We start from the raw sequence: 57,110 nt of genomic DNA on the forward strand, positions 1-57,110 counted from the left end.
TCACCGCTCTCGATCGCCGACTTCAGATCATTCGCCGACTCCAGCAGCGAAATCCCCGAATACGCCTTCGTCGAATCCTTCGTCTCCGCGACCAGCGGGTTGCTCACCACGCGACCTTTCCGACGCTCTTCGTGAACCGGGTCACCGTGGAACCCAGACCCCTGCGCATGTCCCCCCAAAGTGAGCTCACTCGGCGGGAGGATAGCAATGTGGCCACAGCCGGCGTGTGGGTCGGTGCCGAATTGCCCGAACGGCCGCGGTCCGAGGCTGATCGGGCAACCGCGGCGGGCGCCGGAGGGCCGTGGCCGGGTCTCGGGTTCCGGCGCGGGTCAGCCGAGGTAGCGGTCCTTGCGGGCGGCGACGAACTCCTCGACGGTCAGGGGCCGTTGCCCGGTGAGGCGTTCGACGTGGTCGGTGGCGCGGTCGTACCGGTTTTCGCGGTGCAGCCCGGCCATGGTCGCGATGTGCTGCTCGGTGTGCCGGGGCAGGCCCGCGTTCGCGAGCACCTCCGTGCGCCACCGTTCCAGCGGAATATCCACATAGGACACTCGTCGGCCGAGCGCCGTCGAGAACTCCTCGGCGACCCCGGTCATGTCGAGCACCCGGGGCCCGGTCAGCTCGTACACCTGCCCGGCGTGCTCCCCGGGATCGCGCAGGACGGTCGCGACCACCCGGGCGACGTCCTCGGCCGCGACCGGCGAGGTGCGTCCGTCTCCGAACGGCAAGGCCAGCGTGCCGTTCTCGCGGATCGACCGCGCCGCGAGGGCGGTGAACAGCGGGTTGTCGAGAAAGGTCGTCGGGCGCACGTGCACCACGGGCAGGCCGGACCAGTCCAGGACCTGCTCCGAGAGCCAGTGCAGCCGCTGCTGGCGGGATTCGGCGGTGCTGGTGGCGGTCATCTGCGACACGGTCATCTGCGACATGTCCACCAGCAGCTCGAGTTCCCCGTGCGCCTTCGCGACCGTGGCCATGACGGTCGCCGCCAGCAGCTGGTCCGGGGACACGCTCAACCCGAAGTACGCCCGGCGGACGCCGTCCAGCGCGGCCGCCACCGTTTCGGGCCGGGTCAGGTCGCCGGTGACGACCTCGGCGCCCCGGGCCCGCACTTCGGCGGCGCGCTCGTCGTCGCGGCGGACCAGGACGCGGACCGGTATGTCCTGCGAGCGCAGCAGTTCGGTGACGCGGCGGCCGATGCCGCCGGCGCCGGTGACGAGAACGAGGTCGGCCATCGGAGGTTCCTTCCGGAAGGGTCAGCGGGTGCCGGCGAGCTGGGGCTGCGAGCGGCGGGCCAGCCAGCCCATGAAGCGCACCATGTGGCGGCGGGAGAGGAGCCTGCCGAGGACCGTGAGGGAGCGGCCGTTGGTGATGACCGACGGAGGTGCGGACCGGCGGTCGAGGGTGTCGAGGGCGATCGTGACGACCTGCTCGGGGGTGGCTCGTGTGGTGCCGAAGTCGGCGGACTGGGAGCCGGCGACGTCGAAGAACTCCGTCTGCATCGCGCCGGGGTTGACGGCCAGCACGCGCAGGCCGGTGCCGCGGGTTTCTTCCCAGAGTGCTTCGGTGAAGCTGAGGACGAAAGCTTTGGTGGCGGCGTAGACGCTCATGTAGGGGATGGGCTGGTGGCCGAGCAGGCTGGCGACGTTGACCAGGATGCCGGTGTCGGCGGCCGACAGCGGTTCGACGTAGGCGCGGCTGAGGTCGACCAAGGCGCTGATGTTGAGCGCGAGCATGTTCTGCAGGCGGTCGGGGTCCTCGTCGGTGAAGGCGTCGTGGGTGCCGAAGCCGGCGTTGTTGACCAGTCCGGTGGCGTGGATGCCGCGGGACTCCAGTTCGGCGCGCAGGGTGCGGCCGGCGTCGGGGGCACCGAGGTCGCGGGCGATGGTCGTGACGGTGACGCCGTGGGCGCGGGTGAGTTCGGCGGCCAGGTTCTCCAGCCGGTCGGCGCGGCGGGCGACAAGGACGAGGTCGGCGCCGCGGCGGGCGAGCCGGCGGGCGAATTCGGCGCCGAGGCCGGAGCTGGCGCCGGTGACGATGACGGTCTGGTGGCGGTAGTCGATTTTGCTCATACCTTCACTCTATGCACTGACTTGCACTGAGTGCAAATAAGTGCACGATGTGATGTGTCGTACCATGGGTGCATGGCTTCGAAACCTCTTCGGGAACAGACCCGCTCGGTGGTCCGTTCGCTGCTGGCGCGGACCGCGATCGAGCTGTTCGCCGCGAAGGGCTACGACAACACGACCCTCGACGAGGTCGCCGCCGCCGCGGGCGTCTCCCGGCGGACGCTGTTCAACTACTTCCGCAACAAGGAAGACCTCGCCCTCGGCGGCCTGGCCGAACAGGGCGAGCTGATCGCCGCACGCCTCGCCGAGCGCCCCTCCGGCGAGGACGCCTGGACGGCGCTGCGCGCGGCGTTCGGAGTCCTCGAAGAGATCGAGATGACGGCCGAAGACCGGCTGGCGTTCATCACGCTGCTGTTCGGCAACGACTCCCTGCGTGCCGGCCACGCCGAGAAGCAAGCTCGCTGGCAGGAGCTGCTCGCTCCGCTGATCGAGCCGCGGCTGCCCGCCTCGGACCACCGCACCCTGCAGTCCCGCGCGATCGCCGCCGCGGCGATCGTCTGCCTGCAGGTCGCCAACGAAGAATGGGTCCGCCTGCGCGGCCAGGCCGACATGCTCGAGCTTTACGACACCGCGGTCCAAGCCATCCGCCACCCCTGAAACCGGCGCGGCGCGCGCCGGAATCGTCGGTGCGGTGTCGGTTCGGCGAAGGACGCCCGGGTGGGGCGAGTGCGCCGAAGCCGAGTTCCTGATCGGCGAAATGCGTCCTCGCTAGTTCTGCGACAAGAACCTCGCGAGGCTTTCGTTCACGGCGTCCGGATCGGTCAGGCTGAGGAAGTGGGCGCCTCCCGGGACGACCACGAGTTCCGCGTTCGGCAGCCGCTCGGCGATGAGCCGAGCCTTGGCGAGTGGGTACGCGGCGTCCGCGTCGCCGTGCAGAACGAGGGCCGGGACGTGGATCTCGGGGAGCCGGGCGGTCAGGTCGTCTCGGTCGACCAGGGTGTCGAGGATGGTGGTCAGGTGGTCTCCGCTGACCTTCCGCCACTTCGCCTTCCACTCCTCCGCGTCGAATTCGCCCAGGCACAGGGAAGCGACGGCGTCGAGAAGCTGGTCGACCGGACCGTGTTCCCGCCAGGCGGCCGCGATCCGGCGGTACGAATCCGCGACCTCGGGATCCTCTCGCTCGCCGGAGGAGCCGAGCACCGCCAGGGCCCGCACCCGTTCCGGAGCAAGGAGCGCAATGCGGAGCGCGATGAATCCACCCTGGCTGGTTCCGGAGAAGACGGCCTGCTCGATGCCCAGGTGATCGAGCACCGCGATGACGTCTTCGGCGACGTCCCAGTAGGTGAATCCCGCTTCGGCCGGTGTGCCGCCATGCCCGCGCTCGTCGATCGTGATGCACCTGTGGGTGGGCGAAAACCGCAGCACTTGCGGCGCGAACATCGATTCGTCCATCAGGAAGCTGTGCAGCAGGACCAGTGCCGGCCCGGTGCCGCCGTGGTCGACGAAATGAACGTCCTGGCCTCGGGCTGTCGTGATCTTGGCCATGTTCTGCCTCTCGTTCTCCGTGTGACTGAATGTCCGGGGCACCGCGGGGCATCGCCCCGGTTCGCCGACGTGCGCAGGCCGGACCGCAGAACCTTGCCCGCGGCGTTCCAGGGCAGCGCGTCGGTCCATTGTGCGATGTATTGCGCACCTTGTGCTCGTGCTCGATCGGTCGGGTGGTATTTGATCCGTTCCGCAAGTCGGGGTTCGTGCTCCGGACTCCGCTGAACGTTCGTGCGGCAAAGCTGCCCTGAATACTCTCGTCCGCGTCGCCGCCCAAGACCGCCGACCCCTCAGGTGTAGAAGGTGGTGGGGTGCGGTCGGGGGCGGTGACGGCGACCGCGGGCAGGGGTCGGCGGGGAACGGGGGGCGCTGGTGGAGCGGACGACGTGTTGCGTCGTGGGTGGTGGCCCGGCGGGCATGGTGCTGGGGTTGCTGCTCGCGAGGGCCGGGGTCGAGGTCACGGTGCTGGAGAAGCACGAGGACTTCCTGCACGATTTCCGCGGCGACACCGTGCATCCGGCGACCCTGCGACTGCTCGACGAGCTGGGGCTGGGGGAGCGGTTCGCGCGGTTGCCCCAGACGCGGATCACCGACGTGGTCCTGCCGGACGGAGCCGGTGGGGTCCGGCGGATCGGTGATTTCGGTGCGTTGCGCAGGTGGGGAGTGCGGCATCCGTATGTGGCGATCGTTCCGCAGTGGGACCTGCTGGATCTGCTCGCCGACGCCGCGAGGGCGGAGCCGGCGTTCCGGCTCGAAATGGGGACCGCGGTGACCTCGCTCGTCCACGAGGGCGGCCGGGTCGCCGGAGTCCGTTACCGCACGAGCGGGCCTGGCGGCGAGGAGGTCGAAGGCGAGATCCGGGCGGACCTCACGGTGGCGTGCAACGGCCGGAATTCGGTCCTGCCGGCGGCGGCCGGGTTGGCGGTGACCGAGTTCGACGTTCCGTTCGACACCTGGTGGTTCCGGCTCTCGCGTCGTGAAGGCGAGCAAGTCGGCGAGCTGACCCGGCGGCCTGGCCGGGGACGTTTCGCGATCGTGATCCCTCGGGAAGGCTACTTCCAGATCGGGTACGTCGCGCGCAAGGGCACCGACGGCCGGCTGCGTGCCCGCGGGATCGACGCGTTCCGGCGCGATGTGGCCGAACTCCTCCCGGAGTACGCCGACCGGGTCGGCGAGCTGGTTTCGATGGACGACGTCAAACTTCTCGATGTCCGGCTCGACCGGCTGCGCCGGTGGCATGTCGAGGGTTTGCTGTGCATCGGGGACGCCGCGCACGCCATGTCGCCGGTCGGGGGCGTGGGCATCAATCTCGCCGTCCAGGACGCCGTCGCGACCGCGACCCTGCTGGCCGGGCGGCTGCAGCGGGGTGCGGTAAGAGGGACCGACCTCGCCCGGATCCGGCGGCGCCGGTTGCCGTCACTGCTGCTGGTGCAGGCGTTGCAGCGGATCATGCACGCCGACCTCGCGGGCCCGATCGTGTCCGGGAGACAGGCAGGCCCGCCGGGCCGGCTCATGACCGCGGCACAGTGGTTGCCCGGCCTGCGAACGTTGGCGGTGTATCTCGTGGGCGTGGGGCTGCGACCGGAGCACGCCCCGGCGTCCGCCCGACGCGGCGTGACGCCGGACGATCGGTTTGTCGCCTGACCGGGAGGACCGAAGCCGATGAGGGATCGCCTTGTGGCGCGGTCGGTCCCGGGACAAGAGGTCCGTCAGGGGCGGAGTGTTGCCGGGCTGATCGCGTCCGCGAGGCCGCTTGTGCCGGCCGCGCGGGCCACCCTGCGGCTGCGGACCACCTGTGACGGCAAGTCGATCAGGGTCACGCTCTGATGTAGACCGATAAGTCGAGCGTTCTCACCTGAACGGGCTAACGTGTTCCGTAACGGTTGGTTTCCGCGCGGCGACCTACGCCATTGCCGGGGGAGCGTGATCGCTGACAGCTGGAGCTCCGATGGAACCGAACCGCAAGAAGATCGACAAAGCGGAACTGGCCGAGGCGGCGGCGTCCGGAGTGGACAATCTGCTGGGCCGCGAAGCTCCGGACTCCAACGAGATCGAGGACACGCCCGTCCGCGAGCTGCTGCCGCCCGGGGTGCGCGACAGCCACCCGGTGGAGACGGCCGGGAAAACCGTGACGACGGGAGCGTTGGGGTTGGCGATCGTCGCGTTCGTCTTCGGCAACGGCAGTCTTTCGGCGGTCGTGTCGGCCGTGTCCACGGCGGCGAAGGGGTCCGCAACCGTGGGGTCCTACCTGACCTTCGCCAACGCGTTCATCCTGACCCTGCCGTTGTCGGTCAGCGTGGCAGCGGTCGCCTGGGCCGCCTTCGAGGGGAAGATCAAGTCCGCGGGCGCGATGGGCGCCTGCGTGATCGGCGCGCTCGTCGTGACCTACGTGTCCGGCCACCTGGGTATCGACGGGCCCGCGCTGTCGCAGATGGACACCGCGCTCGCCGCGGCGGGCTCGCACCCCCTGCAGAAGGCCGGTGCGATCGTGACGGTGTATTTCGAGTACTACACGGTGGTGCCGTTCCTCGGCGGCGTCATCACCGGCATCTTGACCGGCCGAGCATGCTTCAAGGTGCGCACGCAAGGTCAGGCTGTCTGATGCGGTGACCGGCACCCTCGGGGCGGGCCGGCAGGCGGCCTGGTTTGTCCGGAGGGTGGTAACCCAGTGGGCCTCGGCGTCGAGGGCACGCCGGCCGGTCTCGTTTCACGATGCGGCCTCAGCGGTCACCCGCACCAAGCGCTCAAGCCACTCCCGGACGGCCGGACCCACGTATGACGCTGTTCGCGTCACCTCCGCCAGTGCCTCTGGCTGGAGCAGGCCGGTAGTGGCGCGGATCGCCGCGACGTCGAACAGCCACTGGGAGAACCTGTCGTCGGCCTCGGTACGGAGTGTGTCGAGGAGCTCGGCCGAGAAAGCGGGGGACTGGTCGGTGAGGCTGCGGAAGCAGCAAATGACATAGCGAAGGTAGGGGTCCGGATCGGTGGTGGCGGCGGCCGTCCAAGCGGGGTCGTCCAGCCGGGCGAGTCCTTCGAGTGCGAGCCTCCGGACGGCGGGGCACTCGTCGTGCACGGCGGAGAGAAGCAGGGATCTCGTTTCCGGGACTGTGCCCGCTTGGGCGAGGGCCGTGGTCAGCGCCGCCACCCGGACGATGTGCGGTTTCGGTGACTGGTCACGGAGAACGTCGGCCACCTCCTGGTCTTCGCCCCACCATGATGCCAAGATCACCAAGTCGGTGGCGCCTCGTGCGGCGAGGAGGCTCGCGCGATCGGGAATTCCGGTGGTTCCGGTGTTGCTCAGGCGCTCGTAGGCCATGTAGTGCAGCCATTCGAATGACGAACAGACCGCCCAGCCGAGAGCGTCACGCGTGTGAGCGTCCAGGGGCCAGCCGCTGACCAGCTCTTGAACAGCCGGGTTGTGAACGATGATGTCGTCGTCCCGGGCCGCTTCGAGCAGAGCTTCCAGCGTCTCCGGGGTCCGCCACAGGGCGAGCATTTCGACGGCGTTCTGCCGGTCTGAACAGAGCGGGCGCCGTGCTGCCGCACAAAGCATCCGAACGGTTTCGGGCGAGCCCGGGTGCATTCGTGCCAACCGGCCCACGACCTCGTCGCGCACGTGCGGGTTCGCGTCGTCCAACGCCTTCGTCAACGCCGCTCCGGTCGCCGGCCAGTCCGGCCACCGTCGCGCCAGGACTTCCAATGCCTCCCGCCGGCCCCACCAGTCCGCCGACCTGGCCAGCTCCAGAACGACGTGCCGGGACGCCGGGGCGTCAGGGGCTCGCAGGTCGGCGTCATTGAGCTGTTCGAGTGCGAAGAAACGGTGGGTATCGACCGGTGGCCGGGTCGAAGCGAGTTCGGGGTGCAGTCGCTTGAGGGTGCGGCGGGCGAAGTCCAGTATGGGCGGCGTAGCGTCGGATGCCGCTTCTTCCAGGGCAGCCGACGTCACGGTGTGCCGGGGCCGGCAGATCGTCAGCAGTTCCAACGCCGCTCGCTGGTTGGTCGGACTGTAGTCGCGGGTGGCTGACGCCAGGCAGCGAAGAGTCGCCGGTTCGTCGAGCCAGCACGTGGCGACGAGCCGGATGGCGGCGGACCGCACGGACCCGATGGGATCGCCGAGCGCGCGGACGGCGACGTCGAGGGTGGCGATGGTGATCGGCTCGGTTTCGAGGAGCAGGTTCAGCGCGGTCTCGCGGATGAGATAGTGGACATCGGTCAGGGCACGCTGGATCGTCTCGCGCGATTCGGGCGAGCCGGGCCAGCGGGCGGCATGGACTTCGAGGTTGATCATGCGCGATCGGAAGTTCGGGTGTGTCCCCGCGTTTCGGAGGATCGCCTTCACCTGATTGTCGTCCAGGCCGGTGATCAGCGCGAACCGGACCGCGGACCGGACGGCTTCGTAGTTGTCGCGGATTCCGATGCGGAACAGGTCTTGGACATCGTCGGTGACCGACGGCAGACGTGCGAGGCGTTCCGCAGCCAGCTGCCGCGGAACGACGTCGAGATGGCGCATGGCCGCGGCTTGGCACGTCCTGTCGAAGGCTTCGCTGTTCACCGCTCCGCGTTGGAGCTCCCACGCCGCCACGGCCACTTCCGCATCGGCGTCACGGCGGGCGATCTCGAGCAACTCCCGGACCCGGCTGTCCTGCGGTCGCCGGGTTACCAGGTAGCGCAGGATTTGGACACGGCGAGCCGGTTCCGGATCGCGAGCGCTGTCCGCCAAGGCGACGAACGCGGGTTCTTCATCGGGGTAGGTCCCCTGCAGCGCGGCGCCGGCCGACTTGCGGACGTTCTGCTCTGGGTGGTGCAGCGCCGCGCACAGCCCGGCAAGGGTTTCCGGCTCGTCGCACCACCGGACGCACAGGGTGTCCACCGCGAGCCTCCGGACGCTCGAGTCCGCGTCGGTCATGGCCGCGGTGACGGCGCGGCGAGTGGTCGCCTCACCGGGCTCGTTGACGATCAGCGACTCCAGCGCGAGCCGCCGGATGTCGGCCGACGGATCGGTGAGCCCGCGGTCCCGTGCGTTCCTGGCCTCGTCCCGGTCCGGCCAGGCTGCCAGCAGGACCGCCAGGCCGTGCGAGCGGATCTCCGCATCTTCGTCGCGCGAGAATCCGGTGACCAGCTCGAGGGCGTCGGGGAAGGCCTCGCGCCGGGCGCCCACGGTTTCGGCGGCGGCGAACCGGACGTCCGGATCGGAATCCCCGGCCGCGGCGCGGACCGCGGCGATGGCGTCTTCGTCCAACCCGGCCCGAACCGTGGTGTGCATGGCAGCTCGGTGAGCCGGCGAGCTTTCGACGGCTCCGGCGGCCCAGGCGGGTAGCCCGTCCGCGGCCACGGTCACGGAACAGGCCAGAGATCCTGCCCACCGCCGGAGCCGGGTGTGGGGGTCGGTGATGGCACTGTCGATGACGGCGGTGAGTTGTTCCCCGTCGGGGGCGAAACTCGCCAGCATGGTCGTTGCCGCGTAGCGCACCGCATTCACCTGGTCGCGGCGGCCTCGGTGCAGAGCTTGCGCTGTCTCGGGGTCCTCCGGCCGGCGCGCGGCCAGCGACTCCAGGGCTTTCCTGCGCAACGACCAAGAAGGGCTGCGCGCGACCCGGTGCAGGACCCGCACCGTTTCCGCCTGGTCACCCCAGAACCGTGCCGCGACTTCGACCGCCTGCTGACGGACGACCTCGGCGGCGTCCTCGCACAGGCGCCGGACGGCCGGCCGGAAGCCGGACAGCTCCGGTGTCACTCCCGAAAGACTCCGCAGCGCAGCTACCCGGACGTCCGGGCTGGCGTCGGCGAGTCCGTGATTCAGGGCAGGTCCGTGGTACTCGGCGGAATTGGCCACGAGATCCTCGAGCGCGGCGCGCCGGGCATCGGCGACCGGATCGCCGGCGACGAGCGATTCCAGGACGGCGACGTACTCCGCCGCGTGCCTGATCGGATCCGTCCACGCCGTCAAAGCGGCTACGCGGACGTCGCCGTCGTGATCGTTTTGGGCGTGCCTCAACGCCTCGGCGACCGTCGGCTCGTCACGCCACCGGTGCGCCAGTACCCGCACCGCGGCGAGCCGCACCGTCGGGTCGCCGTCACGGATCGCCCCGCAGGCGGTCGCGAAGGACTCGGGAGCTTCCGGCCAGCGACCGGCGAGCAGTTCGACCGCGGTCTGCCGGACGTCCTCGTCGCTGTCCCGCGTCGCGGCGAGCACCCGATCGAACACCGCACCATCCGTGGCGAAGCGGGCGACCACCAGGCGCAGCGCGGACCGCCGCACCTGCCACGCCGGGTCGGAGCAGGCGCGGAGCAGGAGGGTCATCGTGTCCGCCGGGCCCGTGGAGCCGGACGCCAGCGCAGTCGCGGCCGCACTGCGCACCGCCTGGGCGGCGTCGCCCTGCAGAGCCGCGACCACAGCGGGCCAGGCACCCGCCACCTTGCTCGCGTGTTGCGCCAGCGCCTCGACCGCGCGGCTGCGCACCTGCGGGTCGGGGTCCTTCGTCGCGTGGTGCATCAGGTCGTGTACGCGCTGGTCGTCCGGCCAGTGGGTGACCAGTACGTCGAGGCTGGTGCGGCGGACGAACGGTTCCTCGTCGGACAGGCCCGCCACCATGAGCGCCAGGGTCGCCGGGTCGTCCTTCCGGGACTGGGCGATGCCCAGGAGTGCGGCCTCCCGCTGTTGCGGGATGCCGCTGCGAGCGGTCTCGCGCAGCAGCTCGTGCACTTGATCGTCGGCCGGGAACAGCGCGGCCAGGAACCGCGCGCCGAGCTTCGCGGCCGGGGAATTGGTGGCGTACCGGCCACGCCGGACGAACCAGTCACGGAAGGCGGCGTTCCCGGGCCAGCCGGAGACGGAACTCAGCGCGGGGAGGACGGCCTTCTCGAGGTGCGCCTCCCGGTTGTCGTCTCCGAACGACCGGGTGGGTGACTCGAGCAGCTCGACGATCGCGCTCAGGGTGTCTTCGGCCGCGCTGGTCGCGGCGTTGACGTTGCGAATTTCGGCGATGCACTGCGCGGCCAGCGCCACCGTGGCGAGCGGCCGCCGGTCCAGCGCCGAGGACCGGTGGGTGCCGGTGCTGGTGAGCAGGCGGCCGACGAGCCGGGTCGCCACCGTCGGGTCGACCATGCCGACGATCAGCCGGAGCACTTCGGCCCATGCCGGGTCTTCGCTGCGGGGCAGGATGACCTGCTCGATCAGATCGTCCTCGGTCAGGGTTCGGGCCTTTTCGAACCGGTTGACGACGTCGCCCGCGCTGAAGAACTCCAGCAGGGCCCGGTGGACGAAACCGTAGACCCGCGAACCGTACCGGGCGAAGATGAAGTTGCGTTCCCGCAATTGCTTCACCATCGCCGTGCTGATCGCGGCGGCTTTCGCCGGCTCGTAGCGGAACCGGTCGATCAGGTAGCTCTCGATGTCCCGGAGCAGGTCGGCTTCGAGCAGGCTGTTGCCGGCGAAGCCATGGCTTCCCTCCTGCATCCGGATGGCGAGCTTGCGCAGCAGTTCCTTCTTGTCGTCCTCGCGGACGACGTCCGCGTCGATGTTCTCGTCGACCAGGTGCTTGTTGACGTCCCAGTGCTGCACGAGCACCCCGGCCGCGTGGTCGTAGACCTTCCAGCGTTCGCGGGGCAGCTCCTGGTGCTTGCCGATGATGGCGAGGATGGTCAGCAGGAGGGGGTTGCCGGCCAGCTCCCGGATGGGCGAGGAATCGTTGATCGCCCGGGTGAGCCGCTCCCGGCGCAGCTCGCTCGCGGCCGGCCGGTCGCGCAGCGCCAGTCCGTACCAGCTGCGCAGGAACGCGTCGATCTTGTCGGTGTCGAGGTCCTGCACGGTGTACTGCACGAACCCGGCGTCGCGGAAGACCCGCGGCCGGTAGCCGACGACCCGGGACGTGACGACCACCCGGGTGAGTGGGAACTGGGCCGCGAATCCGGCGATGCGCCGGGACACCGTCTCGCGCAACCGCGGCTCGAAGATCTCGTCCAAGCCGTCGAAGACGACCAGCACTCGCCCGTCGTCGCGGAGGTAGGTCTCGGCCGTCGCCTGGTCGAGCCCCAGCCCGTCGGTGCGCTTGCGGTAGTCGAGGTAGCTGCCGAAAGTCTCATAGTCGTCGCACTTCAGCGCGTAGTCGCGCAGCTCGATCAGGATCGGCCGCCACCCCTCGAGCGCGGCGAGCGCCGGTCCGGTGCGTTGTTCGGCCAGTGCCAGCGCCAGGTAGCGGGCCAGCGTCGACTTGCCCGCGCCCGGGTCGCCGAGCAGCACGCAGGTCCGGGCCAGCGGTGACGTGAGTCCGTCGAAGGCGCTCCGGGCAGGCCGGCGCCGGTACGAATCGCGGGCCTGTTCCACGAGGTGGCGGTCCAGCCCCCGCGGCAGCTCCGAGCTGGCCGGGTCCGCGGCCTCGGCGAGCTTGCGCGCCAGTTCCTTCGGCAGCTCGGTGTCCGGCATGTCTTCCCGGACGTCCGGCTCGACGAAGACGTCCCTGAGCGCGATCTGCAGGTGCTCGTCGCGGTCGGGCGGGGTGAGCGCTTCGAGATCGAGACGGCGGTACTCCTGGACCAGGCGCGTGCAGTACGCCTCCCACGCGGCGTCCGCGCCCACCGTGATCCCGTGCTTCTCCTGCACTTGCCGGCCCACCGCCTCGGCGACCTTGGCCCGCAGGTCGTCCGCGGAAGTGAAGGTGTCGCACACGTGCGCGTCGAGGACGTGGTCGCGGAAGGCATCGACCCGGTCGGAGTCCTTGTCCATGGCCGAGCGCGGCCAAGGCGCATCGACTTCCAGGACGAACATCAGCCGTGGCACACCGGCGTCACCCGCCGCGCGGTACTCGAGCTCGGTGATCGAAGCGTTCTGGCCGGCCGGCACGAACCCGTACCGCCAGGCCAGAACCCCGACGTAGACGTCGGCCGACCGGACGTCGTCGACGCACCGATCCAGGGGCCGCTCTTCGCCCGCTGTGTACGTCTCCATGGCTATGTCGTCCAGGCCCATCCGCTGCAGGGCGAGCCGGATCGCATGACGGCAGTCCTTGAGGTCCTCGTAGGTCGAGGACACGTAGACGCGCGGAGTGGTCATGCGTGGCCGGCGCGACCGTGCGGTGGTTTTCTCATCGCTCCTTCAAGGCAGGGGGTGACGAGGTTCAGGCGCTTGTCGTAGTCGGTCGCCGGCACAGGCGTGTTACAGCACCGGCAACGGTAGCCGGACTGCCCGGGCGTAACCAGGTGGCGGGGCACGCCGATCAGAGCGTGGTGAGCCCATCGACGGACGGAACGGGGACCGATGACGATCTTCCTGTCCTACAGCAGCCGAGACAGGGACTTCGTCCGCCGGCTCGCGGGTGACCTCGGCCGCGCGTCGATCGGCGTGTGGCTGGACGAGCGGGAGCTGCGCGTCGGCGAACAGCTGACCTCGATCGGCGAGGCTATCGCGCGGGCCGACCGGCTGGTCGTCGTCGTGTCGGCCGCGTCGGCGAACTCCTACTGGGTCGCCGAAGAAATCGACATGGCGGACGCCGCCGGCGTGCGGGTGCTGCCCGTCCTGCTCGAAGACGTGCCGCCGGACTGGGCGCCCCGGCTGTCCGGGATGGCGCACGCGGACTTCCGCCGGCCGGCGGAGTACCGCCGAGCCACCCACCGGCTGGTCGCGGCCATCCAGGGCGTGCGGGCCCATGGGATGTTCCTGCGGGCCAAGGAAGCGGTGACGCTCGTGCGCGCCGAACACGCGCCGGTGGGCGAGCTCTTCGGCGTCTCGCAGCAGGGTGTCGCGAACCTGTATTCGCTGGCGAACACCCGGGACTGGGAGTTCGCCGACGTCACCGACGGCACCAGCCGGTTCTGGATCACCGAATTCCACGACGGCGCGACGGGGGCGGTCCACACGTTCGCCGTCGTGGACGGCCGCGTGGAAATGCTTCCCGGGCTGTACCGGTACGACGCCGATCCGGCGCCGGTGGCCGGGTCGGTGGTCGTGATGTCGTGCGCGCTCAACCACCTGAAAGGGATGTCCGAAGAAGAAGCGGCGGCGCACGTCGAGAAGCACCGCGACCAGACGACCAAGATCACCAGGCGGTACACCCGGTTCCGGCCGGTGCCGCTGGTCCGGCCGTTCGTGGATTCGGACGTCGCGGTGGCCGCCGCGCTGGCGAGCTTGAGCGACCTGGACCGGTCCGCCGACCTGATGACGCTCACCCGGCTGGAACGGGACAAGCGGGCAGGTGGCAGGCCGACGTGGGTGGTGGCGTTCTTCGATCCCACCCTGACCGAAAGCGTCCGGGCGGTCGCTGTCGACGCCGGTACGGGCGAGGTTCTCGAGCCCGACGCGCGCACTGAACTGCTCAACGCCGATTTCTTCTCGACGCGGGCGGACGAAGCCGGCGGGGTCACCATCTCGATCGCCCATCAGCTGCGGGCATTCGAGCGTCACCTCTGGGACATCCCGGAGCGCCTCACCGCCCGTGACGCGGTGGTCAAGGCCCGTGAGCTGCTGGCGGCCCGGTACGGGACACGGTCGTGGCAGCTGGGCTTCCTCTCCAACACCGGCGTGGTGGAGAGCGTGGCTGCGCCGGAGATCTCCGCACGCGCGGACGCCCTGATGAACAGCGCCGGCCGGGCCGGTCAATGGGTCGTCGAGGTGCTCGGGCTGACCGCGACACCGGTCAGTGAGGACGGCCGGAGCGGCACGGCCTACGACTACAAGCGGATCCTGTGCACCGCCTCCGGCGCCGTCGAGCAGCCGGCCGCCGACCGGCTGGTGTTGACCGCACCGCTGTCCGCCACGCCGGTCCCCGGGCCCGACGAGCTGCTGGAAGCGGCCGACCGGGCCCGGGAGCGAGCCGTCCGCCGGATGGCCGAGGGCTACACCTCCGTTTCGGTGGCCTTGGCGCGGACGCCGCCCGGGGCATCATGGATCTTCCGGTTCTACCGCGGTGACGACCTCGTCGCCCGGACCGAGGTCTCGGTGGACGGCTCGAAGATCCTCGGCTGACGCTCGGCTCAGGACGTGGCCTGGGAACGGGATGCCCGCCACATGATGTGCTCGCGGCTGATGGCCTCCTCCGCGTCGGCCACTTCGGCCGCCCAGCTCGCCTCGTCGGTCTCCAGCCCCAGGCGGTCCTCCACGATGCGCAGCTCCATGGCGGCATACGCATAGGCGCGAGCCAGTGTCGCGTATTGCTTCGCACCTGCCCAGGCCGCCGCGGCGGCGATCAACGCGCTGGCGACGCCGGCGAGGTCGAAGGAGACGAACCCGAACGCGCGGGCGAAGGCGGCGACAATGCCGACAGCGGTGATGACGTAGAGGATCTTCCGCGACGTGCGAGCGTGGTGGTCGTTGACTTCGGCCCGGTTCTCGTACCAGGTTCGTTGGTCCTGGATGCGACCGCTGATGTAGGCGGCTCGGCGAGCCGGAAGGTCCGCGGCGCGCAGTTCCCGCATCGCGTCGGTGACGCTGGGGCCGCGGGGTGCGGGGATTTCGCTGGTGGGACCGTCCTTGAGCAGCGTTTCGGTCTGGTCGATGAAGCGCCGGGCCACCGCGACCTCGTCCGTGCCGAGCGGGAAGGGGAGCCCGCCGACGGCGTAGCGCCATCCCATGCTCTTCGCGGACTCGGCGAGGGCACGACCGTCGTACCACCGGATTTCCGGGGAGTCGGCGCGGAAGGCGAGTTCGATGAGCAGGATCGCGAGCAGGGCCACCCCGGTGGTCACGGCCATGACGTCGACAGCGCCGATGCGCACGGTGAAAGCTCCGCCCGCGGCGGCGACGATCGCGAGCACCAGCCGGGCCCACAGGCCCCGGAGGTGGTCCCGTTGCCCGCGGAGGGACATTTGGTCGGCGACGTGGAACAGCCCGGGCAAGCCGGCCGCGGACAGCGACTTACGGCCTGGCGTCATCCGTTGTCCGTCCGCGGCCGGGCCGGCGCGGCGCACCCAGTGGGCATGGCACTCCTCAGGGACGGTGTGCGCGACGGACGAGCGTCGCATGAGGTTATCGACGCGGCGCGGCCGGAGCGTTACTCCTCCGGAGCGGGCTCGAAGTCGTTACCACTCTGGCTGTTCGTGCTTCGCGTAATCCGGACCGCCGTTCCTCGCCGCCCTGCGGATCGCCTCACGGCCACCGTGATCGGCGACGCCGCGCACGGCGTCCCGTCGGTGGCGGCATGACGCTGGAGGACGCCGTGGGTTCAATGTTTCCTCAACCCCGACCGGCGACGCTGTGGCTCCTGCATCGACCAACGGGAGGTACGTCATGAGGTTTGGCAAGGCGTGGGTCCGGCGGGTGGTGGCGGCCGTGGTGGCGGCGCTCGCGATCGTCGGGGGGAACGCCGTCGTGTCCGCGTGGGCCGGCGACGCCGGTGCGTCGGCGAGTTCCTGGCCTGTTCCGGTCGGTTCGCCCACACCGACCCATCACGGGCACCGGCCGGCCTGACCCAGGCGGGACAGCCACAGCCGGCCGCCGGTGGAGGCGAAGGCCTCGGCCGCGCGGCCGGCGTGCCGGGCCGCGGCGGTGGGGTCACCTCGGTGTCGGTGCACGTCGGCGAGGACGGCTTCCGCGTAGCCGGCCAGCAGGCGGTATCCCGCCTCCGAGGCCCGGGAGACCGCGCGTGTGGCGTGGGCGGCCGCGTCGTCCGGACGTCCGAGGGCCAGCATCGCGTCCGCGAGACCCGTGAGGGCTTCGGTTTCGCCGCGGCGGTCGTCGGTCGTGCCGCTCAGCGTCAACGCCCGCGTGTGGTGTTCGACGGCTTCGGCGGATCGCGCGAGCCGGTGGCTGATCGAGCCGAGCACGTTCAGCGCGCTGGTTTCGATGCGGCGGCCGCCGATCCGGCGCGCCAGTTCGAGTGCCTCGCCGGCGCGCTCGCGGGCTTCGGTGGCCTTCCCGGTGTCCCGGAGCACGGCCGCCATGGCGACCAGCGCGTTCGCTTCATCTGCCTCGTCGCCGATAGCCCTGGCCAGTGCCAGCGCTTCGGTGACGTCGGCCAGCGCCTGCTCCGGCAGGCCGAGGTCGAGGCGGACGCAGCCCAGGTTGATCAGGGAGTTAGCGATCGCCACTGGCGATTCGTGCAGGTCGAGAGCCTCGGTGAAGTGCGCTTGCGCCTCGGCGAGCGCGCCCTGCTCCCAGTCGAGGTTGCCCAGGTTGCTCAACGTCACCGCGCGGCGCCCCTTCTCCTGGTGCAGGTCCAGCGCGCAGGTGTAGTTCTCGCGGGCCAGGGCGAGTTCGCCCCGCTCGAGGTTGACGCTGGCCAGGTTGCCCAGGATCGTGGCTTGCCCGTCTGCCCACCCGGCGGTCCGGGCGTTCCCGAGAGCCTGGGCGTAGTTCGCCATCGCTTCCGTGTGCTGCCCGCCGGTCCAGTGCACGTCGGCGATGCTGAGCAGGGCCGCGGCCTCGGCCGTCCGGTTCCCGTCCGCCCGTGCGGCGGCCAGTGCCGCGCGGGCGGCGGCCAGCCAGTCGCCCGCGCACCGGCGCAGCCAGAAGTACCCGCGTAGCGTGTCGGCGAGCTCCCAGGCCGCACGCCGTGGTCCGTGGCTCGCGGTGTGTTCCACGAGGGCGACCAGGCCGGCCCGCTCAGCATCCAGCCAGGCCAGTGCTTCGGCGTGGTCGGGGAACACCTCGCGGCCGGGCCGGTCGCCGGGCAGCCGGAGCATGTGCGGGTAGAGCACGACCGCCGCCGAGCCGGCCGCTTCCAGCGCGGCCGCGATGAGGCGGTCCTGCGCGGCCGTGCGGTCCGCGTCGGTCCGGGCCAGTTCGGCGGCGAACAGCTTGAGCAGGTCGTGGCACCGGTACCGCCCGGCGCCCCCGGGTTCGACCAGGTGCGCGGCCGACAGCGTTTCGAGCACGCGGGCCGCTTCGCCGTCCGAGGTGGGCACGAGCACAGCGACCGAGGCCGCGGTGAAGTCGGGGCCGGGGACGAGCCCGATCCGGCGGAACGCCAGCCTCGCTTCGGGCTCGAGTGCCGCGTAGGACAGCTCGAAGGCGGAGCGGACGGCCGCCTCCCGGTCCCCGTCGACCTGGAGCGCGTCCAGGCGGTTGCCCATCTTCAGCTCGCGGACGTGCTCGGCGATGCGCCGGTGGGGGAGGTTCGCCAGGTTCGCCGCGGCGATCCGCAGCGCCAATGGCAGATGGGTGCACAGTTCGGCGAGTTCGGCGGCGGCTTCCGGCTCCTGGGCGACGCGCTGCGCGCCGAGCAGCCTGCTCAACAGGTCGAGTGCGGTCGGCGGATCCAGGACGTCCAGGGTGAGCCGGCGGGCGCCTTCCTTCGCCATCAGCCCGCCGAGCCGGTTGCGGCTGGTGATCACGACCGTGCAGCCGGGGTCGCCGGGCAGCAGCGGGCGCACCTGCTCGGGGCTGCGGGCGTCGTCCAGCACGACGAGCACGCGGCGTTCGGCGAGCACGCTGCGGTACAACGCCGCGGCTTCGTCGACGTCCAGTGGCAGCCGGTCGGGCGGCACCCCCAAGGCCCGCAGGAACTGCGCGAGCGCGCTGAGCGGGGGCAGCGGCGGTCCGGGGGCGTGGCCGCGCAGGTTCACGAACAGCTGGCCGCCCGGGAACCGCCCGGCCGCCTGCCGCGCCCAGTGCACCGCCAGCGCCGTCTTCCCCGTCCCGGCGGTGCCGTCGATGGTGACCACGGGGGTGTCCCGGGCCGCGTCGAGCATCGCCAGTTCGCTGTCGCGGCCGGTGAAGCCCACGGTGGACGCGGGGAGCTGCCGAGGCACCGGATGCGGTGCGGCGTGCGGTGGCGGCGGTGCCGCGGCCAAGGCCCGGTCGCTGGTGAGGATCTGCCGTTGCAGTGCCTGGGATTCCGGGCTCGGGTCCAGGCCCAGCTCGTCGGCGAGCAACGTCTGGGCCCTGGCGTAGGCGGCGAGCGCGTCGGCCTGGCGGCCGCAGCGGTACAGCGCGAGGACGAGCTGGCGGGTCACGCGTTCGTCGAGCGGGTGGGCGGTGGCCAGCTCGTGCAGGCCGGCCAGCAGCTCCGCGTGCCCGCCGCGGCCGAGCACGATGTCGTTGCGCCGCAGGAGCGCCTCGAGTCTTTCGTTCTCCAGCGTCGCGCGCAGGTTGAGCAGCCAGTCGCTGGTCGCGTCGGCGAAAGCGGGGCCACGCCAGAGGGCCAGCGCTTCGGCCAGCAAGCCGGGGTCCTCGGCGGCTCGCCCCCGGCCGACGAGGTCGCGGAAGCGATGCAGGTCGATCAGCGCCGGATCAGCCGAGAGGGCGTATCCGCCGGGGCGGCGGTCCAGGGGCGTCCCGGCGGCCGAGAGCACCGTCCTGAGGCGGGTGATGTACCCGGAAAGCACGTTGCGGACGCGGTTGGGCGGATTCTCGCCCCAGACGCGGTCGATCAGCTGCTCGGTCAGCACGGTCCGGTTGACCTCGGTCAGCAGGACCGCCAGGACACAGCGCTGCCGCGGGTGCCCGGTGGGCACGACGCGGCCGTCGACGACGAATTCGACGGGGCCGAGCACCCGGAACTCCATCCACACCCCCGCCCGGCTCCGCTGTGTCCCGGGAGTATCCCGCGGCCGGGGCATTGAGAGAAGGAGCGGGCGGTGGCGGCGCGGGATCCTCGTCCGGGCGACCCCCAGTGCGCCCGGACGAGGAAGCCTCGAACGGCTGGTCTAGTAGCAGTCCACCTTGGTGTACTTGACCGCGATCTTGGACCCGTTCGGCGCCGGGGCGAGGCCGATGAACAGGCAGCGGCCGTTGGGGGCGCTCAGGTTGCTCAGGAACTGGGCGGCCTTGGCGCAGAACGGCCTCAGGAGACCGCCGAACAGCCCTTCGCAGTACTGCCGGACCGTCTGGAGGGGCTTGTTCACCACGGCTTTCCAGAGCGCCTGCGTTTCCGAGGGGCTGAGCATGACACCGCAGGCGTCGTCGACGCACGACGGATGGACCATCGGCCGGACCGCCGCCGCCTCGACCTGCCGCGTGAATTCGGTGGCCTGCTGCGGGGACAACAGCACCTCCGCCGCCACCGCCGGGCGGGCGGGGGCCCCGGCGGCCGACGCCGTCCCGGCCGCGCCCACGATCAGCGTCAGCCCGGCCAGCACGGCGAGCAGTGCCGCCGACACCGCCCGCCCGGCTCTCGCCGTGAGATCTCCGCGCATTTCGTCCTCCTTCGTTCGGGAATCCGGAGTCCGGCGCCCGCTGTGCGCCGGACGGGACGACTGTCGCGAACGGAGGTTGAGGACACTTTGGGGAAACGTTGCGGCGCCGATCGCCTCGGCTGGGCCTCGGTCCCTGTCGATTCCCTACTCCAGTCGGTAACCGGGTGACCCCGTGGCGTCTACCCTTCGGGGCCTGGCCGGCCACTTCAAGGAGGCACCATGCGGAACTCCCGCGCCGCTACCACGGTCGCCGCCGCGCTGCTGCTCGCTGCTGTGGGCCTGGCCACCGGCACGAGCGCCCAGGCGAACACCCCGCCGTCCGGTCACGGCCCGGTCGAGTACCGCGTCCATGGAGCGCTGGCCCGAGCCGCGACGCTGGACGCCGTCGGCCTCGACATCGTCAAGCGCCAGGGCGACGACCTGTTCGTCGTCGGCGACGAGACCACCGGCGCCGAACTGTCCCAGCTCGGCTTCGTCACCGAGGTGAGCAAGCGGTACCCCGCGGCCACTTGGGCCGCCCCGCGGCTGGCACCCGGCGCGGCACCGCAGGACGAGACCTACGACGGCGGCTACCACACGGTCAACGCGCACTACGCGAACATGACCGCCGCCGCGGCCACGCACCCCGATCTCGCCACGGTGGTCAACTACGGCCAGTCGTGGCTGAAGCAGCAGGGGCGTGGCGGCTACGACCTGAAAGCCATCTGCGTCACGAAGAAGGTCAGCGGCGACTGCGCGCTGAACCCGAACTCGGCCAAACCGCGGTTCCTCCTGCAGGCGCAGATCCACGCGCGGGAGATCGCCACGGGTGAGCTCGCCTACAAGTACATCAACTACCTCGTCAGCGGCTACGGCACCGACAGCACGGTGACGAACCTGTTGAACACCACCGAAATCTGGGTCGTCCCGATCGTCAACCCGGACGGCGTCAACATCGTCCAGCAGGGTGGCAACAACCCGGTGCTGCACCGGAAGAACGCCGACTTCACCAGCGCGGACCTCGCGCGCTGCGGCGATTCGGCGGGCAGCCAGCCGGGCGTCGACAACAACCGGAACTTCGGCTACCACTGGCAGAGCAACACCAGCAAGTGCGACCAGACGACGTCGACGTCCACCGGTTCCGCCGACTCGGAGCCGGAAAACAAGGCGCTGGAACAACTCTGGACCCAGCTCTTCGGTGACCACCGCGCCGACGGCCCGTCCGACAAGCCCGACGCGACCGCCCGCGGCACGGCGCTGATGCTGCACAGCTACGCCGGAATCATCATCCTGCCGTGGGAGTACTCGAACACGGTCCACACTCCCAGCGACACCCAGTTCCGCGCGATGGGCAAGGCGATGTCGGCGTTCTCCGGCTACCCGTACGGCCAGGCCGGCGACCTTCTTTACAACGCCGCCGGCGGCTCGGACGACTACGCCTACGGCAAGCTCGGCATCGCGTCGTTCACGATCGAACTCGAAGGCCCCGGCGCGTGCGACGGCTTCACGCCGAGTTACTCGTGCGTGAACAGCACCTTCTGGCCGTACATGGTCAAGACGTTCAACTACCTCGCGAGCAAGGCCCCCTCGCCGTACAAGTGAGGGCGTCCGGTGCGGGCTCTTGTTCCGCTGTGTGGACGTGCTGGCCGTCCGGGAACGGGATCCTGAGAATGCCCGCATGACCGGGGTGACCGAAGAGACCGCCTACGACGGGGTGCGCCTCGCGCAGTGGCAGGCGGGGGAGGCGCGCATGCCGGGGCTGAGCCGGCGCGGCCTGCTGCGGCTGACGGCGGCCGGGGGTTTCGCGCTGACCGCGGCCGGAGCGGCGACGGGCACGGCGTCGGCGGCGGGCCCGATCGTGAAGCCGCTGCCGCCGGAATGGTTCGACGTGTACGGCAGCAACGCCGAGACGCGCTGGGAAGCCATGAGCGGGCAGGGCTACCTGACGCCGGTCGACCGGTTCTTCGTCCGCGACCACACCTCGACGCCGGTGGTCGACGCCGCCACCTGGCGGCTGAAGGTGTTCGGCACCGGGCTGCGGGGCGGTCCGGTCGAGTTCACCTACCGGGAGCTGCGCGCGCTGCCGTCCGAGACGATCACCGCGTTCATCGAATGCGCGGGCAACGGGCGAAGTTTCTTCACCAGCCAGCAGGGGCAGACCGTCAGCGGAACGGCGTGGCAGCTCGGCGCGGTCGGGATGGCGCGCTGGCGTGGCGTCCGGCTCGCGACAGTGCTCGCCCGCGCCGGGCTGTCCCGCCACGCCGTGGACGTGCTCCCGGAAGGCCTCGACCCGGACTACGTCACGGGCGGGGTGAACCTCGGCAAGGTGCGGCGGCCGCTGCCGGTGGGCAAGGCGCTGCAGGACGTCTTGCTGGCGTACGAGATGAACGGGCAGCCGCTGCCGCCCGACCACGGCTTTCCGGTGCGGCTCGTGGTGCCGTCGTGGGCCGGGATCTCGTCGATCAAGTGGCTGGGCCGGATCGAGGTGTCGGCGGAACCGCTGGTGTCGCCGTGGAGCACGCAGTACTACCGGCTGCTGGGCCCGGACTACCCGGCCGAGGGCACGCTCGTCACCGAGCAGGTGGTGAAGAGCGTGTTCGAGCTCCCGTGGGGCGCGACGCTGACGGCCGGGCAGCGACACGTGCTGCGCGGCCGCTCCTGGTCGGGCCACGGCCGGATCCGGCAGGTCGAAGTGAGCACGGACGGCGTCACGTGGCAGCCCGCGAAGCCGATCAGTCCCGCGCTCGACCGCGGCTGGCTGCAGTGGGAGTTCCCGTGGCGTCCGCGCACGGCCGGGGCGTACACGTTGCGAGCGCGCGCCACCGACGTCACCGGGCTGCGGCAGCCGGACGTCGCGCCGTACAACACGCAGGGCTACCTGTTCGGCGCGGTCGTCCGGCACCCGGTCACGGTCGGTACCGCACGATGAAACGGATGGTTCGCGCGCTCGCCCGGGCGTTGACGGGCTTCGGCTGGGTGCTGGTGGCGCCGGTTCCGCCGTTCGAACCCGGGATGGCGGTGCCGGTGCCACGGCCGATGGCCGACGTCCCGCGGGTGCCGCTGTCGCGCCAGGAGCGGGAAACCTTCCGGCGAATCGTCTCGGGATGCCGGTGAGGTAAGCGTGGTCTCGAAGCTGTAGCGGCTGCTCGCGTTGCCGCCCCACTGTGAGACCGGGGTGCCGGGTGCGGCGACGAGCGCGGGATCGCCGCCGTCCATCCCGGAGATGCCGCGACTGATCGCGTGCCGGGCCATTCGCCACGGCAGCGAGGGTTTCTTTCCTCGAAGCCGGGGCGCTGTGTGCTCAGGCGGCGGTGTCCGGACCGGTCGCGATGGTGTCGAGGTCGGGTAGCGGCCGGCTGCAGATCTCGTGGGCTTCGGCCGCGGTGAGGCCGAGCATGCGCAGCAGGTCCTCGGTCACCTGGTCGGTCGTGGCGGCGTCGTCGCGCTCGGGCCGGCGGTGCAGCAGGTGACCGAGGCCGAGTGCGGTCCCGGCCACCGTGACCATGGCGAGTTCGGTGTCGGTGACCGTGAAGCGGCCGGCTCGCACGGCGGCCTCGATGTCGCGGCGGGCGCGGGGAGCGAGCCCGCTCTCCGAGGCGGCGAGTTCGAGGCCGTGGTGCAGCAGCACCTTGCTGAGTTCGGGATGCCGCCGGTGCAGGCGCCCGGTCAGCCGGAAGCTCTGCGCGAAGACCTGTGCCGGGTCGTCCAGGCCGGTGGTCAGCTCGTCCAGCAGGGCGCCGTGGACGTCGAGGGCGTCCTCGACCGCTGCCTGGTAGAGCTGCTCCTTCGTCTCGAAGTGGTTGTAGAACGACCCCATCCCGACGTCCGCGGCCTGGGTGATCTCCAGGATCGGCACCGCGGTCTTCCCCTCGGCGATGAGTGCCTGGGCTGCCCGGACCAGGGCGGCGCGGGTGCGCGCCTTGCGCCGTTCCAGCCGGCTCGGAGCGTGCTCCGGCATCCCCTGCTCCCGTCTTCGCTGGTCGTCGCCGCATCGTAGCCCATCGCGTCACTGATGAGGAAATCGTCAGAAACTCTTGACTGATGAGTTGCTCGTAACTGACGATGTCGTCAACATGATGGAGGGAGCAGCCGTGGGAGATCCGCACAGCGGGCTGCACAGCGAGCACGGCGCGCTCGCGGGGGAGCACCCCGGCCGGGCGGCGAACCCGGTGATCAAGGTGCACGACCTGGCGTGGCTCGAGTTCGAGAAGCCGGACCTGAAGCGCGCGGAGGTGTTCGCCCGGGCCTTCGGGTTCACCACCGTGCTCAGCACCGGCCGCGAACTGCACCTGCGCGGCACCGACCCCGGGGCGCCCTGCGTGCTCATCCGCAAGGGCGTCCGGTCGAAGTTCCTGGGGCCGGCGTTCCTGGCCGCCACCCCGGGCGACGTCCTGCGGCTGGCCGAGGCCACCGGCCGGCCGGTGAACCGGCTGCCGGAGGCCCTGGGCGGCGTCGTCGTGGACCTGCCCGACCCGAGCGGCCTGCGGGTCCGGGTCGTCTCGGACACCCACGAACTTCCCGCGCTACCGCCGCAGGAGCCGCACCTGCTCAACTTCGGCCACGAGGTCCGGCGGGTCAACGCCACGCAACGCCCGCCCCGGGCCCCGGCGCGGGTGCAGCGGCTCGGGCACGTGGTGCTGCAGACGACCCGCTACCGCGAGGCGCTGGACTGGTACCTGGACCACCTGGGCCTGATCGTCAGCGACTTCCTGTACCACCCCGGGCAGCGCGAGCGCGGGCCGGTGATGAGCTTCATCCGGTGCGACCGGGGTGCCACCCCGGCCGACCACCACACGCTGGCCATGGTGCTCGGTCCGGCCGACCGCTACGTGCACTCCGCCTACCAGGTCGCCGACCTCGACGCGCTGGCCGCCGGTGGGGAGTACCTGCGCGAGCACGGCTACCACCATTCGTGGGGCATCGGCCGGCACATCGAGGGCAGCCAGCTCTTCGACTACTGGCGTGACCCGGACGGGTTCATGGTCGAGCACTTCAGCGACGGCGACCTGTTCGACAACACCCTCGAGCCCGGCTGGGGGCCGCTGACCGCCTCCGGGCTGGCCCAGTGGGGGCCGCCGGCCACCGCCGACTTCCTCGGCGTGAAGCCCGGCAAGGAGTCCCTGCGCGAACTGCGCGCCCTGTTCTCCGCACTGCGGGAAGACAACGAATTCGACGCCCGGCGCCTGCTGGGCCTGCTGAAGGTGGCCCGTTCATGAACGAGCTTGCGAGTGAATCATTCAACACTGCGCTTCCGGCTCAGGTGGCACCGAGCGCCAGCGAGGTGTGCGCATGAGCTTGACCGTCCTGCGCACCGCCGACGGCTGGTACGTCGCCACTCCGTCGGGGGCGGCGAAGATTCCCACGGCCGCGGCGACCACCGCCGAACTGCTCGCCGACCGTGCGGCGATCTCCGGCGCAGCCACGGACACCGTGCCGGTGGCCTCGCTCGACCTCGTCTCCCCGGTCACCGCGCCCTGCCGCGTGGTCGCCCAGATGACCAACTTCGCTTCGCACGTCACGGACGCCGGGATGGACCCGCGGACGGTGCCGTTGACGTTCTTCCGCAAGGCGTCCGGGTCGATCAGCGGCCCGTTCGACGACGTCGTCAAACCGGCGCACGTGCGCCTGCTCGACTACGAGGTGGAGATCGGGCTGGTCATCGGCCGGGCGATCCCGGTCGGCAGCGAGATCAGCGACCCGGCGGAGTGCGTCGCGGGCCTGGTCGTGACCAACGACGTGTCCGCCCGCGACATCCAGCTGCCGCAAACCCAGTTCTACGAGGCCAAGTCGTACCCGACGTTCACCCCGGCCGGGCCCGCCCTGGTGCTCCTGGAGAGCAACGAGCTGAAGCGGTTCGCCGACCTGCGGCTGCGGCTGTCGGTCAACGGCACGGTCCGCCAGAACGCGGTCGTCGGCGACGACATGATCTACCGCCCGCTCGAGGCCCTGCGGGCGTTGGCCCGGTTCCAGCGGCTGGATCCCGGCGATCTGGTGCTGACCGGGACTCCGGCCGGTACCGCGCTGTCGGCGCCGCCGAAAGCCGTGGAGAAGATCGCCGCGCTGCTGCCGCCGGCACTGAAGTGGAAGCTGTTCTTCAAGGGGCAGGCGAAAAACCCGAAGTACCTGGCCGACGGCGACGTCGTCGAGGCTTCGGTCGCCACGGACGACGGTGCCCTGGATCTGGGCACCCAGCGCACGATCGTGAGGTACCGGCGATGACCGGTGCTTCCCTGTGGCCGTCCTGCGCCGGGCCGGCCGACCTGGCCGCGATCGAGGCCGTCCCGCTTGCCGAACGAGGCCTGCCGGAGTCGACGTACGCCCTGCTCCTGCGGGCCGCCGGGTGGTGGCCGGATCGCCCGGCCACGACCGTGCTGCCCGAGGCCGCGCGGTGGCGTGAGCCCGTCCGGCGCACGTTCGCCGAGCTGCTCGCCGATGTCCACCGCTACGCGAACCTGCTGCGGGATCTCGGCGTCCGGCGCGGTGACGCCGTCGCGCTCATGGCGCCGAACTGCGCCGACCTGATTCCGGCGACCCTGGCCGCGCAGCTCGCCGGGATCGCGGCCCCGCTGAACGGCGGCCTGTCCCGCGCCCACCTCGCCGAACTGCTCCGCCTGTCCGGCGCCCGGGTGCTGATCACCGCCGGGCCGGAACTCGCGCCGGAGGTCTGGGACACCGCCCGGACGCTGGCCGCCGAGCTGGACGTCGTCCTCGTGCTGCGCCCGACCGGCGCGGCCGGCGAACCGGCCGCGTTGCCCGCCGTCGAGGGAGTGCGCGTCGGCTACCTCGCCGAGCTGTCCTCCACAATGGACTCTTCCGGTTTCGCTGGTGTGACCCCGGTGGCGTCGGATCTGGCCGCGTTGTTCCACACCGGCGGCACCACCGGAGCGCCGAAGCTGGCCGCGCACACGCACGCCAACGAGGTCGCCGACGCGTGGATGATCGCGGCCAACTCGCTGCTCGACGTCGGCTCGGTCGTCTTCGCCGCGCTGCCGCTGTTCCACGTCAACGCGCTCGTGGTCACGCTGCTCGCGCCGCTGTTCAAGGGGCAGCACGCGGTGTGGGCGGGTCCGCTCGGCTACCGGGAACCCGCCCTGTACGGGGAATTCTGGAAGATCGTCGAGCACCACCGGATCGCCGCGATGAGCGCAGTCCCGACCGTGTACGCGGTGCTCGCGCAGTGCCCGGTCGACGCCGACATCTCCAGCCTGCGTTACGCCATGGTCGGCGCTTCACCACTGCCCGCGGCTGTGCGGGACGGCTTCCAGGCCCACACCGGCGTCACCCTGGTCGAGGGCTACGGGCTGACCGAAGCCACCTGCGCCAGCGCGCGCAGCTTCCCCGACGTCCCGCGCCCCGGCACCGTCGGCCAGCGCCTGCCCTACCAGCGGATGAAGGTCGTCCACCCGGAAACGGGGGAGGAGCTGCCCAGCGGCGAGACCGGGGTACTGGCCATCAGCGGCCCCACGGTGTTCCCCGGCTATGTCGTCGGGCGTGACGAAAACGCGTACGTCCTGGACGGCCTCGGCAAACTCAGCGACGGCTGGCTGAACACCGGTGATCTGGCTCGCCTGGACGCCGACGGGTTCGTGCACCTGGCCGGCCGGGCCAAGGACCTCATCATCCGCGGTGGCCACAACATCGACCCGGCGATGATCGAGGACGCCCTGCTGGCCCACCCGCAGGTGACCGCGGCCGGCGCGGTCGGCCGCCCGGACGAGCACGCCGGCGAGGTGCCGGTCGCCTACGTGACCCTTACACCCGGCGCCACGGCGACCGAGGCCGACCTGCTCGCCTGGGCCGTCGAGCGGGTGCCCGAGCGCGCCGCCGCGCCGAAGGCCGTCACCGTGCTCGACGCACTGCCCGTGACCGACGTCGGCAAGCCCTACAAGCTCGCCCTGCGCGCCGATGCCACCCGCCGCGCGATCACCGAGGCACTGGCGGCATTCGACGGGGTGACCGTCGACGCGGTGATCGAGGACGGAACCGTGGTCGCCGTCGTCACCCTCCTGTCCGAAGTGGACGAACCGAAGGCGGCCGCGGTTCTCGCGCGCTACACCGTCCCTACCCGCCTGACATTCCAAGGAAACTCATGATCGTCCTGTCTGTCCTCGTGGCGGCCGTCTTCCTCCTCTTCGGCGCGGCCAAGCTGTTCGCGCTCGCGCCCATGCGGGAACGCGCCACGCACGCCGGATTCTCCGTCACGGCCTACCGCGGCATCGGCGTGCTGGAGATCGCCGGAGCCGCCGGGCTCCTGCTCGGCTTGGCCGTGCCGGTGCTCGGCGCCCTGGCCGGCACCGGTCTGCTGCTCCTGCTCGCGGGCGCCCTGGTCACGCACGTGCGCAACCGGGACGGCGTCCGCGACCTCGTGCCCGCGCTGGTCTGCGCGGCGCTCGTCGCCGGCTACCTCGTGGCCCTCGGGGTGTCGCCGTGAGGGCGCCCGTCGTCATCGTCGGCGCGGGCCCGACCGGGCTGACCGCCGCGGCGCTGCTCGGCCGGTACGGCGTCGAGTGCCTGGTGCTGGAGCGATGGGAGTCGGTCTACCCGCAGCCCCGCGCGGTGCACCTGGACGACGAGGTGCACCGCATCCTCGGCCGGCTCGGGCTGGCCGGGGCGTTCGCCGCCATCTCCTGGCCCTGTCACGGGCTGCGGCTGCTCGACCCGGACCTGCGGGTGCTGGCGGAGTTCCGCCGTTCGCCGGGCGGCGGCCGCCACGGCTACCCGGAAGCGAACATGTTCGACCAACCCGACCTGGAGCACCTGCTCCGCACCCACCTGGAGACGATCAGCACCGTCACCTTGCGCGGCAACACCGAGGTCACCGGTATCCGGCAGGACCGGACCGGCGTGCGGGTCGAGGTGACCGACCGCGGCACCGGTGCGCGCGAGACGATCCACGCGGACTACGTCCTGGGCTGCGACGGCGCCAACAGCGTCACCCGGACGGCGATCGGCGCGACGATGGCGGACCTCAAGTTCGACCAGCGCTGGCTCGTGGTGGACATCGCCACCACCGCCGACCTCGGCCAGTGGGAAGGCGTGCACCAGGTCTGCGACCCGGCCCGCGCCGCGACCTACATGCGCATCGGGAAGACCCGCCACCGCTGGGAATTCCGGCTGCTGCCGGGGGAGACCGCCGACGACTTCCACCATCCCGACCGGCTGCACCCGCTGATCGCGCCGTGGACCGGAGACATCCCTCCCGGCGAGCTGGAGATCGTCCGCGTCGCCGAGTACACCTTCCGCGCGCGGGTCGCGGACCGGTGGCGCGACCGCCGGGTGTTCCTGCTCGGCGACGCCGCCCACCTCACGCCGCCGTTCATCGGCCAGGGCATGGGCGCCGGCCTGCGCGACGCGGCCAACCTCGCCTGGAAACTCGCCGGTGTCCTCGAGGGAACCCTGCCCGAGACCGTGCTCGGCACCTACGAGGCGGAACGCAAACCGCACGCCCGCGCGATGATCCGGCGGGCGGTGCTGATCGGCAAGGCCATGACCGAAGGCGGCCGGTTCGGCGACCTGATCCGCCGGGTGGTCGCGCCGCACCTGAACGGCCGCGCCCTCGACAGTGCGACGCCGGCACTGCACCGCACGGCCCTGGTCGTCCGGCGCCGTTTCGGGCGGTCCCTGGCGGGCCGGTTGTGCCCCAACGCCCTGCTCGACGACGGAACCCGTTTCGACGACGTCGCGGGTGGCCGCTTCGCCGTCGTCACCACGAGCACGCCGTCGGCGACCGAGCGAGCCGCCATCCGGGAGTCCGGCGCGGTCCTCGTCACCACCCGGCGTTCCGGCGAGCTGCACCGCTGGCTGCGTACCGGCGCGGCCGTCGTCCGCCCGGACGGCACGGTGCTGAGCGCCGGTGACAGCCTCTCCCGGTGCCGGTATCCCCGATAAGGAGCAACGATGCCCCGATCCCGCGAAGTGCCGGTGTACCGGCCGGACATCTATTCGCCGCAAGCGATCCTGGACCCGTACCCGCACTACGCGAACCTGCGCGAACTCGGTCCGGTGGTGTGGCTGCCCAAACACGACGTCTACGCGCTGCCCCGCTACGCCGAATGCAAGGCCGTGCTGCTGGACGACAAGACCTTCGTCTCCGGCGACGGCGTCGCCCTCAATCCCGTCGCCAACCGGCTCTCCCGGGGCACGACCCTCAACAGCGACGGCGAAGACCACGCCCGCCGCCGGGCCCTGGTCGCCCACCGGCTCACCCCCCGGGCGCTGCGCGCGATGAAGGACGTCGTGGAACGCCAGGCGGCCGAGATCGTCGACGCCGCGCTCGCCCGGCGCACCGTCGACGGCGTCGAAGTCGCGGGCGCCCTGCCCGCGGCGGTGGTCCCCGACCTCGTCGGGTGGCCGGCGGAGGGGCGGGAGAACCTGCTGCGGTGGGGCGCGGCCACCTTCGACATCCTGGGTCCCCTGAACGGCCAGGCGGTGCAGGCGGTCCCGGCCGGCCTGGGCATGGCGCGGTTCGCGCACACCGTCGCGAAGCAACGGAAGGTCCTGCCCGGCAGCATGGGAGACGACCTGCTACGCGCGGCCGACGACGGCAAACTCGCCCACGCCGAGTGCCCGGCGCTGATGATCGACTACCTGGCGCCGTCCCTGGACACCACCCTCAGCGCGATCGCGAGCGCCCTGCACCTGTTCGCCACCCACCCCGGCCAGTGGCAGCTCCTCAAGGACGACCCGGGCCTGATCCCCAACGCGGTCAACGAGGTCGTCCGCTACGAATCCCCGTTGCGCGCCTTCAGCCGCAAGGTCGCGCGCGACACCGAGGTGGCCGGCACCGCACTGCCCGCGGGCTCCCGGGTCCTCGTCCTCTACGCCTCCGCCAACCGGGACGCGCTGGAGTGGGAAGACCCCGACACGTTCGACATCCGCCGGGACGCCGCCCGCCAGCTCGGCTTCGGGCACGGCACGCACGGCTGCGCCGGGCAAGGCCTCGCCCGCCTGGAAACCCAGGCGATGCTGCGCGCGCTCGTGGCCCGCGTCGACAAGATCGAGCCGGCCGGGCCACCCGAGTGGGCGCGGAACAACATCATCCACCGCCTCGGGCGGCTCCCGATCGAACTCATCCCGGCCTGAAAGGGGACACCCGGTGCGGATCTCCGCCGACTACGACCGCTGCGAAGGCCACGGCCTGTGCGCCGAACAAGCTCCCGCGATCTTCGAACTCGACGACGACGCCGAACTCGTCCACCACTTCGAAGGCACCGACATCCCGCCGGAGCAGCTCGCCGCCGCGCGGGCGGCCGTCACGTCGTGCCCGGTCGCCGCGCTGCGGGAGCTCCCGTGACAGGACCGTCCTCGATCGTCGTCGCCGGCGAGTCCATCGCCGGCCTCACCGCGGCGAGGGAGCTCCGGGAACTGGGCCATGCGGGTCCGATCACCATGATCGGCGCGGAGGAGTGCGGCGCCTACGCCCGGCCTCCGCTCTCCAAGGCCGTGCTCAAGGACGACCGTGCCGACAGCACGCTCGGCTACCGGCTCGACGGGCTCGACGTCGACGTCGTCCGCTCGCCCGCGGTGACCGCCGACGTCGACCGGCGGGTGGTCGCCACCGCGAACGGCCGGGAGATCGGCTACGACGCGCTGGTCATCGCCACCGGCGCCCGCGCCCGGCGGATCGCCGCTCCCGGGCAACGCGGCGAGACGGTGCTGCGAACCCTGGACGACGCACGCCGGCTGCGCAGGCGGCTCGACGCCGTTCGTTCGGCGGTCGTCGTCGGCGCCGGCTTCCTCGGGCTGGAAGTCGTCAGCGCCTGCGTGGCCCGGGGCATCCCGGTCACCGTGGTCGATGTCGACCCGCCGCTGCGCCGCGTCCTCGGTTCGTTCGTGTCGGAGGCGATCACCACGCGGGCCGAAGAACACGGCGTCCGCGTCGTCGTCACTCCAGGACCGGCGACGTTGACCGGCGATCCGGTCGACGGCGTGCGGCTGGCCGAGGGCACCGTCATCCCCGCCGACCTGGTCGTCACCTGCTGTGGCGAGGTGCCGAACACGGACTGGCTGGCGGGGACCGGACTGGCCGGTCTCCACGGCGTCGGGATCGACGCGGCCTGCGCCACCGCGGTGCCGGGCGTGTTCGCCGCCGGCGACGTCACGTGGCTGCGCACCGGCGGTGGCTCGCGCACGCCGTTCTGGTCCACCGCCGTCGCGCAGGGCAAGGTGGCCGCCGCGTCGGCATTGATCCTCGATCCGGCAGGGGCGCCGCTCGACGACTACTTCTGGACCGAGATCCTCGGCCTGTCCATCAAGGTCGTGGGCCCGTTGCCGCCCCTCGGCGAGCCGGATCTCGTCGAGGGGAGTGTGCCCGGTGGATCGGCGCTGCTGACCTGGCTCGGCGAAAACGGGCAGCGTACTGTCGTTTCCTACGGCAAGCGCATTCCGGTGCCGAAGCTGCGTGCGCTGGCCGGGTAGGCCTATGCCCGGTTGCGGCCGACGTAGACGTTGCGGGCGCGGTAGTAGGTCGGTGTGGTGGGACCGGGCGAGCCGGAGGAGCCTTCCATCTGCAGGTTGACGATCAGCCACATCGGCTTGCCGGCGAAGTTCGCGCCGCGGTGCTGACCGACCCAGTTGCCGTCGAGGTAGTAGTGGATGTCCACATCGGACGCGTTGACCTTGGTGATCCACGCGCGGTAGCCGTGCCAGGATCCGGGGTCGTTCACGCCGACCACCGTGTTGGACCAGGCCCCACTGGCGTTCTTGTAGGTGTTGAACCAGTTCCGCGCGTCGCCCTTGAACTCGAGGATGTCGCTTTCCGGCGGCCAGCTGGTGGCGCCGGTCAGCCAGAAGGCGGGCCAGGTGCCGCGGGTGGACGGGGCCTGGAACTCGCCTTTGACCTCCCAGCCGGGGAACTGGTCGGTGACGGTGATCTGCTGCTTGGCGTGGATCGCTCCGGAGTGGTAGCGGATGGGCAGGTGCGGGTCGGCGCCGCTGTTGCCCTCGTTCTGGGGGACCGGGGTCGCCTTCAGCACGAGCACGCCGCCCGCTTCGAGGTAGACCTGGCTGTGGTCGGTGGCACTGGCGTACATCCGGGCGCTGCCGTTGTGGTCGGAGCCCCAGGGATAGCGGTAGTTCCAGGCGGCTTCGAGGGTCCCGTAGTTCGAGAAGGTGCCATCGAGCACCGTTTCCCAGGTGGCGGCTTCGGCGTTCGAGGCCAGGCCGCCGAGGGCGGCGCCGGCCAGTCCGGCGGTGCCGGCGGCGAGAAAGGTCCTGCGGTCGAACGGCATGGTTCGGTCCTCCGGTCAGGAAGCGGAGACGGAGTAGCTGTCGGTCCGGAAGTCCATTCCGCCGGCCGAGGAGGTGATCTCGAAGCCGAACTGGACCTCGCCGAGCGTCACGTCGCCGTACCAGCCGCGGGCCTTGATCCAGTTGAGGACGGCCAGCACGTCGACCCAGCCCGAGTCGGTGTTCGAGGTGCGCAGGAAGGAGAAGACCTCGTTCGAGCCGTTGGAGCCGCGGTAGACGTCCCAGGAATGGCCCCCGACGTTCACACTGGTCTGGTAGCTGCCGATCGGGCCGACCGGGCCCTGCTTGTTCATCCACAGCATGATTTCGTAGGCATTGTTGTTCGCCCAGATGTCATAGGCGGTTTCGTAGGCACCGCCGCCGGGCCGGGCCACGGCGAAATTGCTGGTGACCGAGCGCAGTGAGCTGAGCGAGCGGCCGACGTTCTTCGCCGAGTGCGGATAGGACTTCACTCCGCCGGTGTTCGGGTGGTCGGCCCAGACCCCGAAGTTGCTGGAGGAATTGGCCCAGATCGTCTGCGGGCCGGCGCCGCTGCCCCAGACGTCGTTGCGGATGGTGTAGCCGCCGTCGGACCAGGTCCCCCACTTGTCCGTCGAGTACCAGGTGGCCGCTTCGGCGGTGCCCGCCGTCATGGCGACAGCGGCCGCCGCGGTCAGGGAAACCACCAGAGAACGGATCGCTCGACGCATGGGTGCGTCCTTTCCGGGCTTCATTGCCCAGTGGTCGAAACGGTTCGACAAGAGAGTGGCGAACACCGCCGACGGAAAGAAGGGGAATGTCGAGAACTATCGCACTCGCGACCCTGTCGGTCAATGAGGTTCTTGGAAATGACCCTGCGGGGGGATTGTGTCGCGTCGAATGCTTCGAATCCCATGCGAGGGTGGTCGAGGCGGTTCGGGGAACGCTTGTCAGAAGCCAATGTGAGCGCTAACATTGCCGCCACCCGTCAGCGGAGAAGGGTGTTCTCGTGCTGCACACCGCCGTGGAGAAGTTCGCCTACAACGGCGACGGAACCTTCCCGGCGATCACGATGACCACGGCCGGACCGCCGCGGATCGGCACGCTGGACCCGTTCACGCGCCAGGAGGCCGAGACGATCGCCTGGGAGTCCGGCGTGGAGACGCAGTTCGCCGGTGGCGGCGGGTACCTGTTCGACGTCGACTGGTGGCAGTTCGGGGCGTAGGAGCCCCTCGGGCCACCTCCGGCGCCGGCGTGGACATCGGGGTCCGTGCCGGCGCCGGAGGTTTCCACTGTGAGCCGGGGTGGTGGTGCCCCGCACCCACCTGCGGGGCACCACCGGTTCAGCGCAGCGACCAGACCTGGTTGGCCTGCGTGCCGCTGCCGTAGCAGTCCCAGATCTGGATGCGGGTGCCGTTGGACGTGCCCTGGCCGCTCGCGTCCAGGCATTTTCCGGACTGTGGGTTGGTGATGGTGCCGTTCCCGTTGACCTGCCAGTTCTGGGCTCCGGAGCCGTTGCAGCCCCACAGCCGCACTTCGGTTCCGTTCGCCGTCGAGCCGTTGGCGACGTCCAGGCACTTGCCGGTGGCGGGATTGGTGAAGGTACTGCCGGTGCGAGCCCACTTCTGGTTGCCCTGGCCGGTGCAGTCCCACAGCTGAACGGGAGTGCCGTCGTTCGTTCCGTTGCCCTGGAGGTCCAGGCAGCGGCCGCTGCCTTGGCCGACGATCGCCTGGCCGGTGCCACCGCCGTTTCCGCCGCCGTTGTCGCTGCCGGCGGTGACGTCGGCGGAGAACGAGTTCACGGCCAGACCGGCGCCGCCGTTCCAGGGCTCGAATCCGGCTTGGATGCTGGTCAGGTACCAGGAACTGTCGACGCGGGTGCGGGCGTCCACGTCCCTGAGGAAGTCCATGACGTCGAACGACCAGCTCGGGATCGCGGACGGAGCCACGTAGGAGACGACGTCGTTGCCGCCGTTGTTGCCCTGCCAGACCTCCCAGCTGCGGCCGCCGATCGAGGTGGTGCCCACCGGGCTGCCGACGGGCTGCGGTCCGCCCTGGCGGTTGAACCAGATCATCAGCTCCATCTGGTTGACCCCGGTCGTCTTGGCCGTCGGGTCCATCCAGATGTCGTAGGAGGCGTCGAAGGCCGCGCCGCCGACGTAGTTGTAGGAGATCGACGACGGTGCGCCGCCGATCTGGCTCAGCCGGCGGGGAAGGTTCGTCCCGGGGGAGCAGTTGCCGTAGTGGCAGCCGTTGTAGATCGCCGGATAGGACAGCGGGGCTCCGCTGGTGGACGTCGAGCCCTGCTGGGTCTGGATCTGGAACCCACCGGACGTGACGTTGATGCACTGCTCGGCGCTGCTGCCCCAGCGGTTGTTCATGACGACGTACTTGCCGCCGACGGTGGTCGAGCCGTACTGGTCGCAGATCAGCGTGTCCGCGTGCGCGGCCGGCGCGGCGCTGACGGCCGGTGCGGCGAGACCGGCGAGGGCGAGTGTCGCCACGGACAAGGCCTGCTTCAGCTTCATTGCTGTCTCCACCTCGATCAGCGCTCTGGGAGCGCTCTCAGTCCGATGCGGCCCCGATATAACCACGGAAGAGGGAAGAGCGAAAGAGGTTCACCGAAATCACTCTTAATGCGGTTAATATATGATGTCCCATACGCTGACTGAGGATTGTTCGGTTCTGATTTTTCGTCAGTTCCGGCGGCTGGACGACGTCGGCCGGGCGGCTGCCTGAGGTAGCAGGATCCCTGCTATCAGCAATGTTGTCAGGGAAGTGCTCGCCCTGGTGTCGTCGATGCTGCTGAACGGGTGATGTTCGGCCGGTCTTTGCCGAATCGGCCGTCGGTGTCGAACGGTCCGTAGCCGATTTCGTCGAATAACCCTCCGCGAAGGCAATTCGCTTGAGGTGGGACCTTTACATCGCCGCCCGTGCCGTGGTTTCCTTTCGCTCGATCTGGAAGCGCTCCCAGACTCTGGGCACGACGATCCCGACTGGCCGAAGGTGCAGTCCTGGGCGGAGATCGCCACGGCCTTCGCCGTCCACGTCGACCTGTTCGGCTGAGCCGGACCCCGCAAAGAAGAGGAGCAAGCTCGATGAAGAGTCCCTTGCGATCCCCACGCCGGAAGGCGGCGCTCGCCGCGGCGTCCGCGGCGACGGCGGCCGCCGTCACCGGCGGGTTGCTGGTGATCGGCGGCAGTCCCGCCGTGGCCGCGACCGGCTGCAAGGTCGCCTACACGGTCAACCAGTGGGACACCGGGTTCACCGGCGACGTCACCGTGACCAACCTGGGTGACGCGCTGCCGAACGGCTGGTCCCTCGAATGGGACTTCGCCGGCAACCAGCAGATCCAGCAGGGCTGGAACGCCACGATCGGCCAGAGCGGGAAGCACGTCACGGCCAAGAACCCCGACTGGAACGCGGCGCTGGGGTCCGGCGCCACGGCGAACTTCGGGTTCAACGCGGCGTACTCCGGCACGAACGACATCCCGGGGTCGTTCACGCTCAACGGCGTGCACTGCGACGGCACCACCGGCGGCCCGACCACCACCACAACCCCGACGACGACCACGACGCCGACGGATCCGGGTGGCGGTGACGGCCATGTGGACAACCCGTACGCCGGCGCGAAGGGGTACGTGAACCCGGACTGGTCGGCGGAGGTGTCCGCGGCGGCCGCCGCCAAGGGCGGCACGCTCGGCGCCCAGATGGCCAAGGTGGCCAACACCTCCACCGCGGTCTGGCTCGACCGGATCGCCGCGATCGCCGGCACGGCGGACTCACGGGGCCTGCGCGGGCACCTGGACGCGGCGCTGGCCCAGGCGAGCGGCGGCACGCCGGTGACGATCCAGGTCGTGATCTACGACCTGCCCAACCGCGACTGCTCCGCCCTGGCGTCCAACGGTGAGCTGCAGATCGCGCAGAACGGCCTGGCCCGGTACAAGAGCGAGTACATCGACCCGATCGCCTCGATCCTGTCCGACGCCAAGTACAAGCCGCTCCGGATCGTGACGGTCGTCGAGCCGGACTCGCTGCCCAACCTGATCACCAACACCGCGCTGCCCAAGTGCGCGGAGGCGCAGTCGAGCGGGGCGTACGTGCAGGGTGTCCAGTACGCGCTGAACAAGCTGCACGCGATTTCGAACGTCTACAACTACCTGGACATCGCGCACTCGGCGTGGCTGGGCTGGGACAGCAACTTCCAGCCGTTCGTCAACCTGGTCAAGCAGACGCTGCAGGGCACGGCGGCCGGGGTGAACAGTGTCGACGGCTTCATCAGCGCCACGGCGAACTACACCCCGACCACCGAGCCGAACCTGCCGGACCCGACGCTCCAGGTCGGTGGGCAGCCGCTGAAGTCGGCGAAGTTCTACGAGTGGAACCCGTACTTCGACGAGTCTTCCTACGGTACGGCGATGTACAACGCGTTCGTCGCCGCGGGCCTGCCGAGCAGCATCGGCATGCTGATCGACACCTCCCGCAACGGCTGGGGCGGCACGGCCCGGCCGGGCAAGGCGACGGGGTCCACTGTGGACGACTACGTGCACTCGGGCCGGGTGGACCGGCGGCTGCACCGCGGCAACTGGTGCAACCAGAGCGGCGCGGGCCTGGGCGCGCGGCCGACCCCGAGCCCGGCGCCGCACTTCGACGCCTACGTCTGGATCAAGCCGCCGGGTGAGTCCGACGGCGCCAGCAAGCAGATCCCGAACGACGAGGGCAAGGGCTTCGACCCGATGTGCGACCCCACGTTCCACGGGACGCAGCAGGCCAACGGCGGCAACCTGACCGGTGCGCTGCCGGACGCCCCGCTGTCGGGCAAGTGGTTCGAGGCCCAGTTCGAGCAGCTGGTCCAGAACGCCTACCCGCCGGTGCAGTGATGATCTCCCGGGCCGGGCGGCGCTGCCCGGCCCGGGGCCCGGATGCCTTGGGGAAGCTCCCGGTGGATCTGCGGCAGATGGAGCACGCGGTCGCGCTCGCCGAGGAGCTCAGCTTCACCAGAGCCGCCGCGCGGTACCACATCGCGCAGTCCGGTCCCAGTCACCGGATCGGCCGGCTCGAGGGCGAGCTGGGCACCCGGCTGTTCGACCGCACCAGCCGCCGGGTCGAGGCGACCGCGGCCGGCCAGGAGGAAGGTCATCCGTCTTGCGGGCGAACTCGCGGGCAAGCCGGCCCGCTGTCGATGCGGTCGAGCACTTTCCCGGAGATCCGGTGCAGGGTCCGCAGCTCGTGCGGGGTGAGAACGTCGACGAACAGGGTGAGTACCCGCTCCACGTGTGCGGGCGCCGCGCCGGCGAGGTGGGCGTAGCCCGTCTCGGTCAGCACGGCCAGCGTGTAGCGGCCGTTTTCGGGGTCCGGCTCGCGGCAGACGAAGCCGCGGCTTTCCAACCGGCCGATCAGGTGGGACAGGCGGGAGAGCTCCGTGGTGGCCAAGGTGGCGAGCTCGCTCATCCGCAGGCGGCGTCCGGGTTGGTCGGACAGGTGCGCCAGGACGTGGTACTCGAGCAGGCTGAGCTTCGAGTCTTGTTGAAGCTGCGCTTCCAGGGCCGCGGGCAGCCGCTGGAGCAGTTTCATGAACCCGCGCCACGCCGCCAGCTGGTCTTCGCTGAGCCAGCGCGGCTCGTCCACGTCGGAGTCCTTCGGGGCAGGCATGGGGGGAGTGTAATAGCCCGGAGGCCACACTTGAATCTTCAAGTGAACCCAGGTAGCTTCACTTGAAGATTCAAGTCCCGCGGATTCGGAGAAGCATCATGAGCGACCTGAAGATCGCGATCGTCCTCGGCAGCACCCGGCCCGGCCGCAACGGCGAAGCCGTGGCCGACTGGGTCCTGACCAGGGCCAAGGAGCGCACCGGCGCCGACTACGAGCTGATCGACCTGCTCGACCACCCCCTGCCCCCTCTCGACGAGCCGATTCCCGCCAGCGCCGGCAAGTACACCGGCGAGCACACCAAAGCCTGGGCCGCCACCATCGCCGAGTTCGACGGCTTCGTCTTCGTCACCCCCGAGTACAACCACTCCACCTCCGCGGTGCTGAAGAACGCCATCGACTACCTCTACGGCGAGTGGAACAACAAGGCCGCCGCCTTCGTCTCCTACGGTTCACTCGGCGGCGCCCGGGCGATCGAGCACCTGCGCGCCATCTGCAGCGAGCTGCAGATCGCCCACGTCCGCCAGCAGCTGTCCTTCTCGCTGGTCGACGACTTCCGGAACTTCACCACCTTCACCCCCGCGGCCACGCACGACCAGGCGGCCACGATCCTGTTCGACCAGCTCGAATCCTGGGCCGGTGCCCTCAAGACCGTCCGGGGCTGACCTCGCGATGCGACTGTACGGGCTGGAAGAGCACTTCCTCACCGCCGAGGTGGCCGAGGCCTGGAAGCGGCACGATCCGCGGCTGGCCGAGCCGATGATGAAATGGGCTTTCGCCGGGGATACCGCGCCCGCGCTGCTGGACGTGGGTGCCGGCCGGATCGCTGCCATGGACGACGCCGGGATCGACACGGCGGTGCTGTCCCTGACGACACCGGGCCTGCAGAATCTTCCCGCCGCGGAGGCGGCCGCCCTGCAGGTGGCCGTCAACGACGGCATCGCGGAGGCGGTCCGCCGCCGTCCCGGACGCCTGCAGGCGTTCGCGACGCTGGCCACCCCGGCGCCGGCGGCCGCGGCCGGGGAACTGCGGCGCGCGGTCACCGAACTGGGGTTCAACGGAACGCTGGTGAACGCGCGCTCCGGCGGCCGTGCCCTGGACGCGGCCGAATTCTGGGACATCTACGAAGCCGCCGAGGACCTGCGGGCTCCGGTCTACCTGCACCCTCGCGCGCCGGTGCCCGGCGTCGTCGACGCCTACTACCGCGGGTTCGGCGAGCCGGTGGAGGGCATGCTGGCCACCGGCGCGTTCGGCTGGCACTACGACGCCGGCCTGACCGTCCTGCGGATGATCGTCGCCGGTGTCTTCGACCGGTTTCCCGGCTTGCAGGTGATCCTGGGGCATTGGGGCGAAGTCGTGTTGTTCTACCTCGACCGCGTCGCCGCCATGGACGCGCTCGCCGGCCTGCGGCGCCCGATCGCGGAGTACTTCCGGACCAACGTGTTCATCACCCCGGGCGGTATCGCCAGCCACAAGTACCTGCGGTGGAGCCTGGAGACGGTGGGGGCGGAGCGGATCATGTACGCCTCCGATCACCCGTTCAACCGGGAGCGCGCCGGGTCCGCGCGAGCCTTTGTGGACACCGCACCCATCAGCGGTGCCGACCGTGAGCTCATCGCGTACCGGAACTGGGAGAAGCTCGTCTCCGGCATCCGGCGCGAGTGAGCGCACCATCCCCGGCACGGAAAGGAACCCGCACGTGAACGAGCCCCACCGGCGGCTGCAGGTCGTGTTCGCCGACCTGCGCCGCGCTGTCGACGACGTCATCCTCAAGCACCAGGTCACGCTCGACGAACTGCTCGGCGCCATCGACTGGCTGCAGCAGGTCGCCGACGCCGGTGAGCTGCCGGCGGCGAGCATCTTCTTCTATAAGACAGTCCTGAAAGCAACCGCGGGCGCGACCTACGCCCACCCGGAAAAGGACGGCGCGAGTCACTGGGAAATGGAAGGCCCCGCCCACCGCCCCGGGGCGCCGGTCCTGCACAGCCCCGCCGTGCTGCCCATGCGGCCCGGCGAGCCGGGCGAACCGCTCATCGTGTCCGGGACGGTGCGCACGACCACGGGCGACCCGCTGCCCGGCGCGGCTCTCGAAATCTGGCAGATCGACGCCGACAACGTCTATTCAGGAATGGATACCAGCGATTTCGCGCCGCTGAACATCCCCAACGACTCCACCGGCATTCCCGCGGACAACCTCCGGGCCAGGATCATCGCCGACAGCGACGGCCATTACGAGTTCCGCACGGTCATGCCCGGAGTCGAGACCTTCGGTCTCGCCACGCAGAGCCCGCTCGCGACGTTGACGCAAGCCCTGCAGCTCGACGGCCTCCGTCCCCGGCACATTCACTCGATCGTCAGCGCCGAGGGGTGCCTGCCGCTGACCACCCAGATCTACTTCGACGGCGACCCGCTCGTGGAGAGCACCATCGAGGGCGCCGTTCCCGCCGAGGCGGTGAAGACGACCACCCGCCACGAAGACCCCCACACCCGCGGCCTGCACCAGCCGTACCGCACGCTCACCTACGACTTCGTCCTGCGTCCCGAACACAAGCTCGTCCCATGATCATTCGCGAGGGGCTCGAAGCCGAGGGCGTGCACGCCCCGGATCGAGAGACTCTCGGCGAAAGCCTGTCGTGGTTGCGGTTACCGGGCAACGCACGGCCGGCCGCGGCACGCCCGAACGGATGGGCCGGCCGCTCGACGAGCGCGGGCAGACGACCGGCGAGCTCGTCGTCTGCCCGGCGCACCGGCCGGCCTGTGAAGGCGGCGGGCCGGACTCCTACCTGCCGCGCAGGCCCGGCGAGACGAGCCCGGTGACGGCCATGACGATCACCGCGAGCCCGGCCACGACGGCGATGGCGGGCAGGGCCGCGACCTTGCCCGCGTGCGCCATCTGCCAGATCGGCCCGAAGGCGACCAGGACGCCGATCAGAAGGTAAAGCGCACTGGCGCCCTTCGTGCGCGGAACGACGTGCCACTGTCGCTGAGCGGACATGCGAACCTCCTCGGTGGGGACGGTGGAAGATCATTACCCGGCGCACCCGCGGGTGAAACCGGCGAGTGAACCCGCGGCGTGGCCGGCGTCCCGCCCGGCCGGAAGGCGAGGCCGGTACCGCGGTTCTCGATCTCACGGGCCGCTCGCCCCGCACCACGCCGGCCCGTCGATGCCTCGTCCTCATGGGGCGCCGGCCAGGCCACCGGCTGGAGCCGGTCGCGAGGCTCACCTCGTCCCGGCGCACGCGGCCGCTTCGGCCAGGTACCGCGCCACCGGTCCCAAGGTCAGCATCCCGCTCGCCGCGCCGGCGTCTTCACCCGCGGCGTCCCGCAAGCTTTCCGCGGCGACGGCCGCGATCCCGCGCTCGCCGAGACGGACCGCGGCGTGGGCGGTCAGGCACCACATCGCCTCCTGCAGGTGGTCGCGCGGGGGTTCGGGCGCGGCCGCGAGGGCGGCGCGGGCCGCTTCCCGTTCCCCTTGCGCGAGCAACACGTGGGGCCGGGTCCACGGGTGATACGGCCCCCAGTCGAGGTGTGGGTCGGTGGGGGCGGCCCGGTCGTGCAGCAGGCGCAACCCCAGCACCGCCAACGGGAACAGGCCGCGGTGCAGTCCCGGCATCCCCGCCGTCCGGAGAGCGTCCTCGGCTGCGCGGTACTGCGCGGCGGCCGTGGCGGGGGCCGGGCCGCCGGGTTCCGTGCCGCGGGCGGTCGTCGCCCGGGCCCGGAACCACGCGGTGAGGACCGCGACCAACGGCGACTCGGCGGTGGCGGCCAGCTGGTCGGCCGCGGTGGCGTGCGCGGCCGCGGTGTCGAGGTCGCCGGCAGCCGAGGCGGACTGCAGGCGGACGAGCCGGCCGAGGACGGCGAAGGCCGGCAGTTCGTGCCGCGTCGCCACGTCGAGGATCTCGGCGCCGATCCGGTCCCGGGCGGCCGCCAGCCCGGGGCGGGTGAAGGACTGCAGGAACACCCCGTTGAGCGCGAACGCCAGCAGCGCGGGATCGCCGAGGTCACGGGCCAGTGCTTCGGCCTCCGCGGCGGCCTGCTGAGCGCGTTCCCGGTCGGCGGCGGTGAGGTCGCCGCTGCGGCTCTCGACGGCGACCGTCGCCAGGAGGCGCGCTCTCAGGTCGGGCGGGCTGCCGGGGCCGAGCGCGCCGAGCGTGCGTTCCGCAGCCGCCACGACGGCGCGTGCCTGCTCGCGGTCGTCCGCCCGGCTCCAGATCGCGGGCACGTCGTAGGCACCGATGATCCGGGCGGTCAGGAGGAGGTCGCCGGTGCGTTCGGCCGCCTGGATCGCGGTGAGGCGGACGCGTCGCGAATGGACCAGGGCGTCGCCTCCCGCGAGCGCGAGGGTGCGCGCCAGATCCACGGTGGTGCGCGGGCCGAACCGGGTACCGGAAGCCGGCCACGCGGTCCCGGCCCCGTTCAATAGTTCGGTCTCCAGCCGCCGGAGGTCGGCGCCCGGGTCGAGCCCGAGCTGGTCGGCGAGCATCGCGCGAGCGCGGCGGAGGGTCGCCAGCGCGTCGGCCTGGCGTCCGGCGCGATGCAAGGCGCGGGCCAGCAGCCCCCACGCCGGCTCGCGCCACGGGTGTTCCCCGACGTGGGCGCCGAGCTCGGCCACGAGGTCACCGCCCTCGCCCGCGTCGAGCAGAACCCGGGCGCGCAGCTCCACGGCCGTCAGCCTCAGCTCCTCCAGCCGGGTTCGCTCGCGCTGGGCCCACGCGGAGTCCGGCACATCGGCGTAAGCGGTTCCCCGCCAGGCCGCGAGTGCCGCGCTCAGGTCGGTCACGGCGCCGGGAGCCCGCCGGGTCCGGTCCAGGGCGTCCTCGAACCGGTGGACATCCACGTCCTCGCGCGGCAGGCGCAGGGCGTAGCCGGGTCCCTCGGTGACGATCACCCGAGGCGGGGTGCGCGGCGGCCGGCCGGGCTCGAGCGCGCGACGCAGGGCCGCGACGAACGTGCGCAGCGCCCCCACCGCGCGCGCGGGCGGGTCGGCCCACAGGTCGCCGACGAGCGTGTCGGTGGTGACCATCCGCCCGTCGGCCGCCACGAGCCGGGCGAGCACTTCGCGATGGCGAGGGCCGCCCAGGTCCACCGGGCTCCCGTCGTCGCGCAGCGCCCGCACGGCGCCCAGCACGTCGATCCGCATGCCCCCATCATCGCCGGTCGGGCACCGGGCACGCCTCTCGTGCTGATCGGTTGCTGATCGACGCCGTCCAGCCTGAGCGGGTCGGGTTCCCCCAGCAGAAGGACGGCTTTCCGTGACACTCACCATCCAAGGCTTCGACCACCTCCGCCTGCCCGGCGCCGACGGCGTCGAACTGGCGGCCGCCGTCGGCGGCAGCGGCGACCCGGTCGTGCTGCTGCACGGCTTCCCGCAGACCCACTTGATGTGGCGGCACGTCGCCGAGCGCCTCGCCGGCGAGTACACCGTGATCTGCCCCGACCTGCGCGGCTACGGCGCCAGCGACAAGCCGCCCGCTGACGACCGCGGCGTGTACGCCAAGCGCACCATGGCCGCCGACGTGGTGAAGCTGACGGCGGCGCTCGGCCACGAGCGCTTCGCCCTCGTCGGGCACGACCGGGGTGCCCTGGTCGCCTTCCGGGCCGGCCTGGACCACCCCGAGTCCGTCACCCACCTGGGCATCCTCGACGTGGTGCCGACGCTCGACATGTGGAACGTCCTGCACGGCGTCCGGGCGGCGGTCGGCTACCACCTCTTCCTCATGGCCCAGCCGCCGAGCCTGCCCGAGACGATGATCGCGGCCAGCGCGGACGCGTTCTTCGGCTCGTTCCTCGACGCCTGGGCCGACGACCTGGCCGCGATCCCGCCCGAGGTGCGCGCGGAGTACCTGCGGGCAAGCGCCGCCGCCGTGCCGTCGATCGTCGCGGACTACCGCGCCTCGGCGGACATCGACGTCGAACACGACCAGGCCGACCTCGACGCCGGATCGCAGCTGGCCATGCCGGTGACGGTCGTCCAGCAGGACTGGGGCGCGCAGCTGGGCTACGACGCCGCCGGCGTCTGGAAGGCGTGGGCGCCCGACCTGGACCACCGGCTGACCCGGGCCGGGCACTTCATGGCCGAGGAAGCACCCGGCGAGATCGCGGCCGCGATCCGGGACCTGCTGGCCCGCTGAGCCACGAACGGTCCAGGGGCATACCTACTGGTCGAGCTCGGTGCCGATCTCCGAGACGTGGGCACTGACGATTCGCCAGCCGGCGGCCATTCGTACCCACGTTTGGCTCTGCCGGCCCACGACCGGCCGGCCAGGGTAGCGAAACAGGGTCGTCACCACGGCGGTGTCGGTGCCGAAGGTGGTGATCCGGGTGTCCTGGATGTCGCGGCCGTCGAGTGGTCCCTGGGTGGCGCGCCACGCGCGCAGTTCGTCGATGCCCTGCTGGTGGTCGGCGATGCCGAACCGGACGGTGGCCGGGCTGGCCCAGAACGACTCGTTCAGCACGGCGTGGTCGCCGACCAGCAGTGCGGCTTCGTAGCGAGCGAAGGCCGCCGACACCTCGGCGTGCACGGCTGGGTCGTCGACAACGGGGCCGGTGGTCCCGAGCTCGGCGACCCGGTCGGTGTTCACGAGGCGGATGCCGCGTCGATCATGTCCGTGGCGGCTGGTTGCGGCTCGGCGTCGGACGCCGAATCGCGGTGGAACAACGCGAACACCGCACAGACCACGGCGAAGAACAGGTAGCCCAACGCGACCTGACCGCCACCCGCGTTCCAGCCGACCTGATCGGCGTGGATCAACCCGACGAACGACAGCACCGCGCCGGCCGCCGCGTACCCGGCGGCCCACCAGAACTGCTTGTCGATGAGGAACGCGGTGATCGCGCCGAGCACCAGTCCGGCCAGGATGGCGCCGTCGCCGAGCAGGTGCAGGCCCTGGTAGACCACGCCCGCGCTCTCCAGGGCGGGTTCACCGACCTTGGCCGCGCTGGTGCCCGCCGCCGACAGCACGTTGTCCATCTGGCCGGTCGCCCACGCCGCCACGTTGGGGATGATGGCCATGACCACCGCCACCGCGTGCGGCCGCGGGACGACCCGGAAGGCCTGCGCGCCGATCAGCAGGCCGATGTACAGCAGGATCGGCACGATCGCCGGCACCGGCAGGAGCGCGCTGAGCAGGCCGAACAGGCCGCCGAAGCACATGAGCGCGATGACGACGCCGGTCAGCATCGAGTACGCCGTGCGGCCGCCGACCTCCTTCCACCCTGGGTGTCCGATGTAGACCGCGGGCGGGAACGGCGAGCCGAGCGCCGAACCGACGATCGCGCCGATGCCGTCGGCCAGCAGCACGCTGCGCAGGTTGAAGTTGTCGCCCGCGGCGGCGGCACTCTCCACATTGGTCATGCCCTCGGTGAAGTTGTAGATGCCCAACGGGATGGCGGTGGCCAGCAGCGGGCCGATCTCGGACAGGCCGTGCCCCAGCAGGTCGAACCGGAACGACGGCAGGCCGGTCACGATGTCGTGAGCGGCCGCGGACACGTCCGCGGGGTGCATGTAGCCGCCGATCCAGCCGATGGCGGTGCCCACCACCAGCGCGGCCAGGCCGATCGGGATGCCGAACGGCAGCTTCACACCGGCGAAGAAACCGATGAGCAGCAACGCGAAGACCGGCAGCGCGATCCACGCGGCGGCCCACATCTGGCCGGCCGGACGCATCGAGATGAAGGCGATGGAAATGCCGGCGAGCGTGCCCAGCATCGCCGCCTGCGGCGTGAACCGCCGGATGTAGGGGCCGACGAACGCGCCGGCCAGCACGATCAGTCCGATGATGAATGACCACGCGAGGCCCGCCTGCCACGCCTTGACCGGGTCGTTCGTGCGCAGGTACACCGGCAGCATGATCACGAACGTCACGATGAACATGTGCGGCACGCTGGGCCCGTAGGGCATGGCGGTGACGTCGGTGCGGTTCTCCTTGTGGGCCAGGCGCCTGCCGAGCCAGGTGTAGTAGACGTTGCCGATCAGCAGCTGGATGCCCAGGGCCGGCAGGATCACCCCGTACACGTCGCCCGAGGAGATCTTCGCGACGCCCAGGCACAAGCCGGAGAGCACCAGGACGTTCACCAGGACGTTGAAGCCGAGACCGAAGAACGCGTTGAGGTCACCGCTGACCCACAAGGGCAGTTCTCCATCGGAATCGGAGCGGCTGCGGGCACGCGTGAAGAGGGACATGACCGGTTCCTTCCGCGGATCTCAACGGGCCGGGGTGGCAAGAACGGAAAGCGCGGAGATGTACGCGGAGGACGGGGCGACCCAGCCGAAGATGCCGCCCTGCGCGGAGATCATGGCCAGACCGGCGGCCTGGAACTCGGGGAAGTACGAACCGACGCAGTCCGACAGCACCAGGCATTCGTAGCCGCGGTCGTTGGCCTCGCGGACGGTGGTGTGCACGCAGACCTCGGTCGTCACGCCGGTCACCACCAGAGAGGTGATGCCTGCCGCGGACAGCATCGCGGCGAGTTCGGTGCGGTAGAACGCGCCCTTGCCCGGCTTGTCGATCACCGGTTCGCCGTCGACGGGCGCGAGTTCGTCGATGATGCCGTGGCCGTGTTCACCGCGGACGAGGATGCGGCCGTTCGGACCGAGATCGCCGATGCGCATCGACGGGCGACCGCGCTCGAGTTTGGCCGGCGGGCAGTCGGACAGGTCCGGCAGATGGCCCTCGCGGGTGTGGATCACCATCACGCCGGCGGCCCGCGTCGCGGCGAGGGTTCGCTGGAGCGGGGCGATGACCCCGCGCAACCGGCTCACGTCGTTGCCGAGCGTTTCGCCGAATCCGCCCGGTTCGACGAAGTCCCGCTGCATGTCGATCACCAGGAGCGCGGTCGTGGCCGGCTCGAACAGGAACGATGTGGGGTCGGCGTCGACCGTGAGGGGAGTGGTCATCGGCTGTCGGGCCCTTTCGTTTTCGATCAGTCGTCGGTGGTGGTCGCCCCGATCACGGCATCGGAAGTGGCTACGGCCCCGAACACGCCGCCCTGCATGGTCACCATCTTCAGCGCGGCCGCGTGGTTGCCCGGATCGGTCGCGCCGGTGCAGTCGGACAGGATCAGGCACTCCAGACCGCGGTCGTTGGCCTCGCGCATCGTGGTGTGCACGCACACGTCGGTCGTGATGCCGGTGAGGATCAGGTGGCTGATCGCGTTGGCCCGCAACACCAAGTCCAGGTTGGTGGCGTAGAACGCGCCTTTGCCCGGCTTGTCGATCACGACCTCGCCGGGCGCCGGCGCGACCTCGTCGACGATCTCCCAGCCCGGTTCGCCGCGGACCAGGATGCGCCCGGCCGGCCCCGCAGTGCCGATCTCCGCGCCGATCCGGGCCGACCGCCAGCGCTTGTTGGGCGGCAGGTCGGTCAGGTCCGGCAGGTGACCTTCCCGGGTGTGGATCACCAACATGCCCAGATCTCGGGCGTGGGCAAGGAGTTTCTGCGTGCCGGGCAGGCCGGCTCTGGTGAGTTCGAGGTCGTAGCCCATCCGCTCGACATAGCCACCGGGTCCGCAGAAATCGGTCTGCCAGTCGATGCACAGCAGGGCGACCCGGTCGATCGGCACCTCCGTGTCGTAAGGCCAGGGGTAGGGATCTGCTTGAACCGGTCCTATCCGCGCGGTCATGGTGTGGATTGTCGGCCGTTACATTTCCAATGGGACCGTAGTGAGTTACGTCTCAGTTACCAGCCTGGTTTCTCGACTCACCCGAAGAACTGACGGGCGCCGTGGTTGCCAATGTACCGAGTAGACGATTTACTTCGCCAGAAAATGCCCACGTCAAGGACACGCAGTGGAGCCGAGCGGTTCCCGGCACGAACCCGGTTGTGTTCGGGTCGCCGAAGATGAACTCGCCGCCGTGGCGGCGGGCCCGGCTGCCGCGCTGTCATCCCTCGGTCGCGAGTCGATGGGCGAGGGCTTGTGCGGCCGCGGCCTGTTCGGCAGGGAATCCCAAGCGTTGCATGGTCGTGTTGTGCTCGGCCAGGCAGACGATCTGGTAAGCGATTTGCTCTGCCGACGCGGCCGGCGTTGCGGGGCGGTCGCGCCGGATGGCCTCGGCGAGCGCGTCGGTCAGCAGGGCGTAGGCGTCATGCAGCCGGCCGCGGAGGGTGGAGTCGCGCGCGGCCTCGTGGAAAAGCTCGTCGAAGGCGCGATCGAGGTCGTCCGCTGAGCCCCATTCCCGGCTGAAGAGGTAGCCGATGATCTGCTGCGCGCCCGGCTGTTCACCGATCGCGGTCTTGATCAGGCCGGCATAGGTGTCGATGAGGGTCGCGGCGGCCTCGTGCACGAGTTGTGTCCGGTTGCCCAGGTAGTGGCGGATGACCGAGCGCTGCACCCCCGAGGCGGCCGCGACGTCGTCCAGGCTCACCGACGCCAACCCCCGTTCGCCGATCAAGGCGAGGAACGCACTCACCATCTGCTGCCGCCGGGTTGCGGCCATGTCGGGACGTCCGCGGCGGCTGGGCACAGCAGGCTTGGCTTCCACAAGCCACGACTCCACATTAATCGTCATGATGATGAACAAATGCGAGGGTGGACAGCTCAGCCGGCGGTCGCTGCTGGTGGCCGCCGTGGCCGCGGGAGGACTGGGACTGGTCGTCGGATGCTCGGCAGGGGAGCCGCCGGCCACCCCTGGCCGCCGCCTGGCTCTGGACGACGGCACTTCCCAGGTGCCCGCCGCGGCCGCGGGCACGGTCACGAAGGTGGTCGTCATCGGCGCGGGGATCGCCGGTCTGGTCGCCGCCCGGGCTCTTCACCAGGCCGGCGTCGCGGTCACCGTCCTGGAGGCCCGCGACCGGGTCGGCGGGCGGCTGCACACCGTCGACCTGGACGGCGTCCCGGTCGACCTCGGCGCGGCGTGGGTGCACGACGGCGACGGCTCACCGCTGCTGCCGGTCTTGTCCGGCCTCGCGACGCCGCTGCTGCCCGCGGTCATCACCCGGCTGGTGAGCACGGCGGACGTGCTGAACCGCACCACCGGCCGGTTTCCCGACCCGGCGCTGAGCGACGAGATCGCCGACCTGCTGAGCCGGCTCGCCGATGGCCTTCCGCGTGTGGCCCGCGAGCAGGGCAACCGCATTTCCGTACAGGAGGGAATCGACGGCCTCGCCGACGGCGGCTCCAGGCAGGCGGCGGTCACGGTGGAGGCCCTGCTCAGCCTGTACGACGGCGTCGACACCACCCATCTCGGCCTGGCGAACTTCGCGGGATTCCTGAGCGAAGGCGCCGAGAAACACGACAAGTTCCCCCAGGGCGGGTACCGGCCCCTGGGCCAATCCCTGGCCGCCGGGCTCGACCTGCAGACGAACACGCCGGTGCGGCAGATCCACCAGCACGCCGACGGCGTGACCATCGTCCATGGCCGCGGCGAACTACAGGCCAGCCACGTCCTGCTCACCGTGCCGCTGGGGGTGCTCAAGAGCGGCAGCATCGCCTTCGAGCCCGCCCTGCCCGCCGCCAAGGCCACGGCGATCAGCCGGATGGGCTTCGGATCCTTCGAGAAGGTCGCGCTCAGCTACCCCCCGCCCGCTGTGGCCGGACGGGAAACCCCACCACATCATCGTCGCCGACCCCGGGCGCGCCTGGCCGCTGATCCTCGACCTGTCCGCCTGGTACCAGCGCCCGATCATGGTCGCCCTGAGCCCCGGTTCACCGGCCGCCGACGTCGCCGCCCGCCCCGAACAGGATCGGATCGCCCAGGCCCGGTCGATCATCGACCAAGCCGTCGGCGGCAAAGCCCCCGAACCGACTGCAGCGGTCGCCACCTCCTGGGCCGCCGACCCCTACCTGCGCGGTTGCTACTCCAGCATCGCCCGCGACAGCACCAGAGAAGAGTTCACGGCCGACCTCACCGCGTTGCAGGCACCCCACGGACGCGTCCTGTTCGCCGGCGAGGCCACCCACACCGACTTCGCCGTCGTCGACGGAGCCTGGCTCAGCGGCCTGCGAGAAGCCAAACGACTCCTGCGACAGCCCCGCCTGACGCTGAGCCTCTGAAGAACCTGGCCGCTGCCGCGGATCGCGACGGGTCAGCTCATCGGGACATCTCGGAATGTGCACCTGTCAGGATTGCGGCGCCAGATATGTGACGTCCACGCCTGGCACGGCGGCCTCGCCGGTGAGCACCGGCTCGAGCTCGGTGTTCCCGTTGAGATAGCGCTGGAAGAACGCCGAGATGTAGAACCCGGCCAGCCCGCGCTGCTCCTGCTCGCCGAGCTGGCGCTGGTCCTGGTGCGTCTTGTCCGAGGTGTAACAACGTCCGGGGCCGGATCGGTGCGGTGCGCGTGGATCGGGCGTGTCGATGTCGTCGCTGGCCGCGACCTGACCGCCGGCCGGTGACCACTGGGTGTTGAAGAAGTTGTGGTTGGCTCCGTGCAGCGTCAGCTCCGTGATCGGCGCGGTGTTGCGGCCTTCGGCGATGTCGGCGTAGTTGCGCCCGGCCAGGCCGACTGCGTAATCACAAGCGCCCATCACCGTCATGAACGGGATGTCGGTCACCCGCACGTTCTGGTTGAAGTCCTCGCCGCCGACACCGTCGTTGAACGCCGGTGCGAGGGGGACGATCGCCTTGACCGTAACTCCGGCCGGCCGGCGGTCGCGGTGGGCGTCGGCGGCCTGCCACATGACGCCCTGGCCGCCGCGGGAGTGGCCCAGCAGACCGACGTTGTTCATGTCGACATGGCCGCGCAACTCCTCCGGCAGCTTGCCGGCCAGCTCACCCGTGCCGTTGGTGACGAACTGCTGCCACATGGCCAAGTGCTTGTTCAGCAACGCCATACGCGCGTCATAGGGTGGGTTTCCCAGCTCGCCGGCGTTGATCCCGTTGGCACTGACCGAGACGACCACGAACCCCTGGTCCGCCAGCACGGTGCCCAGATAGTCGTAACCGCGGTAGCTCGGCAGCGGCGGCGTACGCGACGCGCACGGCCACGCCTGGAGCTTGGCCGCGGCCGAGCGAATGATGACCGCGTCGCGGTCTTTTTCCTGCTGGGTGGCGTCAGGACGATTCATGTCGGCCTCCGCGGCCGCTACGTCCTTTTCGGCTACCCGGTCAGCACACGTCTCCCACATGCCGTGCAGCAGCATCACCAGTGGATGGACGCCCCGGGTGACGTGGCGCGGGATATGCACGGTCGCGGTCAACTCGATGTCCTGCAGCCTGTTCTGGTCTTCCGTGTGGAACCCCGGGACCTGGAACGCGGTGTCACCCAGCGTGTAGCCCAGGGTGCAGGGTGAGGACGAATCCGCAGCCGAAGCCGGGGTGGCTGTCCCGAGCAGCGTGGTCGCCACCGTCGCCGCGAGAAGTGCCTTGATTCTCATTTACCGCACGCTAGCCACCACTCGTAAGGATCTTGTTGGGGCGGAGTATCGACCCGGTCAGCGTCGTGGTCCGGCAGCCGCGAGCAGGGCGGACGGGTTGTGACCACGCAGCCAAGTCGACAGTCCGGTCGATGCGGCCGTCGGGAACCCCCGCCCGGTTCCGGTCGGGGGTTCCGCCACGCCGCAACTTCACCCTCAGCGCGACTACACCGGGTTGCGAAAGATGTTCCAGCCCTCCAAGGACACGTCCTGGGGCCGGCACGGACGGACCTGCATCTGCGTACCTTCCACGCCCTTGAAGCCGGGCGGCACCCAGAGGCACTGACCGGTGTGCCGGAAGCCGATCAGCGACTCCAGGAACACCGAGTCGGGCAGGTTCAGGCCGGAGTTGAACTCCGTGTTGCTGAACGGACTGACACCGCAGTCCTCGACCCCCACCGGAGATCCGGCATCGGGTTCGAAGGCCCAGAGGCAACCGCCGGAGGCCACGTTCTGGAACCGGTAGGTCGGGCCCGAACCCAGCTTCTGGAACTGCCAGTCCTGGAGGTCGAGTCCGGGCTGGCACTTCTTCTGGACGACGGGAACGTCCAAGTTCGCCGACGTGGGCTGCAGGCACATATCGAGGTCGCCCTGGCTCTGGATCTTCACGAACCCCGTCGTCGGCGGCGCAGCTGGGGCGGCCGGCGTCGGCGCGGCCTGCGCCGTGCCCGGCACCGCCATGGCCGCGGCGGCCGCGGCGCCGAGCAGCGCCCCTGAGATCCTCTTCCTGATGTGCACGTGATCGCCTCCCATGGTCACGTAGCCGATGTGGTGAGCGAAGCGTGCCGCATGATGCTGCAAGAAAACTGCAAAGGTCCCTACAGCGGCTTTGCAGCCGCATCCGGCGAGGGCATCACCCGAGGTCGCGCAGCCGCCGGCGGACGTGTTCGACGTCGGGGTGGCCGAGTTCGGTGCCCAGCCCCAGGGCCGTCGTCCAGGCCGCTCGCGCCGCCTCCGGCGCCCCGGCCGCGGAGTGGGAATCGCCGAGGCGGGTCAGGATTTCGGCCGCGTCGTAGTGGTTGCCGATGTCGCGGAACAGCTCGATCGCCGCCATGTAGTAGCCGACGGCCCGGTCATGCCGGCCCATCGACTGGTAGGCGTAGCCGAGGCTGTCGAGAGTGGCGGCCTTGCCCGGGCGGTCACCGGTCGCGCGAAACAGGTCCAGCGCCTCCCGGCAGCCGGCGAGGGCCGGCTCGGGTCGGCCCTGCGTGGCGTGAATCCACCCGAGGTTGTTCAGTGCGTAGGCCTGCCCGTTGGGATCGTTCGCGGCGCGGAAGTACGCCAGTGCGTCCTCTCCGTGGGCGAGTGCGTCGCGATGGGCGCCACGCTCCGCTGCGAGCGCGCCGAGCATGCCGGCGACCTGTCCCTGGCCTGCCGGGTCGCCGATTTCCGCGAAGGCCTGTGCCGCGGCCTTGATCTCGACGGCGGCGTCGTGCTGGTGGCCGAGCCAGTACCGGGTGCGGCCGAGACCGAGGTGGGTGTAGGCCTGCCCGAGCCGGTCGCCGACGCGCCGGGCCACCTCGAGGGCACGGCGCTGGGCCGCGACCCAGTCGGGCCAATAGTTGGCGTAGCACAGGTTGCCGGTCATCGTCGCCGCGATGCGCCAGGCCTGTTCCTCGCACCCGGCGGTGCCGGCGGCGAGTTCCGCGATCGCCGGGAGCACGGCGCGTTCGGCGGTCAGCCAGCGCAGGGCCGCCTGCCGATCGGCGTGCTCCTGTGGCTCGACGCCGCTCCGGGCTGCGGGCAAGGAGATCTTCGGTGGGCCGTACGCCAGCTGGAAGGCTCTGTGCGCGGAGTGCAGGTAGTGGTCGACCAGCCGGCGCACGGCCGCCTGCCGCTCGCTGTCCGGATGCAGGGCGTGGACCTGGTCGCGGGCATAGGCGCGCAACAGGTCGTGCAAGGTGTAGCGGCCGGGGCGGTGCTCGGTCAACAGCTGCGCCCCGGCGAGCTCGGTCAGCGCGGCCCGGCACCGCGCGACGGGCAGGTCACCGAGGCTGGCCGCGGCGGCCACCGTGACCTCCGGCCCGGGGTGCAGGCCCAGCAACCGGAACAGCCGGGCGGTGCCGGCCGCCAGGGCGTGGACCGACGAAGAGAACACGACGCGCAGATCGGTCGAGGCGTCACCGGCACGCAACGCGTCCAGGACGTTGTCCGCGTCCCGCAGTTCCTCCGCCAGCGCCGCCAGCGGAAGCGCCCGGCTCGCGCGCGCACGGGCCGCGGTGACCGTGAGCGCCAGCGGGAGCCGGGCGCACCGGGTGATCAGCTCGGCGACCGCCTCGGGCTCGGCCGCTGTGCGGCCGAGCCCGATCCGTTCACCCAGCAGCTCGTGCGCCTCCTGCGGGCCGAGCAGGTCCGGATAGACCGGGACGGCGCCGTGGGTCGCCATCAGCGGCGCCAGCTGATCGCGGCTGGTGACCACGGCGACGCAGCCCGGCGAACCGGGCAGCAGCGGGCGCACCTGTTCGGCGTTTCGCGCGTTGTCCAGCACGACCAGGACGCGGCGTCCCGCCAGCACGCTCCGGTACAGCCCGATCTGGGCATCCGGCGTCGCCGGGATCCCCTGCGGCGGCACCCCGAGCGCATCGAGGAAACCGCGCACCGCCTCGGCGGCCGGCATCGGCGGCCCGGCCGGGTCGAAGCCGCGCAGGTTCACATACAGCTGCCCGTCCGGAAAGCGGTCACGGACCCGGTGCGCCCAGTACACCGCCAGCGCGGTCTTGCCGATCCCCGCCGTACCCGAAATGACCGCGACGACCGTCGCGGCCGTCACGTCACCGGCCGCCAGAGAGTCCAATGTGGACAATTCGGGGGAACGGCCGACGAACCCGTTCACCGCCGCCGGCAGCTGCGCGGGGACGACGCCCCTGCCGCCCGCCACGATCGGAGGCGCCGGCAGGGCCAGGGCCGGATCCTGCAGCAAGATGGCGGATTCCAGGTCGCGCAGCGACGGGGTCGGGGCCAGGCCCAGGTCGTCGTCGAGGATGCGCCGCAACCGCTGGTAGGTCGCCAGCGCATCAGCCTGCCGCCCGGCACGATACTGCGCCAGCATCAGCTGGCCGTAGCTCTGTTCGTGGTGGGGATGCTGCCGGATCAGGCCCTCGAGCTCCGGGATGAGCTGCACGTGCCGGCCCAGCGCCAGACGCGCGTCCGCCAGGGCGTGCCGGGTTTTGAGGTGAAGCTCGTCCAGGTGATGCGCGTACAGGTCGAACCAGTTCAGCCCGGCGAGATCGGCCAGCGGCCGGCCCCGCCACAGCGCCACCGCGGCCTGCAGCAGGGTCTCCCGCCCGGCGATGTCCGCCTCCCGGGTCCCCTCGTCGAACAGGCGCGTGGCGGCCTCGACATCGGTGGCCTCACCGTCGATGCCCAGCAGGTAGCCCGGCGAGCGAGCCAGGATCACGCCTCGATCGCCCAGGATCCGGCGCAGGTGCGACATGTGGGACTGCACCGTCGCCGTGGTCGGCGCCTTGGCGTCCCCCCAGACGATGTCGATCAGGCCGTCAGTGCTCACCACCTGCCCGGGCTGCAGCGCCAACGCCGCCAGCACGGCCTTCAACCGCCGGCCCGGCACCGCACGCGGTACACCGTCCACCAGCACGTCGATCGACCCGAGCAGCCGAACCCGCACCCCGCCCCACCTCCGCGACCTGGTCGCGTCACCCGCTTCCGTTTTACCACCGGTACGCGCGATCACTGCCGGCGAGCCACGAACGGTGGCGAGTTCGAGGAACCGTGACTGGAGGCTGAGCCGCCGAGAATGGATGCGGCCCCGAAACGTGCCAAGCCGATCACGAAGAGGAGACGTCGGCTCACCAGGTCACCGAGTCGGCCGCCAGGCAGCAGCAGGCTGCCGATCGCCGGCGCGTAACCCGTGATGACCCACTGCCGGCTGCCGTCGCTGAACCCGAGCTCCTGCTGCGCCCCGGACAGCGCGATGTTCACGACGGTCGCATCGAGCATGACCATGAGCTGTGCCATGCCCAGCGCGACCAGCGCACGCATGTGAGCCGCGAAGGCCCGGGTCAGTCTTTCCGGAGGCGGGCTGAGGTCTCAGGGTTTCAAGATCATCCTGTGGACCCCTTCGGGCCTACGCAGCGATCCCCTGCAGGGCCGCGTCGGTGTCCGCGATGGCCGGCATCCTGTTGATGTCGGCGGCGGCCAGTGCGCCGGCTGCTGCGGAGGCGCCGACCTGGGCGACCGGATCGGTCGCGTTGCCGGCCACACCTTCGAGGCCCTGGGTGCGGGCCTGCATCTGCGGGCCGAGGGCCAGGAAGCGGCGGGCCACGACTTGGCCGTCGGCCAGGCGCATCCCGGCGAGGGCACCGTCCTCGTCGACGACTTCGGTGACCGGTGGAGGCTGAGTATACTTTTCTATACTCAGATGGTAGGGTCGGGCGCCCGCAGGCCGGGCGTCCCCACCGCCACCGGGAAGCCATCGAACGGATCACGCGGAAAGCTGGCTGACATGAAGGCATTCGTCGTCGAGAAGTACGGCAAGGACACCGTGCGCGCCGCGGAGGTGCCCGAGCCGGCGGTCGGGGACCGCGACGTCCTCGTCCGGGTGCACGCCACGAGCATCAACCCCCTCGACAAGATGGTGCGCAACGGGGAGTTCAAACAGCTCCTGAAGTACAAGACGCCGTTCGTGCTGGGCCACGACGTGGCCGGCGTCGTGACGAAGGTCGGTCCGGCCGTGCACGGGTTCCGGGTCGGCGACGAGGTCTACGCCCGGCCGCGCGATCTGCGGATCGGCGGGTTCGCGGAGTACATCGCGATCGACCAGGACGACCTCGCGCTTAAGCCGGAGTCGCTGACCCTGCACGAGGCGGCCGCGGTGCCGCTGGTGGCGCTGGCCGCCTGGCAGATCCTCGTCGAGCGGGCCCGGGGCAGAAGGTGCTTGTCCACGCGGGCGCCGGCGGTCTCGGCTCGACGGTCGTCCAGCTCGCCAAGCACCTCGGGGCTTCGGTGGCGACCACGACGAGCACGGCGACGATCGACCTGGTCCGGGGCCTCGGCGCCGACGTCGTGGTCGACTACACGAAGGAGGACTTCTCGAAGGTGCTGTCGGGCTACGACCTGGTGCTGGATTCCCTGGGTGGGACGAACCTCGAGAAGTCGCTGGCCGTGCTGAAACCCGGCGGCCTGGCCGTCGGCGTCGCCGGCCCGCCGGACGCCGGATTCGCCAAGCAGCTCGGCGCCCCGGCGTTCCTCGGCGCGGCCATGAACTTCCTCAGTCGCAAGGTGCGCAAACAG

Annotated in this window: 46 protein-coding genes and 4 pseudogenes (1 of these 50 running past the window's edge); 26 read left to right on the forward strand and 24 right to left on the reverse strand. The window is 70.8% G+C overall.

Annotated features, from left to right (window positions below; all coding sequences use genetic code 11):
- Positions 1-329: 329 nt before the first annotated feature.
- Entirely contained in the window at positions 330-1,229 is a 900-nt protein-coding gene (locus AB0G28_RS12250; protein WP_361086907.1) for an NAD(P)H-binding protein, read from the reverse strand.
- 21 nt (positions 1,230-1,250) lie between these two features.
- Positions 1,251-2,066 (reverse strand): SDR family oxidoreductase, encoded by an 816-nt coding sequence (locus tag AB0G28_RS12255; RefSeq protein WP_361086910.1) that lies wholly within the window; start codon positions 2,064-2,066, stop codon positions 1,251-1,253.
- 72 nt (positions 2,067-2,138) lie between these two features.
- On the opposite strand from AB0G28_RS12255, the gene AB0G28_RS12260 reads away from it, so the two are divergent.
- Positions 2,139-2,720, forward strand: a complete 582-nt coding sequence (locus tag AB0G28_RS12260) for a helix-turn-helix domain-containing protein (protein ID WP_361086913.1) — start codon at positions 2,139-2,141, stop codon at positions 2,718-2,720.
- A gap of 111 nt (positions 2,721-2,831) precedes the next feature.
- Here AB0G28_RS12260 and AB0G28_RS12265 read toward each other — a convergent pair whose 3' ends face one another.
- The gene (locus tag AB0G28_RS12265; protein WP_361086916.1) at positions 2,832-3,608 is read right to left on the reverse strand and encodes an alpha/beta hydrolase; all 777 of its coding nucleotides are present in this window, start codon (positions 3,606-3,608) and stop codon (positions 2,832-2,834) included.
- A gap of 369 nt (positions 3,609-3,977) precedes the next feature.
- Here AB0G28_RS12265 and AB0G28_RS12270 point away from each other — a divergent pair, with 369 nt between their 5' ends.
- The gene (locus AB0G28_RS12270) at positions 3,978-5,252 is read left to right on the forward strand and encodes an FAD-dependent oxidoreductase (RefSeq protein WP_361087453.1); all 1,275 of its coding nucleotides are present in this window, start codon (positions 3,978-3,980) and stop codon (positions 5,250-5,252) included.
- 304 nt (positions 5,253-5,556) lie between these two features.
- Complete coding sequence (locus tag AB0G28_RS12275; RefSeq protein ID WP_361086919.1) at positions 5,557-6,210, forward strand: hypothetical protein; 654 nt, start codon at positions 5,557-5,559, stop codon at positions 6,208-6,210.
- 105 nt (positions 6,211-6,315) lie between these two features.
- Here AB0G28_RS12275 and AB0G28_RS12280 read toward each other — a convergent pair whose 3' ends face one another.
- Positions 6,316-12,657: a HEAT repeat domain-containing protein gene (locus tag AB0G28_RS12280; RefSeq protein WP_361086921.1), complete on the reverse strand. Its 6,342-nt coding sequence runs from the start codon at positions 12,655-12,657 to the stop codon at positions 6,316-6,318.
- Between the two features lie 204 nt (positions 12,658-12,861).
- Here AB0G28_RS12280 and AB0G28_RS12285 point away from each other — a divergent pair, with 204 nt between their 5' ends.
- A complete protein-coding gene (locus AB0G28_RS12285) occupies positions 12,862-14,565 on the forward strand; it encodes a toll/interleukin-1 receptor domain-containing protein (RefSeq protein WP_361086924.1) in 1,704 nt (567 codons plus the stop codon).
- Positions 14,566-14,573: 8 nt separating this feature from the next.
- Here the strand turns inward: AB0G28_RS12285 and AB0G28_RS12290 are convergent, their stop codons facing one another.
- The 3 genes from AB0G28_RS12290 to AB0G28_RS12300 form a co-directional block, all read right to left on the reverse strand.
- Complete coding sequence (locus AB0G28_RS12290; protein ID WP_361086927.1) at positions 14,574-15,470, reverse strand: DUF4231 domain-containing protein; 897 nt, start codon at positions 15,468-15,470, stop codon at positions 14,574-14,576.
- Positions 15,471-15,983: 513 nt separating this feature from the next.
- The gene (locus AB0G28_RS12295) at positions 15,984-19,031 is read right to left on the reverse strand and encodes a BTAD domain-containing putative transcriptional regulator (protein WP_361086930.1); all 3,048 of its coding nucleotides are present in this window, start codon (positions 19,029-19,031) and stop codon (positions 15,984-15,986) included.
- 153 nt (positions 19,032-19,184) lie between these two features.
- Positions 19,185-19,673, reverse strand: a complete 489-nt coding sequence (locus AB0G28_RS12300) for a hypothetical protein (RefSeq protein WP_361086932.1) — start codon at positions 19,671-19,673, stop codon at positions 19,185-19,187.
- Between the two features lie 219 nt (positions 19,674-19,892).
- Between AB0G28_RS12300 and AB0G28_RS12305 the strand changes: the two genes are divergently transcribed.
- The 3 genes from AB0G28_RS12305 (at position 19,893) to AB0G28_RS12315 (ending at position 22,766) form a co-directional block, all read left to right on the forward strand.
- Positions 19,893-21,254, forward strand: coding sequence for a M14 family zinc carboxypeptidase (locus AB0G28_RS12305; RefSeq protein ID WP_361086935.1), 1,362 nt, complete (start codon positions 19,893-19,895; stop codon positions 21,252-21,254).
- A gap of 76 nt (positions 21,255-21,330) precedes the next feature.
- Positions 21,331-22,581, forward strand: coding sequence for a sulfite oxidase (locus tag AB0G28_RS12310; protein WP_361086938.1), 1,251 nt, complete (start codon positions 21,331-21,333; stop codon positions 22,579-22,581).
- 5 nt (positions 22,582-22,586) lie between these two features.
- Positions 22,587-22,766 (forward strand): hypothetical protein, encoded by a 180-nt coding sequence (locus AB0G28_RS12315; protein ID WP_361086941.1) that lies wholly within the window; start codon positions 22,587-22,589, stop codon positions 22,764-22,766.
- Positions 22,767-22,953: 187 nt separating this feature from the next.
- Here AB0G28_RS12315 and AB0G28_RS12320 read toward each other — a convergent pair whose 3' ends face one another.
- Positions 22,954-23,610: a TetR/AcrR family transcriptional regulator gene (locus tag AB0G28_RS12320; protein ID WP_361086944.1), complete on the reverse strand. Its 657-nt coding sequence runs from the start codon at positions 23,608-23,610 to the stop codon at positions 22,954-22,956.
- A gap of 133 nt (positions 23,611-23,743) precedes the next feature.
- On the opposite strand from AB0G28_RS12320, the gene AB0G28_RS12325 reads away from it, so the two are divergent.
- From AB0G28_RS12325 to AB0G28_RS12360, 8 genes are all read left to right on the forward strand, one after another.
- Complete coding sequence (locus AB0G28_RS12325) at positions 23,744-24,868, forward strand: VOC family protein (RefSeq protein WP_361086947.1); 1,125 nt, start codon at positions 23,744-23,746, stop codon at positions 24,866-24,868.
- 73 nt (positions 24,869-24,941) lie between these two features.
- Positions 24,942-25,871 carry a fumarylacetoacetate hydrolase family protein gene (locus AB0G28_RS12330; protein ID WP_361086950.1) on the forward strand — a complete coding sequence of 310 codons (930 nt, stop codon included), beginning with the start codon at positions 24,942-24,944 and terminating at the stop codon, positions 25,869-25,871.
- Positions 25,868-27,745 (forward strand): acyl-CoA synthetase, encoded by a 1,878-nt coding sequence (locus AB0G28_RS12335; protein ID WP_361086953.1) that lies wholly within the window; start codon positions 25,868-25,870, stop codon positions 27,743-27,745. Before AB0G28_RS12330 ends, AB0G28_RS12335 begins: the two co-directional genes overlap by 4 nt.
- On the forward strand, positions 27,742-28,083 hold the full coding sequence (locus tag AB0G28_RS12340) for a DoxX family protein (RefSeq protein WP_361086956.1): 342 nt from the start codon (positions 27,742-27,744) through the stop codon (positions 28,081-28,083). The genes AB0G28_RS12335 and AB0G28_RS12340 overlap by 4 nt, the downstream gene beginning before the upstream one ends.
- Entirely contained in the window at positions 28,080-29,540 is a 1,461-nt protein-coding gene (locus AB0G28_RS12345; RefSeq protein WP_361086958.1) for a bifunctional 3-(3-hydroxy-phenyl)propionate/3-hydroxycinnamic acid hydroxylase, read from the forward strand. Before AB0G28_RS12340 ends, AB0G28_RS12345 begins: the two co-directional genes overlap by 4 nt.
- Positions 29,541-29,549: 9 nt before the next feature.
- Positions 29,550-30,734, forward strand: coding sequence for a cytochrome P450 (locus tag AB0G28_RS12350; RefSeq protein WP_361086961.1), 1,185 nt, complete (start codon positions 29,550-29,552; stop codon positions 30,732-30,734).
- Between the two features lie 13 nt (positions 30,735-30,747).
- A complete protein-coding gene (locus AB0G28_RS12355; protein WP_361086964.1) occupies positions 30,748-30,945 on the forward strand; it encodes a ferredoxin in 198 nt (65 codons plus the stop codon).
- Positions 30,942-32,069 carry an NAD(P)/FAD-dependent oxidoreductase gene (locus AB0G28_RS12360; RefSeq protein WP_361086967.1) on the forward strand — a complete coding sequence of 376 codons (1,128 nt, stop codon included), beginning with the start codon at positions 30,942-30,944 and terminating at the stop codon, positions 32,067-32,069. Before AB0G28_RS12355 ends, AB0G28_RS12360 begins: the two co-directional genes overlap by 4 nt.
- Before the next feature lie 2 nt (positions 32,070-32,071).
- Here the strand turns inward: AB0G28_RS12360 and AB0G28_RS12365 are convergent, their stop codons facing one another.
- Together AB0G28_RS12365 and AB0G28_RS12370 are read right to left on the reverse strand one after the other, a co-directional pair.
- The gene (locus AB0G28_RS12365) at positions 32,072-32,881 is read right to left on the reverse strand and encodes a family 16 glycosylhydrolase (protein WP_361086970.1); all 810 of its coding nucleotides are present in this window, start codon (positions 32,879-32,881) and stop codon (positions 32,072-32,074) included.
- Between the two features lie 15 nt (positions 32,882-32,896).
- Entirely contained in the window at positions 32,897-33,589 is a 693-nt protein-coding gene (locus AB0G28_RS12370; RefSeq protein WP_361086973.1) for a hypothetical protein, read from the reverse strand.
- Between the two features lie 278 nt (positions 33,590-33,867).
- Between AB0G28_RS12370 and AB0G28_RS12375 the strand changes: the two genes are divergently transcribed.
- A complete protein-coding gene (locus tag AB0G28_RS12375) occupies positions 33,868-34,083 on the forward strand; it encodes a hypothetical protein (protein WP_361086976.1) in 216 nt (71 codons plus the stop codon).
- 118 nt (positions 34,084-34,201) lie between these two features.
- Here AB0G28_RS12375 and AB0G28_RS12380 read toward each other — a convergent pair whose 3' ends face one another.
- Positions 34,202-35,386, reverse strand: a complete 1,185-nt coding sequence (locus tag AB0G28_RS12380) for an RICIN domain-containing protein (RefSeq protein WP_361086979.1) — start codon at positions 35,384-35,386, stop codon at positions 34,202-34,204.
- 570 nt (positions 35,387-35,956) lie between these two features.
- Between AB0G28_RS12380 and AB0G28_RS12385 the strand changes: the two genes are divergently transcribed.
- Positions 35,957-37,738 (forward strand): glycoside hydrolase family 6 protein, encoded by a 1,782-nt coding sequence (locus AB0G28_RS12385; RefSeq protein WP_361086982.1) that lies wholly within the window; start codon positions 35,957-35,959, stop codon positions 37,736-37,738.
- 77 nt (positions 37,739-37,815) lie between these two features.
- A pseudogene (locus AB0G28_RS12390) lies at positions 37,816-37,974 on the forward strand (LysR family transcriptional regulator); the annotation flags it as partial.
- A 20-nt stretch (positions 37,975-37,994) separates the two neighbouring features.
- Here the strand turns inward: AB0G28_RS12390 and AB0G28_RS12395 are convergent.
- Positions 37,995-38,510, reverse strand: a complete 516-nt coding sequence (locus tag AB0G28_RS12395; protein WP_361086985.1) for a MarR family transcriptional regulator — start codon at positions 38,508-38,510, stop codon at positions 37,995-37,997.
- Positions 38,511-38,608: 98 nt separating this feature from the next.
- On the opposite strand from AB0G28_RS12395, the gene AB0G28_RS12400 reads away from it, so the two are divergent.
- The 3 genes from AB0G28_RS12400 to AB0G28_RS12410 are packed head-to-tail and all read left to right on the forward strand — an operon-like array spanning position 38,609 to position 41,070.
- Positions 38,609-39,172, forward strand: coding sequence for an NAD(P)H-dependent oxidoreductase (locus AB0G28_RS12400; protein ID WP_361086988.1), 564 nt, complete (start codon positions 38,609-38,611; stop codon positions 39,170-39,172).
- A 7-nt stretch (positions 39,173-39,179) separates the two neighbouring features.
- Positions 39,180-40,172, forward strand: coding sequence for an amidohydrolase family protein (locus AB0G28_RS12405; protein ID WP_361086991.1), 993 nt, complete (start codon positions 39,180-39,182; stop codon positions 40,170-40,172).
- 34 nt (positions 40,173-40,206) lie between these two features.
- The gene (locus AB0G28_RS12410; RefSeq protein ID WP_361086994.1) at positions 40,207-41,070 is read left to right on the forward strand and encodes a catechol 1,2-dioxygenase; all 864 of its coding nucleotides are present in this window, start codon (positions 40,207-40,209) and stop codon (positions 41,068-41,070) included.
- A gap of 216 nt (positions 41,071-41,286) precedes the next feature.
- Here AB0G28_RS12410 and AB0G28_RS12415 read toward each other — a convergent pair whose 3' ends face one another.
- Positions 41,287-41,502: a hypothetical protein gene (locus tag AB0G28_RS12415; RefSeq protein ID WP_361086997.1), complete on the reverse strand. Its 216-nt coding sequence runs from the start codon at positions 41,500-41,502 to the stop codon at positions 41,287-41,289.
- A gap of 225 nt (positions 41,503-41,727) precedes the next feature.
- On the reverse strand, positions 41,728-43,647 hold the full coding sequence (locus AB0G28_RS12420) for a BTAD domain-containing putative transcriptional regulator (RefSeq protein WP_361087000.1): 1,920 nt from the start codon (positions 43,645-43,647) through the stop codon (positions 41,728-41,730).
- A 112-nt stretch (positions 43,648-43,759) separates the two neighbouring features.
- Here AB0G28_RS12420 and AB0G28_RS12425 point away from each other — a divergent pair, with 112 nt between their 5' ends.
- Entirely contained in the window at positions 43,760-44,638 is an 879-nt protein-coding gene (locus AB0G28_RS12425; protein WP_361087003.1) for an alpha/beta hydrolase, read from the forward strand.
- A 24-nt stretch (positions 44,639-44,662) separates the two neighbouring features.
- Here the strand turns inward: AB0G28_RS12425 and hpxZ are convergent, their stop codons facing one another.
- The 5 genes from hpxZ to AB0G28_RS12450 all read right to left on the reverse strand — a co-directional run bounded on the left by hpxZ (position 44,663) and on the right by AB0G28_RS12450 (position 49,026).
- A complete protein-coding gene (hpxZ, locus tag AB0G28_RS12430) occupies positions 44,663-45,088 on the reverse strand; it encodes an oxalurate catabolism protein HpxZ (RefSeq protein WP_361087006.1) in 426 nt (141 codons plus the stop codon).
- Positions 45,085-46,689, reverse strand: coding sequence for a regulator (locus tag AB0G28_RS12435; protein ID WP_361087009.1), 1,605 nt, complete (start codon positions 46,687-46,689; stop codon positions 45,085-45,087). Before AB0G28_RS12435 ends, hpxZ begins: the two co-directional genes overlap by 4 nt.
- Positions 46,690-46,710: 21 nt before the next feature.
- Positions 46,711-47,403: an isochorismatase family cysteine hydrolase gene (locus tag AB0G28_RS12440; RefSeq protein WP_361087012.1), complete on the reverse strand. Its 693-nt coding sequence runs from the start codon at positions 47,401-47,403 to the stop codon at positions 46,711-46,713.
- Positions 47,404-47,429: 26 nt separating this feature from the next.
- Positions 47,430-48,128: an isochorismatase family cysteine hydrolase gene (locus AB0G28_RS12445; RefSeq protein WP_361087015.1), complete on the reverse strand. Its 699-nt coding sequence runs from the start codon at positions 48,126-48,128 to the stop codon at positions 47,430-47,432.
- 259 nt (positions 48,129-48,387) lie between these two features.
- Positions 48,388-49,026, reverse strand: a complete 639-nt coding sequence (locus AB0G28_RS12450) for a TetR family transcriptional regulator (RefSeq protein ID WP_361087018.1) — start codon at positions 49,024-49,026, stop codon at positions 48,388-48,390.
- On the opposite strand from AB0G28_RS12450, the pseudogene AB0G28_RS12455 reads away from it, so the two are divergent.
- Together AB0G28_RS12455 and AB0G28_RS12460 are read left to right on the forward strand one after the other, a co-directional pair.
- Positions 49,019-50,002, forward strand: a pseudogene (locus AB0G28_RS12455) (FAD-dependent oxidoreductase); the annotation flags it as partial. The gene AB0G28_RS12450 and the pseudogene AB0G28_RS12455 overlap by 8 nt on opposite strands.
- Positions 50,003-50,060: 58 nt before the next feature.
- The gene (locus AB0G28_RS12460) at positions 50,061-50,498 is read left to right on the forward strand and encodes an FAD-dependent oxidoreductase (RefSeq protein WP_361087456.1); all 438 of its coding nucleotides are present in this window, start codon (positions 50,061-50,063) and stop codon (positions 50,496-50,498) included.
- A 66-nt stretch (positions 50,499-50,564) separates the two neighbouring features.
- Here AB0G28_RS12460 and AB0G28_RS12465 read toward each other — a convergent pair whose 3' ends face one another.
- The 5 genes and pseudogenes from AB0G28_RS12465 to AB0G28_RS12485 form a co-directional block, all read right to left on the reverse strand.
- A complete protein-coding gene (locus AB0G28_RS12465) occupies positions 50,565-51,791 on the reverse strand; it encodes a hypothetical protein (protein ID WP_361087021.1) in 1,227 nt (408 codons plus the stop codon).
- A gap of 234 nt (positions 51,792-52,025) precedes the next feature.
- Positions 52,026-52,661 carry an RICIN domain-containing protein gene (locus AB0G28_RS12470; RefSeq protein WP_361087024.1) on the reverse strand — a complete coding sequence of 212 codons (636 nt, stop codon included), beginning with the start codon at positions 52,659-52,661 and terminating at the stop codon, positions 52,026-52,028.
- 52 nt (positions 52,662-52,713) lie between these two features.
- Positions 52,714-55,485, reverse strand: coding sequence for a BTAD domain-containing putative transcriptional regulator (locus tag AB0G28_RS12475; RefSeq protein WP_361087027.1), 2,772 nt, complete (start codon positions 55,483-55,485; stop codon positions 52,714-52,716).
- Positions 55,486-55,592: 107 nt separating this feature from the next.
- A pseudogene (locus tag AB0G28_RS12480) lies at positions 55,593-55,859 on the reverse strand (MFS transporter); the annotation flags it as partial.
- 85 nt (positions 55,860-55,944) lie between these two features.
- The gene (locus tag AB0G28_RS12485) at positions 55,945-56,166 is read right to left on the reverse strand and encodes a hypothetical protein (protein ID WP_361087029.1); all 222 of its coding nucleotides are present in this window, start codon (positions 56,164-56,166) and stop codon (positions 55,945-55,947) included.
- A gap of 285 nt (positions 56,167-56,451) precedes the next feature.
- Between AB0G28_RS12485 and AB0G28_RS12490 the strand changes: the two are divergent.
- Together AB0G28_RS12490 and AB0G28_RS12495 are read left to right on the forward strand one after the other, a co-directional pair.
- Positions 56,452-56,532: pseudogene (locus tag AB0G28_RS12490) on the forward strand (hypothetical protein); the annotation flags it as partial.
- Between the two features lie 218 nt (positions 56,533-56,750).
- Positions 56,751-57,110, forward strand: the 5' portion of a protein-coding gene (locus AB0G28_RS12495; protein ID WP_361087032.1) for a zinc-binding dehydrogenase. It continues 207 nt past the right edge of the window; the window shows 360 of its 567 coding nt (coding positions 1-360); its start codon is at positions 56,751-56,753; its stop codon lies beyond the right edge, outside the window.

This window comes from Amycolatopsis sp. NPDC021455 (assembly GCF_040640995.1).
Classification (GTDB): domain Bacteria; phylum Actinomycetota; class Actinomycetes; order Mycobacteriales; family Pseudonocardiaceae; genus Amycolatopsis.

What these genes read in the sequence shown, in the direction of transcription:
- AB0G28_RS12250 (WP_361086907.1), bottom strand. Translation starts at nt 1,229, where the DNA reads ATGGCCGACCTCGTTCTCGTCACCGGCGCCGGCGGCATCGGCCGCCGC.
- AB0G28_RS12255 (WP_361086910.1), bottom strand. Translation starts at nt 2,066, where the DNA reads ATGAGCAAAATCGACTACCGCCACCAGACCGTCATCGTCACCGGCGCC.
- AB0G28_RS12260 (WP_361086913.1), top strand. Translation starts at nt 2,139, where the DNA reads ATGGCTTCGAAACCTCTTCGGGAACAGACCCGCTCGGTGGTCCGTTCG.
- AB0G28_RS12265 (WP_361086916.1), bottom strand. Translation starts at nt 3,608, where the DNA reads ATGGCCAAGATCACGACAGCCCGAGGCCAGGACGTTCATTTCGTCGAC.
- AB0G28_RS12275 (WP_361086919.1), top strand. Translation starts at nt 5,557, where the DNA reads ATGGAACCGAACCGCAAGAAGATCGACAAAGCGGAACTGGCCGAGGCG.
- AB0G28_RS12280 (WP_361086921.1), bottom strand. Translation starts at nt 12,657, where the DNA reads ATGACCACTCCGCGCGTCTACGTGTCCTCGACCTACGAGGACCTCAAG.
- AB0G28_RS12285 (WP_361086924.1), top strand. Translation starts at nt 12,862, where the DNA reads ATGACGATCTTCCTGTCCTACAGCAGCCGAGACAGGGACTTCGTCCGC.
- AB0G28_RS12290 (WP_361086927.1), bottom strand. Translation starts at nt 15,470, where the DNA reads ATGACGCCAGGCCGTAAGTCGCTGTCCGCGGCCGGCTTGCCCGGGCTG.
- AB0G28_RS12300 (WP_361086932.1), bottom strand. Translation starts at nt 19,673, where the DNA reads ATGCGCGGAGATCTCACGGCGAGAGCCGGGCGGGCGGTGTCGGCGGCA.
- AB0G28_RS12305 (WP_361086935.1), top strand. Translation starts at nt 19,893, where the DNA reads ATGCGGAACTCCCGCGCCGCTACCACGGTCGCCGCCGCGCTGCTGCTC.
- AB0G28_RS12310 (WP_361086938.1), top strand. Translation starts at nt 21,331, where the DNA reads ATGACCGGGGTGACCGAAGAGACCGCCTACGACGGGGTGCGCCTCGCG.
- AB0G28_RS12315 (WP_361086941.1), top strand. Translation starts at nt 22,587, where the DNA reads ATGGTTCGCGCGCTCGCCCGGGCGTTGACGGGCTTCGGCTGGGTGCTG.
- AB0G28_RS12320 (WP_361086944.1), bottom strand. Translation starts at nt 23,610, where the DNA reads ATGCCGGAGCACGCTCCGAGCCGGCTGGAACGGCGCAAGGCGCGCACC.
- AB0G28_RS12330 (WP_361086950.1), top strand. Translation starts at nt 24,942, where the DNA reads ATGAGCTTGACCGTCCTGCGCACCGCCGACGGCTGGTACGTCGCCACT.
- AB0G28_RS12335 (WP_361086953.1), top strand. Translation starts at nt 25,868, where the DNA reads ATGACCGGTGCTTCCCTGTGGCCGTCCTGCGCCGGGCCGGCCGACCTG.
- AB0G28_RS12340 (WP_361086956.1), top strand. Translation starts at nt 27,742, where the DNA reads ATGATCGTCCTGTCTGTCCTCGTGGCGGCCGTCTTCCTCCTCTTCGGC.
- AB0G28_RS12350 (WP_361086961.1), top strand. Translation starts at nt 29,550, where the DNA reads ATGCCCCGATCCCGCGAAGTGCCGGTGTACCGGCCGGACATCTATTCG.
- AB0G28_RS12365 (WP_361086970.1), bottom strand. Translation starts at nt 32,881, where the DNA reads ATGCCGTTCGACCGCAGGACCTTTCTCGCCGCCGGCACCGCCGGACTG.
- AB0G28_RS12370 (WP_361086973.1), bottom strand. Translation starts at nt 33,589, where the DNA reads ATGCGTCGAGCGATCCGTTCTCTGGTGGTTTCCCTGACCGCGGCGGCC.
- AB0G28_RS12380 (WP_361086979.1), bottom strand. Translation starts at nt 35,386, where the DNA reads ATGAAGCTGAAGCAGGCCTTGTCCGTGGCGACACTCGCCCTCGCCGGT.
- AB0G28_RS12385 (WP_361086982.1), top strand. Translation starts at nt 35,957, where the DNA reads ATGAAGAGTCCCTTGCGATCCCCACGCCGGAAGGCGGCGCTCGCCGCG.
- AB0G28_RS12395 (WP_361086985.1), bottom strand. Translation starts at nt 38,510, where the DNA reads ATGCCTGCCCCGAAGGACTCCGACGTGGACGAGCCGCGCTGGCTCAGC.
- AB0G28_RS12400 (WP_361086988.1), top strand. Translation starts at nt 38,609, where the DNA reads ATGAGCGACCTGAAGATCGCGATCGTCCTCGGCAGCACCCGGCCCGGC.
- AB0G28_RS12405 (WP_361086991.1), top strand. Translation starts at nt 39,180, where the DNA reads ATGCGACTGTACGGGCTGGAAGAGCACTTCCTCACCGCCGAGGTGGCC.
- AB0G28_RS12415 (WP_361086997.1), bottom strand. Translation starts at nt 41,502, where the DNA reads ATGTCCGCTCAGCGACAGTGGCACGTCGTTCCGCGCACGAAGGGCGCC.
- AB0G28_RS12420 (WP_361087000.1), bottom strand. Translation starts at nt 43,647, where the DNA reads ATGCGGATCGACGTGCTGGGCGCCGTGCGGGCGCTGCGCGACGACGGG.
- AB0G28_RS12435 (WP_361087009.1), bottom strand. Translation starts at nt 46,689, where the DNA reads ATGTCCCTCTTCACGCGTGCCCGCAGCCGCTCCGATTCCGATGGAGAA.
- AB0G28_RS12440 (WP_361087012.1), bottom strand. Translation starts at nt 47,403, where the DNA reads ATGACCACTCCCCTCACGGTCGACGCCGACCCCACATCGTTCCTGTTC.
- AB0G28_RS12445 (WP_361087015.1), bottom strand. Translation starts at nt 48,128, where the DNA reads ATGACCGCGCGGATAGGACCGGTTCAAGCAGATCCCTACCCCTGGCCT.
- AB0G28_RS12485 (WP_361087029.1), bottom strand. Translation starts at nt 56,166, where the DNA reads ATGCGCCTGGCCGACGGCCAAGTCGTGGCCCGCCGCTTCCTGGCCCTC.